The sequence below is a fragment of the Pseudophaeobacter sp. EL27 genome, assembly GCF_900313025.1.
Taxonomy (GTDB): Bacteria; Pseudomonadota; Alphaproteobacteria; order Rhodobacterales; family Rhodobacteraceae; genus Pseudophaeobacter.
On record NZ_OMPQ01000009.1, the window covers coordinates 285,721 to 343,391 of the forward strand.

The 57,671-nt window shown below is 58.2% G+C and carries 49 protein-coding genes and 1 pseudogene (1 of these 50 running past the window's edge); 23 read left to right on the forward strand and 27 right to left on the reverse strand.

Features of this window, described 5'->3' with window-relative positions; translation table 11 throughout:
- A protein-coding gene (locus ED661_RS09090) for an MmgE/PrpD family protein (RefSeq protein WP_122073606.1) crosses the window boundary here: on the forward strand, positions 1-945 show its 3' portion. The gene continues 348 nt to the left of window position 1, outside the view; only the last 945 of its 1,293 coding nucleotides appear in the window; the start codon falls outside the window, past its left edge; it ends in the stop codon at positions 943-945.
- A 139-nt stretch (positions 946-1,084) separates the two neighbouring features.
- On the opposite strand, the gene ED661_RS09095 is transcribed toward ED661_RS09090, so the two are convergent.
- The 4 genes from ED661_RS09095 to ED661_RS09110 form a co-directional block, all read right to left on the reverse strand.
- Positions 1,085-2,266 carry an ammonium transporter gene (locus tag ED661_RS09095; protein WP_122073607.1) on the reverse strand — a complete coding sequence of 394 codons (1,182 nt, stop codon included), beginning with the start codon at positions 2,264-2,266 and terminating at the stop codon, positions 1,085-1,087.
- Positions 2,267-2,400: 134 nt separating this feature from the next.
- Positions 2,401-2,937 carry a CinA family protein gene (locus tag ED661_RS09100; protein WP_122073608.1) on the reverse strand — a complete coding sequence of 179 codons (537 nt, stop codon included), beginning with the start codon at positions 2,935-2,937 and terminating at the stop codon, positions 2,401-2,403.
- A complete protein-coding gene (locus ED661_RS09105) occupies positions 2,934-3,431 on the reverse strand; it encodes a phosphatidylglycerophosphatase A (protein WP_122073609.1) in 498 nt (165 codons plus the stop codon). The genes ED661_RS09100 and ED661_RS09105 overlap by 4 nt, the downstream gene beginning before the upstream one ends.
- Positions 3,428-4,600, reverse strand: coding sequence for a bifunctional 2-C-methyl-D-erythritol 4-phosphate cytidylyltransferase/2-C-methyl-D-erythritol 2,4-cyclodiphosphate synthase (locus ED661_RS09110; RefSeq protein WP_122073610.1), 1,173 nt, complete (start codon positions 4,598-4,600; stop codon positions 3,428-3,430). The genes ED661_RS09105 and ED661_RS09110 overlap by 4 nt, the downstream gene beginning before the upstream one ends.
- Positions 4,601-4,805: 205 nt before the next feature.
- On the opposite strand from ED661_RS09110, the gene dusB reads away from it, so the two are divergent.
- The 5 genes from dusB to ED661_RS09135 all read left to right on the forward strand — a co-directional run bounded on the left by dusB (position 4,806) and on the right by ED661_RS09135 (position 12,027).
- Positions 4,806-5,792: a tRNA dihydrouridine synthase DusB gene (gene dusB, locus ED661_RS09115; protein WP_122073611.1), complete on the forward strand. Its 987-nt coding sequence runs from the start codon at positions 4,806-4,808 to the stop codon at positions 5,790-5,792.
- Complete coding sequence (locus tag ED661_RS09120) at positions 5,789-6,868, forward strand: nitrogen regulation protein NR(II) (RefSeq protein WP_122073612.1); 1,080 nt, start codon at positions 5,789-5,791, stop codon at positions 6,866-6,868. Before dusB ends, ED661_RS09120 begins: the two co-directional genes overlap by 4 nt.
- A gap of 3 nt (positions 6,869-6,871) precedes the next feature.
- Entirely contained in the window at positions 6,872-8,239 is a 1,368-nt protein-coding gene (locus ED661_RS09125; RefSeq protein ID WP_122073613.1) for a response regulator, read from the forward strand.
- A gap of 141 nt (positions 8,240-8,380) precedes the next feature.
- Positions 8,381-10,621 (forward strand): PAS domain-containing sensor histidine kinase, encoded by a 2,241-nt coding sequence (locus tag ED661_RS09130; protein WP_174214177.1) that lies wholly within the window; start codon positions 8,381-8,383, stop codon positions 10,619-10,621.
- Positions 10,618-12,027: a sigma-54 dependent transcriptional regulator gene (locus ED661_RS09135; protein ID WP_122073615.1), complete on the forward strand. Its 1,410-nt coding sequence runs from the start codon at positions 10,618-10,620 to the stop codon at positions 12,025-12,027. The genes ED661_RS09130 and ED661_RS09135 overlap by 4 nt, the downstream gene beginning before the upstream one ends.
- A gap of 129 nt (positions 12,028-12,156) precedes the next feature.
- Here the strand turns inward: ED661_RS09135 and ED661_RS09140 are convergent, their stop codons facing one another.
- On the reverse strand, positions 12,157-12,639 hold the full coding sequence (locus ED661_RS09140) for a hypothetical protein (RefSeq protein WP_122074081.1): 483 nt from the start codon (positions 12,637-12,639) through the stop codon (positions 12,157-12,159).
- A gap of 102 nt (positions 12,640-12,741) precedes the next feature.
- On the opposite strand from ED661_RS09140, the gene trkA reads away from it, so the two are divergent.
- From trkA to hflX, 4 genes are all read left to right on the forward strand, one after another.
- Positions 12,742-14,118, forward strand: coding sequence for a Trk system potassium transporter TrkA (gene trkA / locus ED661_RS09145; protein WP_122073616.1), 1,377 nt, complete (start codon positions 12,742-12,744; stop codon positions 14,116-14,118).
- A 1-nt stretch (position 14,119) separates the two neighbouring features.
- A complete protein-coding gene (locus ED661_RS09150; protein ID WP_122073617.1) occupies positions 14,120-15,655 on the forward strand; it encodes a TrkH family potassium uptake protein in 1,536 nt (511 codons plus the stop codon).
- Positions 15,656-15,788: 133 nt separating this feature from the next.
- Positions 15,789-16,028, forward strand: coding sequence for an RNA chaperone Hfq (gene hfq / locus ED661_RS09155; RefSeq protein ID WP_008204623.1), 240 nt, complete (start codon positions 15,789-15,791; stop codon positions 16,026-16,028).
- Complete coding sequence (hflX, locus tag ED661_RS09160) at positions 16,028-17,299, forward strand: GTPase HflX (RefSeq protein WP_122073618.1); 1,272 nt, start codon at positions 16,028-16,030, stop codon at positions 17,297-17,299. Before hfq ends, hflX begins: the two co-directional genes overlap by 1 nt.
- A 68-nt stretch (positions 17,300-17,367) precedes the next feature.
- Here the strand turns inward: hflX and ED661_RS09165 are convergent, their stop codons facing one another.
- Together ED661_RS09165 and ED661_RS09170 are read right to left on the reverse strand one after the other, a co-directional pair.
- Complete coding sequence (locus tag ED661_RS09165) at positions 17,368-18,543, reverse strand: cation:proton antiporter (RefSeq protein WP_122073619.1); 1,176 nt, start codon at positions 18,541-18,543, stop codon at positions 17,368-17,370.
- A 6-nt stretch (positions 18,544-18,549) separates the two neighbouring features.
- Positions 18,550-21,027 carry a penicillin acylase family protein gene (locus ED661_RS09170; protein ID WP_122073620.1) on the reverse strand — a complete coding sequence of 826 codons (2,478 nt, stop codon included), beginning with the start codon at positions 21,025-21,027 and terminating at the stop codon, positions 18,550-18,552.
- Positions 21,028-21,141: 114 nt separating this feature from the next.
- Between ED661_RS09170 and ED661_RS09175 the strand changes: the two genes are divergently transcribed.
- Entirely contained in the window at positions 21,142-22,014 is an 873-nt protein-coding gene (locus ED661_RS09175; RefSeq protein ID WP_122073621.1) for an NAD(P)-dependent oxidoreductase, read from the forward strand.
- A 132-nt stretch (positions 22,015-22,146) separates the two neighbouring features.
- On the opposite strand, the gene ED661_RS09180 is transcribed toward ED661_RS09175, so the two are convergent.
- Entirely contained in the window at positions 22,147-22,722 is a 576-nt protein-coding gene (locus ED661_RS09180; protein WP_122073622.1) for a YSC84-related protein, read from the reverse strand.
- A 230-nt stretch (positions 22,723-22,952) separates the two neighbouring features.
- Positions 22,953-23,951: a porphobilinogen synthase gene (gene hemB / locus ED661_RS09185; protein WP_122073623.1), complete on the reverse strand. Its 999-nt coding sequence runs from the start codon at positions 23,949-23,951 to the stop codon at positions 22,953-22,955.
- Positions 23,952-24,206: 255 nt separating this feature from the next.
- Here hemB and ED661_RS09190 point away from each other — a divergent pair, with 255 nt between their 5' ends.
- Together ED661_RS09190 and mfd are read left to right on the forward strand one after the other, a co-directional pair.
- Positions 24,207-24,734, forward strand: coding sequence for a component of SufBCD complex (locus tag ED661_RS09190; protein ID WP_122073624.1), 528 nt, complete (start codon positions 24,207-24,209; stop codon positions 24,732-24,734).
- Positions 24,735-24,841: 107 nt separating this feature from the next.
- The gene (gene mfd / locus ED661_RS09195) at positions 24,842-28,297 is read left to right on the forward strand and encodes a transcription-repair coupling factor (protein ID WP_122073625.1); all 3,456 of its coding nucleotides are present in this window, start codon (positions 24,842-24,844) and stop codon (positions 28,295-28,297) included.
- Between the two features lie 41 nt (positions 28,298-28,338).
- On the opposite strand, the gene ED661_RS09200 is transcribed toward mfd, so the two are convergent.
- The 5 genes from ED661_RS09200 to ED661_RS09220 form a co-directional block, all read right to left on the reverse strand.
- Entirely contained in the window at positions 28,339-30,012 is a 1,674-nt protein-coding gene (locus tag ED661_RS09200; RefSeq protein WP_122073626.1) for a tetratricopeptide repeat protein, read from the reverse strand.
- Between the two features lie 82 nt (positions 30,013-30,094).
- Positions 30,095-31,309, reverse strand: a complete 1,215-nt coding sequence (locus tag ED661_RS09205) for a multidrug effflux MFS transporter (protein ID WP_122073627.1) — start codon at positions 31,307-31,309, stop codon at positions 30,095-30,097.
- Between the two features lie 163 nt (positions 31,310-31,472).
- Complete coding sequence (locus tag ED661_RS09210; RefSeq protein ID WP_122073628.1) at positions 31,473-31,883, reverse strand: potassium channel family protein; 411 nt, start codon at positions 31,881-31,883, stop codon at positions 31,473-31,475.
- Positions 31,880-32,575, reverse strand: a complete 696-nt coding sequence (locus tag ED661_RS09215; RefSeq protein ID WP_122073629.1) for a DsbA family oxidoreductase — start codon at positions 32,573-32,575, stop codon at positions 31,880-31,882. The genes ED661_RS09210 and ED661_RS09215 overlap by 4 nt, the downstream gene beginning before the upstream one ends.
- 3 nt (positions 32,576-32,578) lie before the next feature.
- Complete coding sequence (locus ED661_RS09220; RefSeq protein ID WP_122074082.1) at positions 32,579-34,087, reverse strand: class I adenylate-forming enzyme family protein; 1,509 nt, start codon at positions 34,085-34,087, stop codon at positions 32,579-32,581.
- 64 nt (positions 34,088-34,151) lie between these two features.
- Here ED661_RS09220 and ED661_RS09225 point away from each other — a divergent pair, with 64 nt between their 5' ends.
- Entirely contained in the window at positions 34,152-34,775 is a 624-nt protein-coding gene (locus tag ED661_RS09225) for a helix-turn-helix domain-containing protein (RefSeq protein ID WP_122073630.1), read from the forward strand.
- Between the two features lie 483 nt (positions 34,776-35,258).
- Here ED661_RS09225 and ED661_RS09235 read toward each other — a convergent pair whose 3' ends face one another.
- The gene (locus tag ED661_RS09235; protein ID WP_122073632.1) at positions 35,259-37,076 is read right to left on the reverse strand and encodes an extracellular solute-binding protein; all 1,818 of its coding nucleotides are present in this window, start codon (positions 37,074-37,076) and stop codon (positions 35,259-35,261) included.
- Positions 37,077-37,480: 404 nt separating this feature from the next.
- Here ED661_RS09235 and ED661_RS09240 point away from each other — a divergent pair, with 404 nt between their 5' ends.
- Positions 37,481-38,254 carry a 3-hydroxybutyrate dehydrogenase gene (locus tag ED661_RS09240; protein ID WP_122073633.1) on the forward strand — a complete coding sequence of 258 codons (774 nt, stop codon included), beginning with the start codon at positions 37,481-37,483 and terminating at the stop codon, positions 38,252-38,254.
- A 111-nt stretch (positions 38,255-38,365) separates the two neighbouring features.
- Here ED661_RS09240 and ED661_RS09245 read toward each other — a convergent pair whose 3' ends face one another.
- From ED661_RS09245 to ED661_RS09260, 4 genes are all read right to left on the reverse strand, one after another.
- Positions 38,366-39,061: a DUF502 domain-containing protein gene (locus ED661_RS09245; protein WP_122074083.1), complete on the reverse strand. Its 696-nt coding sequence runs from the start codon at positions 39,059-39,061 to the stop codon at positions 38,366-38,368.
- A gap of 100 nt (positions 39,062-39,161) precedes the next feature.
- Positions 39,162-40,076, reverse strand: coding sequence for a pseudouridine-5'-phosphate glycosidase (locus ED661_RS09250; RefSeq protein WP_122073634.1), 915 nt, complete (start codon positions 40,074-40,076; stop codon positions 39,162-39,164).
- The gene (locus tag ED661_RS09255) at positions 40,073-41,002 is read right to left on the reverse strand and encodes a PfkB family carbohydrate kinase (protein WP_122073635.1); all 930 of its coding nucleotides are present in this window, start codon (positions 41,000-41,002) and stop codon (positions 40,073-40,075) included. The genes ED661_RS09250 and ED661_RS09255 overlap by 4 nt, the downstream gene beginning before the upstream one ends.
- Before the next feature lie 74 nt (positions 41,003-41,076).
- A complete protein-coding gene (locus ED661_RS09260) occupies positions 41,077-41,910 on the reverse strand; it encodes a DUF4198 domain-containing protein (protein ID WP_122074084.1) in 834 nt (277 codons plus the stop codon).
- Between the two features lie 46 nt (positions 41,911-41,956).
- On the opposite strand from ED661_RS09260, the gene ED661_RS09265 reads away from it, so the two are divergent.
- Positions 41,957-43,051 (forward strand): HupE/UreJ family protein, encoded by a 1,095-nt coding sequence (locus ED661_RS09265; RefSeq protein ID WP_174214168.1) that lies wholly within the window; start codon positions 41,957-41,959, stop codon positions 43,049-43,051.
- Positions 43,052-43,149: 98 nt separating this feature from the next.
- On the opposite strand, the gene ED661_RS09270 is transcribed toward ED661_RS09265, so the two are convergent.
- Positions 43,150-43,782 carry a thiamine phosphate synthase gene (locus tag ED661_RS09270; protein ID WP_122073637.1) on the reverse strand — a complete coding sequence of 211 codons (633 nt, stop codon included), beginning with the start codon at positions 43,780-43,782 and terminating at the stop codon, positions 43,150-43,152.
- A gap of 185 nt (positions 43,783-43,967) precedes the next feature.
- Between ED661_RS09270 and ED661_RS09275 the strand changes: the two genes are divergently transcribed.
- The 3 genes from ED661_RS09275 (at position 43,968) to ED661_RS09285 (ending at position 47,457) form a co-directional block, all read left to right on the forward strand.
- A complete protein-coding gene (locus tag ED661_RS09275) occupies positions 43,968-44,750 on the forward strand; it encodes an RNA methyltransferase (RefSeq protein WP_122073638.1) in 783 nt (260 codons plus the stop codon).
- 84 nt (positions 44,751-44,834) lie between these two features.
- Positions 44,835-45,983, forward strand: a complete 1,149-nt coding sequence (gene ctaA, locus ED661_RS09280) for a heme A synthase (RefSeq protein ID WP_122074085.1) — start codon at positions 44,835-44,837, stop codon at positions 45,981-45,983.
- Positions 45,984-45,987: 4 nt separating this feature from the next.
- The gene (locus tag ED661_RS09285) at positions 45,988-47,457 is read left to right on the forward strand and encodes a carboxypeptidase M32 (protein ID WP_122073639.1); all 1,470 of its coding nucleotides are present in this window, start codon (positions 45,988-45,990) and stop codon (positions 47,455-47,457) included.
- A gap of 72 nt (positions 47,458-47,529) precedes the next feature.
- Here the strand turns inward: ED661_RS09285 and ED661_RS09290 are convergent, their stop codons facing one another.
- Positions 47,530-47,880, reverse strand: a complete 351-nt coding sequence (locus ED661_RS09290; RefSeq protein WP_122073640.1) for a DUF6614 family protein — start codon at positions 47,878-47,880, stop codon at positions 47,530-47,532.
- A gap of 137 nt (positions 47,881-48,017) precedes the next feature.
- Positions 48,018-50,753 (reverse strand): DNA gyrase subunit A, encoded by a 2,736-nt coding sequence (gene gyrA / locus ED661_RS09295; RefSeq protein WP_122073641.1) that lies wholly within the window; start codon positions 50,751-50,753, stop codon positions 48,018-48,020.
- A 204-nt stretch (positions 50,754-50,957) separates the two neighbouring features.
- Between gyrA and ED661_RS09300 the strand changes: the two genes are divergently transcribed.
- Positions 50,958-51,227, forward strand: coding sequence for an usg protein (locus ED661_RS09300; protein WP_122073642.1), 270 nt, complete (start codon positions 50,958-50,960; stop codon positions 51,225-51,227).
- A gap of 54 nt (positions 51,228-51,281) precedes the next feature.
- On the opposite strand, the gene ED661_RS09305 is transcribed toward ED661_RS09300, so the two are convergent.
- Positions 51,282-52,235 (reverse strand): radical SAM protein, encoded by a 954-nt coding sequence (locus tag ED661_RS09305; protein ID WP_122073643.1) that lies wholly within the window; start codon positions 52,233-52,235, stop codon positions 51,282-51,284.
- A 147-nt stretch (positions 52,236-52,382) separates the two neighbouring features.
- Between ED661_RS09305 and zwf the strand changes: the two genes are divergently transcribed.
- Both zwf and pgl read left to right on the forward strand, forming a co-directional pair.
- Positions 52,383-53,858 carry a glucose-6-phosphate dehydrogenase gene (gene zwf / locus ED661_RS09310; RefSeq protein ID WP_122073644.1) on the forward strand — a complete coding sequence of 492 codons (1,476 nt, stop codon included), beginning with the start codon at positions 52,383-52,385 and terminating at the stop codon, positions 53,856-53,858.
- Positions 53,855-54,526, forward strand: a complete 672-nt coding sequence (gene pgl, locus ED661_RS09315) for a 6-phosphogluconolactonase (RefSeq protein WP_122073645.1) — start codon at positions 53,855-53,857, stop codon at positions 54,524-54,526. The genes zwf and pgl overlap by 4 nt, the downstream gene beginning before the upstream one ends.
- Before the next feature lie 18 nt (positions 54,527-54,544).
- On the opposite strand, the gene ED661_RS09320 is transcribed toward pgl, so the two are convergent.
- The 3 genes from ED661_RS09320 to ED661_RS09335 form a co-directional block, all read right to left on the reverse strand.
- Positions 54,545-55,024, reverse strand: a complete 480-nt coding sequence (locus tag ED661_RS09320) for a thioesterase family protein (RefSeq protein WP_122073646.1) — start codon at positions 55,022-55,024, stop codon at positions 54,545-54,547.
- A 359-nt stretch (positions 55,025-55,383) separates the two neighbouring features.
- Positions 55,384-55,674, reverse strand: coding sequence for a hypothetical protein (locus ED661_RS09325; protein WP_122073647.1), 291 nt, complete (start codon positions 55,672-55,674; stop codon positions 55,384-55,386).
- Between the two features lie 665 nt (positions 55,675-56,339).
- Positions 56,340-56,591 carry a transposase gene (locus ED661_RS09335; protein WP_122073649.1) on the reverse strand — a complete coding sequence of 84 codons (252 nt, stop codon included), beginning with the start codon at positions 56,589-56,591 and terminating at the stop codon, positions 56,340-56,342.
- Between the two features lie 485 nt (positions 56,592-57,076).
- Here ED661_RS09335 and ED661_RS22200 point away from each other — a divergent pair.
- A pseudogene (locus ED661_RS22200) lies at positions 57,077-57,271 on the forward strand (transposase); the annotation flags it as partial.
- Positions 57,272-57,368: 97 nt separating this feature from the next.
- Here the strand turns inward: ED661_RS22200 and ED661_RS21915 are convergent.
- The gene (locus ED661_RS21915) at positions 57,369-57,548 is read right to left on the reverse strand and encodes a hypothetical protein (RefSeq protein ID WP_162930080.1); all 180 of its coding nucleotides are present in this window, start codon (positions 57,546-57,548) and stop codon (positions 57,369-57,371) included.
- Positions 57,549-57,671 lie beyond the last annotated feature (123 nt).

Below are 57,671 nucleotides of genomic sequence, written 5' to 3' on the forward strand. Positions count from 1 at the left end.
CTGGGCCTGCACCAGGTGATCGAAGCCGCCCTCTTTGGCATGGAGCTGTCCATTCGGGTTGGTCTTTGGCTGGGGCGGCAACATTACCAAAGCGGCTATCATCAAACGGCAACGGCGGGCGCCTTTGGCGCCACGGCAGCTGCGGGGCGTTTGCTGGGGCTCTCTGCCGCTGAGATGGAAATGGCGCTGGGGCTTTGTGCCACCCGTGCGGCGGGGCTCAAGGCGCAGTTCGGCACTATGGGCAAACCCTATAATGCGGGGCTGGCCGCCAGCGCTGGGGTCGAGGTGGCCCAGCTGGTCAAGGCCGGGTTTGAAGCAAACCCGCAGGCCCTGGAGGGCGCGCTGGGATTTGGCGGCGCCCATCATGGCGCGGGCGATGTTGAGGCGGCGATAGAGGCTTTGGGGGAGGTCTGGCTGTTTGAGAGCATCAGCCACAAGTTCCATGCCTGTTGTCACGGGCTGCATGCCGCGCTGGAGGCCGCCCGCAGCCTGGATCTGGCGGCGCCTGAGATTGCCAGCCTGACCGTGCGCACGCATCCGCGTTGGATGACCGTGTGCAACCAGATCGCGCCAGAGACCGGGCTGGGGGCAAAATTTTCTTATCGGACGGTCCTGGCGCTGCAGGCGCTTGGCAAAGATACGGCGCGGCTGGACAGTTATAGCGATGCGCTTTGCCTTGATCCGCGTCTAATTGCCTTGCGTGAATTGATCCATGTGCAGGCGGACGAAGCCCTGACGGAGACGCAGGCACATGTGGCGCTGGTGCGCCGGGACGGCAAACGTCTGGAGGCCAGCCATGACCTGCAGGCCCCCGTGGCCTATGAGACCCGCGAGGCGCGGCTCTTTGCCAAAGCGCAGGCTCTGTTGGGAGCGGATCGCTGTGCCGAGCTGTGGTCGGTGCTTCAGGGGGCTGGGTCAGCAGGGGATCTTGCCGCGTACCTGTGAACTTGTCTGGGATGGTGAGGACAAAGATACGGGCTCCCCATAATATGGGAAGCCCGTCGATGCGTCGTCCTGCATCTATGCCTGGTGAGTGGTGGCATCTGGGTGGTGCGCCCCCGTCACAAGGGGGGCGACACCTGAATTAGCTGGTCATGTCGTAGGCACGTTCGCCATGGACTGAGATATCGAGACCATTGGTCTCTGTTTCAAGATCAACTCGCAGCGATGTGAAGGCACCGACGATCTTGATCAGGGCGATGGTGACAACGGAGGTAAAGACCCCCACCACAGCCAGAGCGCCCAGCTGGGCAATCCAGGTGCCTTCGCCAAAGACTGCGATCATCACGGTGCCAAAGATGCCGCCAACGCCGTGTACGGCAAAGACATCCAGGGTGTCGTCGATGCGCAGCTTGTTGCGCACCAGATTGACCAGCTCCTGACACAGGATCCCGGCGATGGCGCCAATGATCAGCGCTTCAACGGGGCCGACAAAGCCGCTGGCCGGGGTGATCGAGGCCAGACCGGCAATGGTGCCGGTGACCAGACCCACAACCGAGGCCTTGCCGTATTTGATCTTTTCCCACAGGGCCCAGGTCAGCGAGGCCGCGGCGGCCGACAGATGGGTAACCGTGATCGCCATTGCAGCACCGCCATCGGCGGCCAGCTGCGAGCCGCCATTAAAGCCAAACCAGCCAACCCAAAGCATCGCGGCGCCAATGACCACATAGCCGGGGTTGTGGGGCGGTGTTGTGCGGTTCTTGCGTGGACCAAGGAAGATCGCGAGGATCAGCGCCGCCAGGCCTGCGGTCTCATGTACGACGATGCCACCGGCAAAATCCTTGACGCCGGTGGCGCCAAAGATGCCGCCATCCGCCATCATGCCGCCGCCCCAGATCCAATGTACCACCGGTGCATAGCAGAGTAGCATCCACAGGCCAGAGAAGGTCAGCACAAAGGCAAAGCCAACGCGCTCGACATAGGCGCCCACGATCAGCGCTGGGGTAATGATGGCAAAGGTCATCTGAAAGGCAAAGAACAAAACCTCGGGCAGGGTGCCGCTGAGGCTCTCTGCGGTGACGCCATTGAGGAACATCTTGTCGAGCCCACCCCAGTAGCCACTCTCACCGGGACCAAAGGCGATGGTGTAGCCAAAGACGAACCACAGAATGCTCATCAAACAGGCAATTGCGTAGCACTGCATAAAGACGCTGAGCACATTTCGTGCCCGCACCAAGCCACCGTAAAACAGGGCAAGCCCCGGCAAAGTCATAAACAGCACCAGGGCCGTTGCTACAAGGATCCAAGCTGTATCAGCTCCATTCATGGGGTCGTCCTTCCATCCCGCTTGCGTGGTTGGAGGATCACAGAGCTGATCTGGAGTGAGGAAAAAAGCGCCAGATGGCGCAAAAGCGCCAAAAACATGGGCTTTTGCGAAATTGATTAAAAAAGAGGCGCTCCTTACGGGGCTTTGCCTAATCCGCGTTCAATTTGAGAAAGGGCTGTGTGCAGCAGCAAAAGCGCATGGTTCAGGCTGGCGGCACGGACATTGTCGCGCCCCAACGCACCGAACTCCAGGGTTTCCACTAGGCTGTCCTGCCCCTCTCGGGCCAGGCCAAAGCAGACGCGCCCTTCGGGTTTGTGTTCTGAGCCTCCGGGGCCTGCAATGCCGGTGATCGACACTGCCAGGTCAACTCCCGCTTGGTGCAACGCACCCTCGCACATCTCGCGGGCCACTTCTTCGCTGACCGCGCCAAAGGCGGCCAGGGTTGCTTCACTGACGCCCAGCATCTCCTGCTTGGCGCGGTTTGAATAGGTGACAAACCCACGGTCCAGCACGGCGGAGGAGCCGGGGATATCCGTCAGCGCGGCGGCGACCATGCCCCCCGTGCAGCTCTCTGCAGTTGCGATGTTCAGCCCCAGCCGGGTGGCCTGGGCAATGAGTGCGGCAACATCCGGGTGCGCGTCACTGGTGTTCTGAGGGGAGGATTCGTTCATAACCCCAATACTCCGTGGCTGAACCCGGCGAGGGCGATGACGCCTAGCGCCGCCAGGAACCCGGCAATGACATCATCCATCATCACCCCGACAGGGCCTTCCTTGCGATCGGCCCAGCCCACGGGGCCTGGTTTCCAAATATCAAAGAGGCGAAACAGCACAAAGGCCGCAATCCAGCCGGGCCAGAGCGCGGTGATCTCGATCCCCTTGGACCAGGCCGGATAGGAAATAGCCCAGATCGCCAGCCATTGTCCGGCAACCTCGTCGATCACAATCTCCGAGGGGTCGTGATTGGCCTTGCCTCTGGTCATCTCTGCGGTGGCCCAGATGCCAAGAACAGTGCAGATCACGGTGGCAATGGCCAGCAGGGGGAAGCCCCCGAGCTGGTGCAACCCGTACGCAAGCGGCAGGGCTGCCAGCGAGCCCCAGGTGCCTGGGGCAGGGCGCAGATAGCCAGTGCCACCCACAGTGGCAATCATTGAGGCCAGAGTCATGGTTTCACCAGCGCAGCCGTGGCCAGTGAGGCGATGCCCTCACTGCGCCCGGTAAAGCCCAGCCGCTCAGACGTAGTGGCCTTGATGGAGACCCGCGTAGCGTCAATTTGCAGAATGCGGGCCATTTCTGCCTGCATTGTCTCGGCATGGGGGCCGACCTTTGGGTATTCGCAGACCAGGGTGCAATCCACGTTTGTGATATGAAACCCCATCTCACGCGCCAGATTGGCGGCATGGGCCAGGAAGATCTCACTTGCGGCCCCTTTCCATTGCGGATCAGAGGGCGGGAAATGCCGACCGATATCGCCCTGCGCCAGGGCGCCATAGATCGCATCTGTCACCGCATGCATGCCAACATCGGCATCCGAATGCCCCTGAAGGGAGCGATCATGTGGGATCTCGACCCCGCAGAGGATGACGCTGTCACCGGGGCCAAAGCGATGCACATCATAGCCATTGCCCAGTCTGATATCCGGTCTGATATCCATCTTGTCTTCCGTTTCCAAAATTCTGGCGGCGCGGGCAAAATCCTCGGGCCGGGTGATTTTTATATTGTCCGGGTCTCCGGCTATGATTGCAACCTCAAGCCCGGCGTCACGGGCCACTTCGACATCATCCGCCGCGCCACCGGGATGATGGGCATGGGCCTTGAGGATGGCCTCTAGCCGGAACCCCTGCGGTGTCTGCGCGGCAAATAGGCCAGTGCGATCCTGAGTGCCAGTGACCTGTCCTTCAGCCCCGGTCCAAAGAGCATCTGTCACCGCCAGAGCCGGGGCCGCGGCAGGGCCATGATCCAGGGCGTCTACAACGGATGTGATCAGGGTCTGGCTGGTGCAGGGGCGGGCAGCATCATGGATGAGCACCTTTGTGATCGGACACGCCAAGGGCAGATTGAGATCTTGCAGAGCCTGCAGCCCGTTTTGCACCGATTGCGCGCGTTCTGCTCCGCCAGCGGTCAGAACAACGTCGCTTTGTGACGCAAAACTGTCCCAGGCGTCGCGATCCTCAGGCGAGAGCACCACGACGATGGTCTTGATGCCCGCATCGTGAAAGGCTTGCAGCGTCCAGTCGATGACCCGTTTGCCTTTGAGCGGGCGCCACTGTTTGGGCACACCGCCGCCTGCGCGGGTGCCGCGCCCGGCCGCAACGATCAAAGCAGCAGTACTCATGGATGCCTCTCAAATCTGGCGTTTCTCGTGCCAAGTTTAACCTAGTGAGTTGTTTAGTTTCTGCCAGTTCAAGAGGCAATCACCCCAGGTAAGCTGCCTAAAATTTAGGCAATTGCATGCGGATGTGCCCTTGCCGGGTGCGGTTTCATTGTTCAATACCGAGGGCTTCGGCTACAAAATACTCACACGCACAAGGATTAGGCAGTTGTCCTTCACCCTCGGAACCACCTCTTTGACACCCCCCATCGCGCTGGCCCCCATGGCTGGAATCACCGATCGCCCGTTTCGCGATCTGGTGCGCTCTTTTGGAGTGGGGCTGATGGTCAGCGAAATGGTCGCCAGCCAGGAGATGGTGCAATCCAAACCAGGGGTACGCGAACGCGCCGAGCTAAGTGCAGATGTGGAGAATACCTCGGTGCAGCTGGCCGGGCGTGAGGCGAGCTGGATGGCTGAAGCGGCGCGGCAGGTGGCGGATCGTGGCGCGCGCGTGATTGACATCAACATGGGCTGCCCTGCCAAGAAGGTGACCAGCGGCTATTCGGGCTCGGCCTTGTTGAAAACACCGGATCACGCGCTCTCCCTGATCGAGGCGGTGGTGGAGGCGGTGGATATTCCCGTCACGCTAAAAACCCGTCTGGGCTGGGATGACACTTGCCTGAACGCGGCCTCGGTCGCGGCACGTGCCGAAGCGGCTGGCATTCAAATGGTCACCATCCACGGGCGCACCCGCTGCCAGTTTTATAAAGGGCGCGCCGACTGGGCGGCAATCCGGGAGATCAAAGAGGCGGTGAACCTGCCGGTTCTGGCCAACGGCGATATTGTTGACACTCAGACCGCGCGTGACGCCCTAACACAGTCTGGCGCTGACGGGGTGATGATCGGGCGCGGCATTCAGGGCAAGCCGTGGCTTTTGGCTGAGGTCGCCAGCGACCTGTGGGGCAGTCCGGCGCCGCAAGTGCCCAGCGGCAACGATCTTCTCGACATGGTTTCAAGACACTACGAGGCAATGCTGATCTTTTATGGTGCAGATTTAGGCCTGCGCGTCGCGCGCAAACATCTGGGCTGGTACATGGATGAAGCCCAGACAGCGGCGCCCCTGCGGCGGGCGGTTTTGACCGAGAAAAACCCGACCAATGTCCTGCATCTGTTGCCGGATGCCCTGTCCCATTCTCAGCAAGAGGGAGCGGCATGATTTCGGACGCAGCACTTTGGGCCTCATTGCCGGTTCCTGCCTTTTTGATCGGGGCAGACAATCGCATTGTCGATGCCAATTCCGCAGCCGAGGGGTTTTTGAACACCTCACGCCGGGGATTGCTGAATCAGCCAGTCTGGGAACAGATTGCCATTGATGCCCCGATTGAGACCGCGTTTGAGCGCGCCCGGACCCAGGGAACACCGCTGTTCGTCAACGATATCGACGTCGGCTCGCGCAGCCGTGCGCCATTGCAATGCGGGGTACAAATCGCACCGATTCAGGGTCAGGAAGGGCAGATGCTCTTGATGCTCTCGCCGCGGGAACTGGCCGCGCGGATGACACAGAACCATTCGGCAAAATCTGCGGCGCAATCTGCCATTGGCATGGCTGAAATGCTGGCTCATGAAATCAAGAACCCGCTTGCCGGCATCACCGGCGCCGCCCAGTTGCTGAGCATGAACCTCTCTGGGGAAGATGTTGAATTAACGGACTTAATCGTCAGCGAGAGCCGCCGCATCGTGAAGCTGCTGGATCAGGTGGAGCAGTTCGGAAATCTGAGCGCGCCGCAGTTCAAGCCGGTCAACCTTCATGATGTGCTGGACCGGGCACGACGCTCAGCCTTGCTGGGCTTTGGCGCCCATATGACTATCACGGAAGACTATGATCCCTCTCTGCCGCTGGCCTGGGGGGATGCGGACCAGCTGCTGCAAGTGATGTTGAACCTGCTCAAAAATGCTTCGGAGGCGGCAGGCCCTGCCGGGGGCACCATTCGCATTCGCAGCTACTATGAGCATTCCTTCAGAATGCGGCGCAGTGACGGTACCGGCAAACTGTTGCCTTTGCAGATCGAAATTATTGACGATGGTCCTGGCCTGCCAGAGGCGATCCGAGAGGATGTTTTTGACCCCTTTGTATCGGGGCGTGAAAACGGAACCGGGCTTGGGCTCGCCCTAGTGAGCAAAATCATCGCTGAACACAATGGCTGGATCTCAGTTGACTCGGTGCCGGGACGCACCGTGTTCCGGCTTTCCTTGTCCCGCATGCCAAAAGACGCAGAACCGCAGGAGACTTAACTCATGGACGGCACCGTTCTTGTTGCAGATGACGATCGCACTATTCGCACGGTGCTGACGCAGGCGCTGACCCGGGCGGGTTGCCGGGTCCATGCGACCTCTTCCCTGACAACCTTGATGCGCTGGGTATCGGAGGGAAAAGGCGATGTGGTGATTTCAGATGTGGTCATGCCGGATGGCAACGGTTTGGAAATGCTACCAAAAATTGCCCAGGATCGCCCGGGTTTGCCGGTTATTGTGATTTCAGCACAAAACACCATCATGACCGCAATCAAGGCAGCCGAGGCAGAGGCCTATGACTATTTGCCCAAACCCTTTGACCTGCCGGAGCTGATGAAGCGTACCGCCAAGGCCTTGTCTGAAAAACAAAAATCCCCAAGCAGCAGCCCGGTTGCCGAGCAAGACCGCCCAGAAGATCTGCCCCTGGTGGGGCGGACCGAGGTCATGCAGGCACTGTACCGGCTCATCGCGCGGGTGATGAACACCGATATGCCTTTGATGATCACCGGCGAAAGCGGCACCGGGAAATCGCTGATTGCCCGTGCTGTGCATGATTTTTCTGATCGCAGAACCCTGCCGTTTGTCATCGCCTCTGAGACAGATCTTATGGCGCTTGAGGGGCCTGCGCGGCTGTTGTCCGAGGTCAAAGGGGGCACCTTACTGATTGATGAGTTGGTTGATTTGCCGGATGAGGCGCAGGCACGGCTGGTGCGGATGATGGATTCGCCCGGCTCCCACGCGCCGCGGATCATGGCGACAAGTCAAAAGGATGCGGCTGCTGCGATGGAGAGTGGTGGGCTGCGGCAGGACCTGTATTACCGGATTTCAGGTACCGAGCTGCGCGTGCCGAGCCTACGTGAAAGGGTGGAAGACATTGCGCTCTTGTCGGCGCATTTCTTGATCAAAGCGGAAAACGACGGCGCGCCGCACCGTCGCTTCAGCGATGAAGCAAGCGAGATGATGCGCCATTGCGCCTGGCCGGGGAATGTCCGCCAGTTGGAGAATCTGGTCCGGCGGCTGGCGTTGACGGCGCGCAGCGAGGAGATATCGCGCTCCGAGGTGGCGGCGGCTTTGGGGCCACAGACAGAAGCCGGGCCAATCATCGGCGGTGCGGTCAATGAAAAGCTGGCCGATTCGGTTGCCCGCCATTTGCAGCGCTATTTTGATCTGCATGGAGATATTCTGCCGCCTCCGGGGCTTTATGCCCGCATTTTGCGTGAAGTCGAGGCGCCCTTGATCGAGATTGCCCTGACCGCAACGGCCGGAAATCAGGCCAAATGCGCCGAACTTTTGGGGATCAACCGCAATACGTTGCGAAAGAAGATCACCGATCTGGATATTGAGGTGACACGCCGTCGCAAACTGATGTAATATCGCCACAGAACTGTGGTAGCCCCTGCTTTGCGCTGGTGGCAACCGCGATATATGGCGGTTGGCTGGATTGGCCACACATCAGAATGAGGGTGTTGCGTGGCTCAAAAGTCACAACTTTGGATGGGGCGTGGCCGGTTTATGGCCATGGACCGTTGGCGTAAAACACGCCAGGCCCGTAATATCGGCACGCTGGGCATGGTGCTTCTGGGCCCGCTTCTGGCGCTGCTGACCTTCCTTATTTTTGGCCCGCTGGGCCATGGCGCCTCCTCCCGGCCGCTACGTCTGATTCTGCTGGCGGACATGGTCTATATCATGGCGATCGCAGCTTTGGTTTTGACTCAGATCGTGCGGTTGTTTGCGGCGCGGCGCTCTAAGTCGGCGGGATCTCGCCTACACCTGCGCCTGATCGGGGCCTTTGGGTTTCTGGCGCTTGGACCAACCGTGATCGTTGCTGTTTTTGCGGTGCTGACGGTGAATGTTGGGCTGGAGGGCTGGTTCTCGCAACGGGTTCGGCAGGTGATTGGCAGTTCGCTCGCAGCGGCTGAGGCCTATCAGGAAGAGCAGCGCCGCGACATAACCACCGATGCGCAGGCCCTGTCCCGGTTCCTGGATCAAAGCCGCAGCCGTAGCTACTTTATCAATGATGCCGAGCTGCGGCAGGTTCTCACCCAGGGGCAATTGCAGGTCCAACGCGGATTACGTGAGGCCTATGTCATTGACGGCACTGGCCGCATTCGTGCCCGAGGAGAGCGGTCCTACGAGTTCGATTTTGAACGCCCCAGCGCTGAGGATATATCCAGGGCCAGTGCTGAGGGGATGAGTATTATTCAGGACTGGGACAACAATGAGTTTCGTGCGCTGGTGCGGCTCAACGCTTTTGTCGACCGGTTTTTGTACATCAGCCGCGATGTTGATGGCACCTTGCTGAACCTGCTGGATGAAACCAAAGAAACCGCGCGGTTATATCAGCAGTTGGAGAATGAACGCGGCAGGGTGCTGTTTGAGTTTGGCCTTTTATACATCGGCTTTGCACTGATCTTGGTTCTGGCTGCCATGTGGTTGGGGATTTGGTTTGCCGAACGGCTATCTCGGCCGGTGGGTCGGCTGACTGTTGCGGCCCAGAGAGTTGGTGGTGGGGACTTGAACGCTCGGGTACCCGAAGAAGACGGTGGCGATGAGATTTCCCAACTGGGGCATTACTTCAACCAAATGACCCACGAGCTGCGGGCGCAGCGTGCTACTTTGCTGGAAAACACCAGTCAGATTGAACGCCGACGTCGGCTGTTTGACTCGGTGCTTTCTTCGGTCACCTCAGGCGTTGTAGGGCTGGATGACGAAGGAAAGATCACCTTTGTGAACCGTTCGGCTGAGCGGTTGTTGGATTGGCATGAAGACCAGCAAACGCTGGCGCTTGCGGTTGCAATTCCGGAATTCGGCCCGCTGTTTGAAACGCTGCTGGAGGGCGGTGGCGAGGCTGAACAGGGTGAAGTCAAAGTGACACGCCAGGGGCAGCTGGAAAACCTGCTGGTACGGATGTCACGGCGGCGCGGCGATGATGGCAAGCTCGAAGGCTATGTGGTGGCCTTTGATGATGTGACCGATCTGGTCAGCGCTCAACGAATGGCGGCCTGGGGGGATGTGGCGCAGCGGATTGCCCATGAGATTAAAAACCCGCTAACCCCGATTCAACTGAGTGCGGAGCGGATCAAGCGCAAGTTTGCCCCGATGCTCGGTGAGGAAAACAGCGACAAGCTGCAATCCATGACCGATGTGATTGTTCGTCAAACCAATGACCTGCGTCGGATCGTCAATGAGTTCTCCAAATTTGCGCGCATGCCTGAGCCGGAGCGTCACGAAGAAGATCTGGTCACCCTGGTGCGGGATGCGGTGACGCTGCAACAGACCGGTCAGCCGGGGGTTGCCATTTCTGCGAAGCTCCCTGAGGGGCCGCTTTGGGCGGATCTGGACTCCACTATGATTGGGCAGGCGCTGACCAATCTGATTAAAAATGCCGGTGAAGCGATTGAAACGCTGACCCAAAAACAACCCGACACAGCGGTTCAGCCGCAGATCCATATCTCACTCCATGTGGCGCAGACAGGAGGCTATGAGATCACCATTGCCGACAATGGCATTGGTCTGCCGGAGGATCGCGCGCGGCTGTTTGAGCCCTATGTGACCACCCGAAACGAGGGCACGGGTCTCGGGCTCCCAATTGTGAAGAAGATTATCGAAGAACATGGCGGCGCTCTTACGCTTGAAGATGCGCCAGTTTTTGAAGGGCACCAGCATTGTGGTGCCATGGCAGTTATTCGTCTGCCCGCAGCTGCCAGCGCGGAGCAGAAGAACCGGAATACAGTGAAAGCAGGTCTGACATGAGTGACATTTTAATTGTTGACGATGAACGTGACATTCGCGAGTTGATATCTGACATCCTGGAGGATGAAGGATACGCGACACGAAAGGCCGGCAATTCAGAGGATTGTATGGCGCAGCTCAATCAGGAACTGCCCTCTCTGCTTATTCTGGATATCTGGCTCAAGGACAGCCAGATGGATGGAATTGACATCCTCAAGACGGTGAAACGCGACAACCCCGAGGTGCCGGTGGTGATCATTTCGGGCCATGGCAACATTGAAATTGCCGTGGCCGCGATCAAACAGGGCGCATATGACTTCATTGAAAAGCCCTTCAATATTGATCAGCTGATGGTGGTCATTCGCCGCGCCATGGAGGCCTCGCAGCTGCGGCGCGAAAACACCGATCTGCGGCGCAAGGAAACGGGCGGCTCGGAAATGGTTGGTTCTTCGGCCTCCTTCCGTGGCCTTGTTGGCCAGCTGGACAAAGTCACAAAATCCAATGGCCGGGTGATGCTCAGCGGTCCGGCAGGCAGCGGCAAGGAGATTGCTGCCCGCTACATTCACCTGAATTCTGCCCGGGCCTCGGCCCCCTTTATCACGGTGAGTTGTGCCGGGATCGAGCCGGATCGGATGGAGGAGGTCCTGTTTGGCCGTGAGAGCTCTGAACGCGGGGTGGAGCCAGGTCTGTTGGAGCAGGCCCATGGCGGCGTGATCTTCTTTGATGAGGTGGCGGATATGCCGCTGGGGACGCAGTCAAAGATCCTGCGTGTTTTGGTGGATCAGCAATTCCAGCGTGTCGGTGGCAATGACAAGGTGCGGGTTGATCTGCGGGTTATCTCGGCGACCAATAAGGACCTTGAGGCTGAAATCAATGCCGACCGTTTCCGCCAAGAGCTGTATCACCGCCTGAATGTGGTGCCGATCAATGTGCCCTCACTGGCAGATCGGCGGGAAGATATTCCGCAACTGGCGGAGTATTTCATTGCGCAGTTCAATGAAAGCCAGGGCTTGCCCCTGCGTGAGCTGGCAGATGAAGCCGTTGCCCTGATGCAGACGATGACCTGGCCTGGCAACGTGCGTCAGTTGAAGAACATGGTTGAGCGGGTACTGATCCTGGGCGATGGCACCGGGCCGATTGAGGCAAAAGACCTGCCGCGCGAAGAGGAAAAAGTCGCGGATGAAGGGCGGGTGGTGCTGTCCGGTGCCTTGGCAACCCTGCCACTGCGCGAAGCCCGTGAGGCCTTTGAACGGGAATACCTGCTGACGCAGATCAACCGCTTTGGCGGCAATATCAGCCGTACGGCCTCGTTTGTGGGGATGGAACGTTCCGCCCTGCACCGGAAGTTGAAGTCTCTGGGAGTTGTCACCTCGAACAAGACCGGGGCGCGTATCGCCCATGTGGAAAAAGAAGATGATATGGTTTGAGGCTGGTTGCCTTAAACCATCATTACTGGGCGTTGATGCCGGACGTAGTGGCCAAGCCTCGCATAATGGCCCAATCCGGGGCCATCGCTCTAACGGCTAGTTGTAAGAATTGCGGCCTAAGTGGGGGCCCTATAGCGGTGGCAGAATAATCGTGTTGCCGTTGCTTTGCTGGACGGCGCAGGCGTTTTCAGGCAGTCCGGTTGCCCGCTGATTGCGCCCGGGAAGGGATTGCAGCGCGGCGATCTGCTCTTTGCTGCAGCGCGGCAGCTCCAGGCGACGATAGCCCTTTTGCGCCATGCAGCGTTGTTCCAACTGGCTGCGCAGCCCCAGGTTCACATCCACAGTGTAGGTTCCGCCGTCCACCCAATAGCCGGGGGTCGTCCAACAGTTGCCATTGTTGCAGTGCTGTCGTCCCGGATAATAGACCGGGGGCCGGTGGCGGATCTGATTGGCCACGGGGGCATCTTTCAAGGCATTGACCTTGCAGGACAGCGTATCGCTATTGGTCCGTGTCTGGTCGCTGCCCGTGTTGTAATAGACCGGCAGCGGACCACAGGCGACAAGCCCAAGAAAGACAAAAGAAATTGCGCTGGTGCGTGGAAGTTTAAACATGAGATCAGAATGCTGCATCCTGGCGGGAGTTACAATTGATTTGACCCCCCTGATGGCTTCTGGCATTCAAATCTGGCGAAATGGCGCCCAAGGGACAGTGGCATGAAAGTTATTATCTGTGGTGCAGGCCAGGTGGGCTGGCAGATTGCCCGTCACCTCTCTGCGGAGCAAAACGATGTCACCGTCGTCGACAATAACCCTGAGCTGGTGCGCCGCGCCACGGATACGCTGGATGTGCAGGGGGTTGTCGGGTTTGCCTCCTATCCGGATATATTGGACCGGGCAGGGGCCCGTGATGCGGATATGATCATCGCAGCCACCCATTCGGATGAGGTCAATATGGTCACCTGTCAGGTGGCGCATTCGGTGTTTTCGGTCCAGCGCAAGATTGCGCGGCTCAGGGCACGCAGCTATTTGACCGCGATCTATTCGGATCTTTATCGGCGCGAACATTTGCCCATTGATGTGGTGATCAGCCCGGAACGTGAAGTGGCCGCGGCAGCGATGCAGCGGCTTTCGGCCCCGGCGGCCTTTGATACCGAGATTTTCATGGAGGGCGGCGCCCAGCTGCTGGGCATTCAGATCGATGAAGACTGCCCGGTGGTGAATACCCCGTTGCGCCAGCTCACCGATTTGTTTTCGACCCTGCGCGCCATTGTTGTCGGTGTGCGCCGCGATGGAACGCTGTTTGCACCAGAGCCGGGGGATCAGCTGTTTATTGGCGACAGTTGCTATGTCTTTGCCCATGTCGATGATGTGGACCGCACCATCGAAGTCTTTGGCAAGGTGGAAAAACGCCAGGACCGGGTGGTGATTGTTGGCGGCGGCAATGTTGGCCTGGAAGTGGCCAAGGCACTGGAAGGCGGCGCCAGCCGTATCCGCGCCAAGATGATCGAGAAAAGCCGCAAATGTGCGGAACATGCGGCTGAGGCGCTGGAACGCACCATTGTGCTCAACGGCGATGGCCTGGATCGCTCGTTGATGATCGAGGCGGGCATTGACCGGGCCGACGCGATGCTGGCGGTCACCGATGACGATAAGACAAACATGCTGGCAGCGGTGCGGGCCAAAGCAGAGGGCTGCCCCTTTGTGATCGCCTTGATCAACGACCCAACCCTGCTGCCACTGTTGTCACCACTGGGCATTGACGCTTTCATCAATCCGCGCGCTACCACTGTGAGCTCGATCCTGCGCCATATTCGATATGGCCGGGTGCGTCAGGTCTATAGCATTGGGGATGCCGAGGCCGAGGTGATCGAGGCAGAGGTGATGAGCACCTCACCCATGGCTGGTAAAGCAATCCGCGATATCGACTTTCCCGAAGGCGTTTTGGTCGGCGCGGTACGCAAAGGCGACGAGGTGCTGCGCCCGACCGGTGGGCTGAAGATCGAGACCGGCGATGTGATCGCCCTCTTTGCCATGGCAGATGACGTGCCCGAAGTGGAGCGTCTGATGCAGGTTTCAATCGACTACTTCTAGGATGGGGCGCCGCAACAAGACACCCAACCGGCTTTTGCGATTGCCACTGTTTCTATTGATCTGGAGCATTGCGTCGCTGGCCATGTGGATCCCGGCGGTCCATGCCTTGGCTTTGGATGACCACCCGACCTCCAGGGCGTTTTTCTACACCGGCGTCCTGGGTTTGTTTCTGGTTACACTTGCAGGCTTGTCGCTGGGCAACAGGGTGCCGCGATATGGTATGCCGGGGCAATTGCTGTCACTGCTTGCCACCTTTGTGATTCTGCCACTGTTTCTGGCGGTGCCGGTGCAGGACGCGCTGCGCAACACAAGTTTTTTGAACGCTTACTTTGACATGGTGAGCGCGGTGACCACCACAGGGACCGACATCTATGCTGATCCCGATAGGCTGCCGCCCAGCGTCCATCTGTGGCGCGCTATGGTGGCCTGGCTGGGTGGGTTGTTGATGTGGATCTCTGCCTCAGCCGTTTTGGCGCCCTTGTCACTGGGGGGCTTTGAGGTGACGGCGCGTGGTGAACCCGGCGGTGGCACTGCCGCGCCCTCCCAGATCCAGGATGCCGACCCAAAGCAACGTCTGATCGAAATCAGCCGCACCCTGGGGCCGGTCTATGGCGGGCTGACACTGGTGTTGTGGATCTTGTTGATGATCACCGGCGAGACGCCTCTGGTTGGTTTGAGCCATGCCATGTCTGTCTTGTCGACCTCTGGCATTTCAGCAGTTGGCGGCGTTGAAAACGGCAGCGGTGGCATCGGCGGCGAAATGGTGATGTTCCTCTTCATGTTCTTTGCCCTGTCCCGGCTGACCTTCTCCAACGACACTGTCACCGTTGGCTCTGGCAGATTGGATAAGGATCCTGAATTCCGCACCGGGCTACTGATTATTGTCGGGATGCCGCTTTTGCTGATCCTATGGCATTGGTTCAGAACCTTTGACGTTGGCACTCATAACGATCCTGTGCAGGCGCTCAGATCTTTTTGGGGCGGTCTGTTCACTGTGATGTCCTTTTTGTCCACCACCGGCTTTGAAAGCGCCGATTGGGAGACCACGCGGGAATGGTCCGGGCTGCAAACGCCGGGGATGATCCTGCTGGGGCTTTCGGTGATTGGCGGCGGAGTGGCCACCACGGCAGGCGGCGTAAAACTGCTGCGGGTCTATGCGCTTTACCTCAATGGTATGCGCGAGATGGAGCGCCTGGTGCATCCTTCCTCGGTGAGCGGTGAGGGCAGCGGCAACAAGCGACTTCAAAGCAATGGTGCCTTTGTTGCCTGGGTTTTCTTCATGCTTTTCGCCCTGTCGCTGGCGTTGATCTCGATTGCCCTCTCCGCAGTCGGAAGCGATTTTGAACACTCCCTGATCCTGGCCATCGCGTCGCTGTCGACCACGGGCCCCCTGACGGAAATTGCAGGCGATGCGCCAATCGTCCTCACCAGTCTCGCCCCTGTGGCCAAGCTGATCCTCTGCTTTGCCATGGTTCTGGGGCGGCTCGAGACCCTTGCGATTATCGCACTTTTGTCTCCAAATTTCTGGCGCAGCTAGGCAAAGGTGGCTAACCTCTCTGTGTATGGGACGTTTTTCGGCTGGAAACTGCCAAAATCTGCGTCCATAGTCGTAAACAATAAGGCGCGCTGGTCCGCAGCGCACTGCAAGAACAAAGGCGAAAGAAAACAATATGGCTTCGGACAGACAGAATTTGCAGGATGCATTCCTCAATCACGTTCGCAAAACCAAGGTTCCAGTAACAATCTTCCTGATTAACGGGGTCAAGCTGCAGGGTGTGATCACCTGGTTTGACAATTTCTGTGTGCTGTTGCGCCGCGATGGTCAGTCCCAACTGGTTTATAAACACGCGATTTCCACCATCATGCCGGCCCAGCCGATCAGCCTATATGAAGGCGAAGACGCCTCTTGATGGAGCACGACAGGATCCGCACCCGTGCCTGGGTGTTACATCCGGATATTAAATCTGATCAGGGGCGACGCCCTGCTGAACCCGCTTTGGCGGAAGGTGTTGCCTTGGCCGAGGCGCTGCCTGATCTTGACGTAGTTGGCTCGACCGTTGTGCGCCTGCCAAAGGCCCATGCGGGGATGTTGTTTGGCTCTGGGAAAATTGAAGAGCTGAAAGAGCTGTTGCACAGCAACGAAGTTGATCTGGTGTTGATTGATGGACCGGTCTCGCCGGTGCAGCAACGTAATCTGGAAAAGGCGTGGAAAGTCAAAATCCTCGACCGTACCGGACTGATCCTCGAGATCTTCTCGGATCGGGCGCGCACCCGCGAGGGTGTGTTGCAAGTTGAGATGGCGGCGCTCAGTTATCAGCGCACCCGTTTGGTGCGCGCCTGGACCCACCTGGAGCGTCAGCGTGGTGGATTGGGATTTGTCGGCGGACCCGGCGAAACCCAGATCGAAGCGGACAGGCGGGCAATCGATGACCAATTGGTCAACCTGCGACGCCAATTGGCCAAAGTTGTCAAAACCCGGACCCTGCACCGGGCTGCACGGGCCAAGATCCCATTCCCGATTGTCGCGCTGGTGGGCTATACCAACGCAGGTAAGTCGACCCTGTTCAATCGGTTGACCGGGGCAGAGGTGATGGCCAAGGATATGCTTTTTGCGACCCTTGATCCAACCATGCGCCGGGTCGAGATGCCAGACGGGCCAGAGATCATCCTCTCTGACACGGTTGGGTTTATCTCGGATCTGCCGACCGAACTGGTGGCGGCTTTCCGGGCCACACTGGAGGAGGTGCTGGCAGCGGATGTGATCCTGCATGTGCGCGATATCAGCCATGAGGACAGCCAGAACCAGGCCAATGATGTTGCGGCGATCCTCTCGACCCTTGGGGTGGATGAAAACCGCGCCCAAATCGAGGTTTGGAACAAACTCGACCAGTTGCCTGATGATATTGCCGAGGCGCGCCGTGCCCGTGCCGCCCGCGAGGAAGGCATTCACGCGATCTCTGCCATCACGGGCGAGGGGATCGAGGCGCTGCTCGATGATGTTGCGATCAAGCTGGAAGGTGTGCGCCACGTCGAAGATTTCACGCTCACCTTTGCGCAGGGCAAAGAACGCGCCTGGCTGTTTCAGCAGGACGTAGTGATCAGCGAAGAGCAGGGCGAGGAAGGCTTTGAGCTGACCGTGCGCTGGACCGAAAAGCAAAAGGCTCAGTTCAAAGCGCTGTAAGAGGCCTGGCAGAACGGGTTGCACACAAGAGCGCAGAGATCTCTCTGCGCTCTTTATCATTTGCCGGATCAGCTGGGGTTCTGGGTCTTTTGCCGAGCCAGAACAAAGGCGGTGACAAGTGGGCCAATCAGCTCAAACCCGGCGGTGGTTCCAATGGCCAGGGCGGTGATTTGGTCGCCATAGGCAGGGAATTGTTCGGAAGCAGCAAGCGCCATGCCGATGGCAACCCCTGCCTGTGGCAGCATGGCTGCGCCATAATAACGGCTCTCTAGCCGTGGCGCCCGCGCTGCAGTACCGCCGATCCAACCGCCAAGAATGCGCCCCAAAACACGCAGGATGGCAAAGGCAACCCCAGCACTACCTGCCAGGGCCAGGGCTTGGGGATCAAGAGAGGCGCCGGCCAGAACAAAGAAAACAATCAAAAAGGGCCATTCAATACTGCGCATCTCGGCAAAGGCGCGGCTGTGGTGGCGGGTATGATTGACGATGACGGCGCCAACGGTCATGCCGGCGATCAGATAAGAGAGGTCCAGCATCAGCGACAGGCCCGCTGTAAGGAACACCAGACCCAGCCCTTCGATCCTGAGGGGTTCACCATCGGAAAAGCGGCCGATGAGGATGGCGCCAGGCCAGCCGATAGCAATGCCCAGCGCGATAGAACCGCCAAGCTCATAGGCGGCGGTGAGAAGGGGGCTATCTGTGCCGCCGGTGTCGCCAAACAGGTTAAGAGCAAGCATCGTCAAGCTAAAGGCCAGGAGCCCCCAGGCATCATCAATGGCCACCAGGCCCTTGAGCCGTCTGGTAAAACCCGTGTCCTGACCGGATTGTTCGATGACATCATAGGTCGCTGCCGGGTCGGTTGCAGTAGCCAGAGCCCCCAACACCAACGCCAGGGCAAAGGGCAGGCCAAAGCCCCACAATCCGAGGGTTACCACCGCTTGGGTCACCAAAACCACCGAGAGCGAGACAAAGATCACGATGCGCCCATGGCCGCGCAGATTGTCCAACGAGAGCGAGCTGCCCAGTAAAACCGCCACTGCGCTGAGAGCCACAATTGCCACAACCGGGTAGAGATCGGTGATTGTGCTCGGCAGCAGATCAAAGCCGGCCTGGCCCACCACCAGGCCAAACCCCAGCAATAGCGTCACCCGCGGCAGGCGCAATTGTCGCCCGATGCGATCCGCCGCCAGCCCGACAAAGAACAGCAGGCCCAGAACAATGAGCGGCGTGGCAAGCTCTTGCATAGCAGATCAGTTCCTAGGGGTGATGGTGGTGATCCCAACGGCGGCCGCACGGGCGAGGTCTTCGTCCAGCGACATCGGAACATATTCGCCGCGCCGCCACAGCTGGGCCATGTCATCGTAGTTGCGTGACAGGAAATGCCCGGACTGGCCGGTGGCAAGGATAAACAAGGAACTGTCCGGATCGGCAAAATCATAGACGCCGCGATAGCCTGCCGCATGAATGTTGTGGAACGGATTTGGACCTTTTCCAGAAGTCAGCCCCCGTTGCAGGGTATTGTCGCCGCCACTGGTGGACTGACGGATGTTCACAAAGAACTGCAAAATGGGAACGCTGCCGAGGGTCTCGTGATCCTGGGTGGCCTGGTGCGCATCGCCCCAGCGTAGCGATTCCAGAGCGGGGCCATAGCGCTCTTCGATCCAGATCAGGGCGTCATCCAGCGCCAGTCGCGCCATATCAGTGCAGCTTTCCTGTGGTGCGCTTTGGCGCACGTCACACCAGCTGCCGGCCCCGCCCACATCGCGGTAGACCCGTTCGATGAACAGGGGATCCACCTGGGTGAATTCATCTGCCAGCGGGCCCAGGTCATCGCCAATCAGGCGGGACTGAAGCGCCCGCAGCCAGGCGGCATAGAGTAGCGGTTCGGGCAGATGTTCGTTCATTTCGCCATTCCACTCGGACAGCAGCGACAAGGCGATCTGGCGCTGTCTTTCCCGGCTGCCTTCTTCGGCAGCACCGCCGGTGAACCACAGATCGGCCCCAATTAGCGGCAGCAGCGCGCGCGCGGTATAAGAAACGGTGTCAAGCTGTGCTTCCATAAAGCTGTCCCGGGTATGCACTTCGCGGCTTTGCATCAACAGGCGCCAGCGGTTGATGCGCTGTGTATCTCCCCAGGTGTAGGAAACATGGTTCGGGAAGGGGCGTTCCAGGATTTTGTTGTTGGTATTGCCCAGGATCCCGCCACGCGGACTGACAAATTCTGGGTTGGCGGCATAGGGCGCGCGCCCGAGCCAACGGTTCACCCTTTGCCAGCCCTGACTGGGCAGGCGGCCCATGCTGTGATGACGGGCGTCGCGTGCCGGAAAGGCGCCAACGGTTTTCTGGGCAATTGTCTGGCTATCCGCCAAGATCAGGTTCTGCGATGGCGCGATGAAGCCTTCGCCTGCGGCAATGGCTTCGCGCACATTTGAGCTGCGCATCAGCTCGATGGCCGCAGTGAGCGAGCTGTCTTGCGGGTTGAGCGCTGTCCAGCCCAGGCTAACCACATGGCCCGGCGGGGTGATTGTTGACAGCCCAAAGAGAGAGCCCGGCAGAACCGGCCCATTTTCGCTCCAACGCAAGGTAAGGGTCACCGGAGGGGCATCCTTGATCTTGATAATCGAGGGGCGACTGGTGAAGGTCTGATAGCCTTGGGGGCTCAGGTATTCCTCCGGGTTTTCCGGGTTCAGCTTTTCGATGAACAGGTCCTGATCATCCAGAAAAGAGGCGGTAATGCCCCAGCCCAGTTGCTCTGATCGACCGGTGAGGATTGCCGGGATGCCGGGGATCGTGCCGCCAATGACTCCACCAGTTGCCAACTCCATGCGCGCCAAATACCAGTTTCCCGGTGCCGAAAGCGCCATATGTGGATCGTTGGCCAGCAGGCTACCCCCCGCAGCAGAGCGATTGGGCGCGGCAGCCCAGGCGTTGGAGGCGCCGCCAAAGCCGCGTGGCGTTACCGGAAACAGGCTTGTCTTTGGGGGGTGCACAGCTGCGCTGGCATAGCGGGGCAGGTCGGGGAACAGGCTGGCGTATTCGGGCAGGGCCGTGATGCCTTTGCCAGGGGCGTCTGGCAGAATATCCTGCAACCGCGCCGGATCGGCCAGCGCCAGCGAAGTCCGCGCCCGCAGCACCTCATCCTGCAGATGATTTGATGACCGCAGTGCCATCAGTTTCATCATGGCAATACTATCGGCAGGCTGCCAGGGGGCCATCGGCATGTTGAACAGGAACATTTCGGGTGCGCCACGCCCTAGAGCCTCTTCGTTGATTTCCAAGATGCGCGCGTTCACCCCAGCGGAATAGGCCTTGAGAGACTGTAGTGCTTCGGCGGATTGGGCAGAGACGGACTGCTGCGACAAACCATAAAGATCCAGACGGCGGACAAACAGATCGGTGTCGAGTGTGCGGCTGCCAAAGACCTCCGACAATCGTCCCTGGGCCGTGCGTCGCAGCACTGCCATCTGCCATAACCGGTCCTGAGCATGGGCGTAACCGAGGCCAAAGTACACGTCTTCATCGCTGGCCCCATAGCTGCCAAAAATATGCGGAACATTGGCGTTATCACGGATGATGTTTACCGGCGCCGAAAGGCCTGGTAGCGAAATTTCCTTATCGTATTCAGGCAGAGACTGCGCCGCGAGGTAATAGGCAAGGCCACTGGCGATGACTGCCAGGAGAATCAGTGTCGCAGCCAGCCGCAAAAGCCAGCGAAAAAGACGTGCCATCAAGTGCCTGTTTCCTATTTTTTATGGCTTTGGCGCCTTGCGTGCGATTGCACCTCGCCGGACCGGTGTTAGGGTGTCGCCAACATAAGCCAGTTCAGAACAGGGGAAAAGCAAATGGCAAAAATCGCGTTTTTGGGGCTGGGGGTCATGGGCTTCCCGATGGCTGGGCATTTGCAATCGGCAGGCCATGACGTCACCGTTTACAACCGCACAAGTGCCAAGGCCCAAGCCTGGGCTCAGACCCAGGGCGGCAGTTTTGCTGCAACCCCGCGTGAAGCGGTTGAAGGCGCAGAATTTGTGATGTCTTGTGTCGGTAATGATGACGACCTGCGTTCGGTCTGTCTGGGGCCTGATGGGGCCTTTGGCGGCATGACTGCTGGCAGCGTCTTTGTCGATCACACAACCGTTTCCGCCAAGGTAACACGCGAGCTTTCCGCCCTGGCGGCGGAAACCGAGATTGCATTTGTTGATGCGCCGATCTCTGGCGGGCAGGCCGGCGCGGAAAACGGCGTTTTGTCAGTAATGTGTGGCGGTGATCTTGCGGCTTATGAGCGGGCCGAGCCAGTGATCGACGCCTATGCCCGTATTTGCCGTCGCATCGGCGATACTGGCGCGGGCCAGATGACCAAAATGTGCAACCAGATTGCAATCGCCGGCCTGGTCCAGGGTCTCAGCGAAGCGCTGCATTTTGCCGAAAAGGCCGATCTGGATGGGCGCGCCGTTGTCGAGGTGATCAGCCAGGGCGCGGCAGGCAGCTGGCAGATGGCAAACCGCTATGAAACCATGCTGGATGACGAGTTCGAACATGGCTTTGCGGTGGACTGGATGCGCAAGGATCTAGGCATCTGCCTGGATGCAGCAAATGAAACCGGGGCCAGCCTGCCAGTAACAGCTCTGGTGGATCAGTTCTACAAAGAGGTGCAAAAGCTTGGTGGCGGGCGCTGGGACACCTCCTCTTTGGTCAAGCGTCTGCGGGCATTGGATTAATCAGGTAAATACGCATAGAGCTCCAATTGGTCTGGAGCACCTGAACAAAAATGGCCGTGCAAAGTGATTTGCACGGCCTCTAACTTTCAATCCAAGTTTGATTGACACTCCTGCGGCGTCAGAAAAGCTGCCTTAGGGGATGATGCGGGTATATTTGGTGCCTTCCAAGGTCGCGCCGAGCCGCAACCCTGCCTGACCAAAGACCGCGGCAAGAATGGGCGAGGTCAGCGTGTTGGTATCTGCTGTGATGGAATTCCCATCGTCGCGCACAACATATTCTAGATCCGCGCCAGCCGCCCAGCCCGAAGAGCGGCGGAACCCGCTGAGAGCATCCTGGGTCATAAAGAACAGAACATGGGCATATTGCTGGGCGCCGATTTGCAGCCCGGCATTGCCCTTTACAGTCGAGTAATAGTCCACAGTGGCGCCATTGATGAGCAGGGCGCCGCGGCCATAGGCACCGCCGACAATAAACCCGGCTTCGGTCACCAGCGGCATGACCAGCATGCCAGTAGATTTTGCGGCCAGGGTTTGGGTGTTGGGATAGAGGTTGTACATCTGATTCAGAGTTGAATCGACGCGGGCATCAATGGTGGCCCCGTTGTTGCTGCCAATACCATTACCACAGGCTGCGGTGACGCCTGTTCCGGCCAAAAGGCTGAGGGTAAAGCCACGACGTGACATGCGGTCAAAAGATTTTCTGCTCATATATCCAGTTGCCTGTCCTGGAGCTCGAAACGGAGAGATAAGGGTGGTTTTCCTGCCCTCATATCGTCCCGAGCGGTGTCAAGTTAAAGGCCGGTTTTCCGGCTCTGACCGCATTTATAGGCATTTTCTGGCCAAGTGTCATCACTTGGCCAGCAGGAAGAACGAAAAATGGGCGACATATTGCCCTTTTGGATTCACCTTCTTGTGAGTTCACTAGCGAGGCTGGGCTGTTATCCGTTGAGGATCCGCGCCGTTTGTGGGGCAAAATAGCTTAGGATCCCGTCGCAGCCGGCGCGTTTAAAGGCCAGCAGGCTTTCCAGCATGACCTTTTCGCCATCGATCCAACCATTCTGGGCAGCCGCCTGGATCATCGCGTATTCCCCAGAGACCTGATAGGCAAAGGTGGGGGTGCCAAAGGTGGATTTCACCCGGTTACAAATGTCCAGATAAGCAATCCCCGGTTTGACCATCACCATATCTGCGCCTTCCTGCAGGTCGCGTTCGATCAGGCGCAGGGCCTCATCTGTATTGCCAGGGTCCATCTGATAGGTCTTTTTGTCCCCCTGCAGCGCACCGGAGGCCCCAACAGCATCGCGAAACGGTCCGTAATAGCCAGAGGCGTATTTGGCGGAGTAAGACAGGATTGCGACATTGCGATGGCCAGCTGCTTCCAAAGCGCTGCGCATCGCCCCAATGCGCCCATCCATCATATCCGAGGGGCCAATGATGTCGGCGCCGGCCTCGGCCTGAGCCAGGGTCATCTTGACCAGGGCCTCAACGGTTTCGTCATTGAGGATCTCGCCATCTACCACATAGCCGTCATGGCCGTTGATATTATAGGGGTCCAGGGCAACATCGGTCATGACTGCGATATCAGGGGCCACCGCCTTGATGGCGCGGATGGCGCGGTTGCACAGGTTGTCCGGGTTCCAGGCCTCGGCGCAGTCTTCGGTCTTGAGCGCTGCATCTGTGTAGGGAAACAGGCAAATCGCTGGAATGCCCAGCGCCTGTGCTTCAAGCGCGGCCTCGGCGATTTTATCAACAGAGCGGCGCACCACCCCCGGCATAGAGCTCACCGGCTCCTCAATACCCTCGCCATCGCGCACAAAGACCGGCCAGATCAGATCATCGGTGGTCAGGGTATTTTCGCGCACCAAACCCCGGATCGCGGGGCTGACCCGGGTGCGGCGCAAACGGGCGGCGGGAAAGGGGGCGACGGTCGGCTTCATCTGGAACTCATCTGTTAGTGTTGTACGTCGCCTTGGATCGCATAGAGGCCCAACCCCTTGCAAGTGGCACAATCGCCGCGTTTTTAATTGCGGCGGGACAGGCGGCTATTGGGGGACTTGTTTAACCCCAACTGACAGAGGATATAGGGCCGGTGGAAAAGAGGCCGGTTTGCTGTGACCGGCTGTTGCCTTTTACCTGCAAAAGGGCCAGTTCGGTCGGCACTGTGATCGCGCGTGATGAGAGGCATAGACGTTTTGAGCTTGTTTGAAACCCTGTCCGAGATGATTGATCTGCGGTCCTTTTCCAATCTCTGGTATTGGATCGCACTGGCTGTTCTGTGGTCGACCCTCAGCCACCGCATCCTTGGCGTACCGTTTGACATGGTCGCGCGTGCCCGAAAATATGGCGGGCAATCGGCGCAGGATCTGCATGATCTGGTACGCATCAATGTGAACAGGATGATGTTTGTGGTTCATTCCGCCGGTGTCTGGCTTCTGGGGCTGGCCTGCTTTGTGTTGTCCGTTCTGGCGACACTCGGCTTTGTGCTGGGGGTCGAGATTGCCCAGGCGGTGTTTTTGCTGGTGTTTCCGCTGTCTTTGGTTGTTCTGGTTAATCTCAGGACGGCGCAGAAGATCCTGCAAAACGAGGCGCAAGAGGAAGAACTCTACAAGGCAATCATCACCTGTCGGCTTGTTATCCAGCTCTTGGGCATGGTCTGCATCTTTGTCACGGCGCTTTGGGGCATGTATCAGAACCTGAATATCGGTCCGCTGGGCGGTTAGGCACTGGCCGCATCCCCAGCGGTGCCCAACTTTGATCTCAGGGATCCGGAAAATAAGCCCGTCTCGGAAGTGATCCGAGAACAGATGTTTTAGAGGAGAGGCGCGATATGGCGCAACGAGCGATTACCATGGGCGGCGCCCCCGAGGGGTTTGATGCCCGGCTGATCCTGAATGAGCTGGAGAAATCCGGTGAGCCCGTGCTGCATATCGCCCGCGATGACAAGCGGATGGAGGCGATGCGCGCTGCGCTGGCCTTTTTTGCCCCTGAGATGCCGGTGATCGTTTTTCCCGGCTGGGACTGTCTGCCCTATGACCGGGTCTCACCCAATGCGGATGTTGCTGCGTCGCGCATGGCCTGTCTGGCGGCGCTGGTGCACCAGATGCCCAAACAATTCATCCTGCTGACCACCTTGAATGCGGCCAGCCAGCGGGTGCCGACGCGGGAAGTCCTGCGCCAGGCGGCCTTTTCCGCGCGGGTGGATCAGCGGGTGGATGAAAAATCCCTGCGCGAGTTCCTTGTCCGCATGGGCTTTGTCCAAAGCCCCACAGTAATGGAGCCCGGCGACTACGCCATCCGCGGCGGCATCATTGATATCTTTCCCCCTGGTGACAGCGGCCCGGTTCGCTTGGATTTCTTTGGCGATGTTCTGGATGGCATCCGCCGCTTTGACCCGGCCAGCCAGCGCACCACGGAAACGCTGGACCTGATTGAGCTGGCCCCGGTTTCTGAGGTGATCCTGGACGAGGCCGCCATCACCCGGTTCCGCCAGAATTACCGGATCGAATTTGGTGCCGCTGGCACCGATGATCCGCTGTATGAAGCGGTGAGTGCCGGGCGCAAACACCAGGGCATTGAGCATTGGATGCCGTTTTTCCATGAGAAACTGGAAACGCTGTTTGACTACCTGCCAAAGGCGACAGTGACGATAGATGATCAGGTCACCCCCGCGCGTCTGGCACGTTGGGACAGCATCGAAGACCAATATGAAACCCGCAAGATCGCCATGAGCCAGAAGGGGCGCATGGATACCGTCTACAAACCCACCCCGCCGGGGTTGCTCTATCTGGATGATGCCGCCTGGGAGGCCGCCGTTGCGCTGTTGCGCCGTATCCAGTTGCACCCCTTGGCGCAGGCCTCGGGGCCTGGTGTGGTGGATGCCGGTGGCCGAATAGGGCGCAATTTCTCACCCGAGCGCCAACAGGAAAGTGTCAGCCTTTTTGGGACTTTGGCGGACCATATTAAGGTACGCCTGCAGGAAGGGCCGGTGGTTGTTGCTTCTTATTCTGAGGGTGCACGCGAACGCCTGACCGGGCTGATCGAGGACGAGGGACTGGCCGAGGTCATTGCGGTGATGGATGGCACACGGATTGGCAAATCCGGGCTGCATCTGGCCGTCTGGGCCTTGGAGCATGGGTTTCAGACCCCGAATATGACGGTGATCTCAGAGCAGGATGTTCTGGGGGATCGTCTGATCCGGGCGCCCAAGAAACGCCGCAAGGCCGAGAATTTCCTGACCGAGACGCAGTCGCTCAGCCCCGGTGATCTGGTGGTCCATGTGGACCACGGCATTGGTCGGTATCAGGGTATGGAGGTGGTCTCGGCCGCTGGAGCCGCTCATGAATGCCTGCTGCTTGAATATGCCGAGCAATCCAAGCTCTACCTGCCGGTTGAGAACATCGAGCTTTTGTCGAAATACGGCCACGATGAAGGGCTGTTGGACCGACTTGGCGGCGGCGCCTGGCAGGCCAAAAAGGCCAAGCTCAAAGAACGTATCCGTGAGATGGCGGATAAGCTCATCCGGATTGCCGCAGAACGGGCGCTGCGCCGTGCCCCGGCGATGGATCCGCCGCCGCATGCCTGGGAGGAGTTTTCGGCCCGGTTCCCCTATCAGGAAACCGATGATCAGCTGCGCGCCATTCAGGAAGTGATGGCGGATCTGACCTCGGGCCAGCCGATGGATCGCCTGATCTGTGGCGATGTGGGCTTTGGCAAAACCGAAGTGGCCATGCGCGCGGCCTTTGTGGCGGCCATGTCTGGCGTCCAGGTGGCCGTTGTGGCCCCAACCACGCTGCTTGCGCGCCAGCACGCGGCCTCCTTTGCAGAGCGATTTCGGGGTTTCCCGTTGGAAGTCAGGCAATTGTCGCGCTTTGTTTCGGCAAAAGATGCAGCCAAGACCCGCGAAGGCATGGCCAAGGGCACGATTGATATCGTCATCGGCACCCATGCACTGCTGGCCAAGAACATCCGTTTCAACAATCTCGGCCTGCTGATCATTGATGAGGAACAGCACTTTGGTGTTGGCCACAAGGAACGGCTGAAACAGCTGCGTTCGGATATCCACGTGCTGACGCTGACCGCAACACCGATCCCGCGGACCCTGCAGCTCAGCCTGACGGGCGTGCGCGATCTGTCGATCATTGGCACCCCGCCAGTGGACCGTCTGGCGATCCGTACCTACGTCAGCGAATTTGACGCCGTCACCCTGCGTGAGGCGCTGTTGCGGGAACATTATCGCGGTGGTCAAAGCTTTTACGTGGTGCCGCGCATCTCGGACCTGCCCGAGATCGAGGCCTTCCTCAAGGAACAGCTGCCCGAGCTCACCTATGTTATGGCCCATGGTCAGATGGCGCCGGGCGAGCTGGATGACCGGATGAATGCCTTTTACGATGGGAAATATGATGTGTTGCTTGCGACCACCATCGTGGAAAGCGGGCTGGATATCCCTACCGCCAATACCATGGTGGTGCACCGCGCCGATATGTTTGGCCTGTCGCAGCTCTATCAGATCCGGGGACGTGTCGGACGCTCCAAGACGCGCGCCTATGCCTATCTAACCACCAAGCCGCGCCAACGCCTAACCCCGGCGGCTGAAAAGCGTCTGCGGGTGTTGGGCTCACTGGACACGCTTGGGGCCGGCTTTACCCTCGCCAGCCAGGATCTGGATATTCGCGGCGCCGGCAATCTGCTGGGGGAGGAACAGTCAGGCCAGATGCGCGATGTCGGCTATGAGCTCTATCAGTCGATGCTGGAGGAGGCGATTGCCAAGATCCGTTCCGGTGAGCTGGAGGGCCTGAGCGATGGCGACGCTCAATGGGCACCTCAGATCAACCTCGGAGTGCCGGTGCTGATCCCGGATGCCTATGTGCCGGATCTGGATGTGCGCCTTGGTCTTTACCGTCGCCTGTCCTCATTGACGACCAAGGTGGAACTGGAAGGGTTTGCTGCTGAGCTGATCGATCGGTTTGGGAAATTGCCCAAAGAGGTCAATACCTTGATGCTTGTTGTTCGCATCAAGGCGATGTGCAAACGCGCCGGGATTGCCAAACTGGACGCCGGGCCAAAGGGCGCGACAATTCAGTTTCACAACGACAAATTTGCCTCGCCGCAGGGGCTGGTTGATTTCATCCAGGGACAGAATGGGCTGGCCAAGGTCAAGGACAACAAAATCGTGGTGCGCCGTGACTGGAAGAAAGACAGCGACAAAATCAAAGGCGCCTTTGCCATTGCCCGCGATCTGGCCGAGCGTCTGATTGCCGAGCGGAAAAAAGCAAAAGCTAAGTAAACATTGATGAAGAGCCCGGTCAGGTTGATCGGGCTTCGGGGCTAGCTGCCACAGCAGCTCTGCGGTTGCATGGCAACCTGGGCGCAGCCACAAGAGGCAAAGACCCCATACGAGCGCGCCTGTGCAAGGTCGAGCTTTTGTTTGATGTGCTGGATCTCGACAGTCTCGCCACGTGCATCGAGACAATCGTACAAGCCTTTGAGGCTCCATACATTATCCGGATGGACAGAGGCGCGGGACAGGGTGTCATCCAGCCCAAGATCAGCGCGGTAAACCGCTTCTGCTTCCGTGTTATGACCCTGTTCCAACAAAAGCGCCCCAAGCGCATGGCGGGTGGGCTGCATCCAGCCCCAGGGTTCATCATAGGGCAGGTTGTCATCCAGATCGACCGAGCGGCGCAGGTGTTCATAGGCCAGCGCATAGTTTTCTTTGCGGTATTCAATCTCGCCACGTAGCATCTCGCGGGCGATTTCCAACAGATCCACCACGCGGTTGTTATGCATCAGACGGCTCTCTGGCACCCGGGCCTTGGCGGTTAGAAAGCGCTGCTCCTCCGCCTCGGCCTCTGCCACTTGGCCAGTGGCGGCATAGCCAATGGCGCGAGCATAGTGGGTGGTTGCGGTCAGGGTGCAATAAAGGCTCGGGTCCTCTGGCAGTTGCAAATCGATGCAGTCCTGCCAGCGGCCAAAGCGGATCAGGATATGGGGGTGCATCGCCATATAGGACTCAAAGTAATCCGCCATCGGCGGGCTCTCAATACGCAGCATTTCCTCTGGCGTGGTTTCCCACAAGCCAGCATTGGCCCGCAGCGCTGGTTCCATTTGTCCAAGGAACAGAGCGCCATAGATCACGAAGTGATAGTCGTGCTGGCGGTAGCCTGTGTAGATGTTATAGGCGCCTTCGCGGGCGTAATACTTCAGATCCGCCTTGATCGCCTCTTCGTTCCACAACACCACATCGTGGTAATTGCCACAAAGCACATCGATATGGGTGGGCATATGCACCAGATGCCCCGCATCCGGTACCAGGCGGCGCAGCACATCGGCGGCCGTGAGGGCCTTTTCCGGGGTGGGAGACATCTCCATTAGATGCACATAGAGGTGCAGCAGGCCGGGATGGGTCATGGCACCGGGGGCAGTTTCCATCGCCGCCTCTAGCACCTGCTGGGCCTCTAGTGTGGCCGCGCCTTTTGCGGGGGCGCCGGTTTTGAGATCCCACATTTTCCAGGGCGTCAGATTGAGCAAGCTTTCGACGTAGACGGTGCGCAGGTCAAGATGTGTGTCGCATCGGGCAAAGGCCTGACGCATGGCATCAGCAAAATCAAAATCCCAGCTATGCATGTCCTCGACCAGCTCGCGCTGCGGATAGCGCGCTTGCAGGGCTTTGATCAGCAGGGTTTCGGGCTCAGAACAGCCCTCAATATGGGCCAGTGCCTCCTGGCTGGCATCATAGGCTATGGCCAGGGCCTCAGCCCGGCCTGGCTGGTCATGCAGCTCCCAGGGCATGTTGTAGTTGGGACCAGAGGCATAAGCGAGCCCCCAATGGGCCATGGCGCAGTTTGGGTCATGGGTGAGCGCCTGTTTGAAGCAGGCGACGGCCTCTTGATGGTTATAGCCGTAGGTCCAGATCAACCCGCGATCAAACCACAGCTGCGCCTGCGGAGAGGCAGTTGTTATCGGACAGGAATAACTGCCCAGATCATACGGATATTCCATGAAAAAACCTCCCCAAATATCTGGAGAGGTTAGGAGTTTTACAGACCAGCGACAAGCCGGTGATTGTAGGCCGCGCCTGACCTTATAACCGAGCTTCAACCCGGGCGATATGCAGCATCAGCAGGTAGCTGATACTGGACATGACCAGAATACCCAGGGTGATTGGCAAGAGTGTTCCATCAAAGAACAACCCAATAGGGGCCGCGATGACGGCGGCAAACACGGTGGAAATTGCCCCAATGACAGAGGCGGCCATGCCGGCAATATGCCCCATGGGCTCCATCGCCATGGCGTTGAGATTACCCAGGGTGGTGCCGGCCATGAAGAAGATGCTGGTTTGCCAGACGACAAACAGACCAAAGGCCACAGCACCAGGGAGGTTAAACCCTTCAAGGGTGAGCATGAGGCCAGAGAGGATGATCTGGCCGGCCAGGGACCAGGTCACGATGCGACGCATGCCGATGCGCACCACAACGGCGGCATTCAGCAGGCTGGCGCTGCCGGAGATCAAGGCCACAAGGCTGAACCAAAAGGGAAAGCTGTCGGCGCGATCAAAAATGATGTCATAGATCTGCTGCACCATAGTGATCATGGTAAAAAGCATCGCCAGACAAAAGGTCTGTACCACAATCGACAGGCGTACTGTCGGATGTTGGATCATTTCCTTGACCGCAGCCATCATCAACGGCAACCGAAAGGCACGTCTGTTTTCAATCGCCAGAGGTTCAGGCAGGCGCAGCATGGTCCACAGGGCAATGATCAGGGCAAACAGGGCAAAGGCCGCAAAAATTCCGCGCCAGCCAGCGATCAGGATGACAAACTGACCCAGCATTGGCGCAATTGCCGGAACCAGCGTAAAGATCATCATCGCGATCGACATCATACGCGCCATTTCGCGGCCGGAATACAGGTCACGTACGATGGCGATGGCAACAACCCGTGGCCCGGCTGCCCCCAGCCCCATGACCACCCGCGCGATAAGAACCAGCTCCAGCGAAGAGGAGGCCCAGGCGACCCCGGCAGAGAGGATGTAAAGCGTCGCCCCGGCAATGATCACCGGTTTGCGACCAAAGGCATCCGAGAGCGGGCCAGTGAAAAAGGTGCCAATGCCCATACCAAGCACAAATGAGGTCAGGATCAGCTGGGCCCGGTTGACGTCGGTCGGGCTCAGCTGGGCGCCAATCTCCGGCAAGGCAGGCAGCATTGCGTCGATGGAAAAGGCAATCGTGGCCATCATCATTGCAACCAGAGAAATGAATTCGGCCTTAGACATGGCCTGGGCGGGTTTGGTCGTCATTGGGATCCTCACAAGAGACATCGGGGATCCTGAAATTGAATCCGGGCCGGGCCTCGTCACCACTCGGCTATCACGCCAGAGTGGTGCAGGCCATGGCTCAAAATGCACAGGGGTCTGTGCATTGTTGTTTTGTGAATTACTTCAACTGGGAACGTCGTGTCAGCTAGTCTTTCGCAGCTGAGCTCTGAGGGCTTGAGGGCAGCCCGCCCTGGGCAGATCCATGTGGCTGGTCATCTTTATTGGCCACTTTTTCTTCGTGACTCTCCTTGTGGTGACCCAGGCGCGCAAAGAGCCACTCATTGTGCTCTTGCCGCTTCAGCAGTTGGGTCTTGGCGAATTCATGGATCGCCAGGGCAAAAACACCCAGACCACCAAAGATCAAAAAGGTCGTGGCCAGCTTGCCGGCGGCGGTGACGGGCACCAGATTCCCATAGCCGACGGTAGAGATCGTCACCACGGTGAAGAAATAGGAATCCAGCCAGCTCCAGCCTTCGACGATACGGAAAAACACCGTGCTGCCAGAGATGACAACCAGCAGTGCAACAAAGATGGTGATGTTCCTCAGCTGGGTCATGTATCCGCCTCAGGAGACTGAAGTTGCCGCACAATATCCGCGATGACCTGTTTCCACATCTCGGGCTGCTGCGCTCCGGGAACCGCATGCTGGTTGGCAATGATAAAGGTGGGAACCGAAGTCACCCCCATTTTGCGCGAATGGGCATCGCGGTTGCGAATATCCTCGGCATCATTGTCACCAGATAAAAGCTGACGGACCACGTCCGCCTCCATGCCGACCTTTGTGGCGATCTCGACCAGAACATCGGTATCGCCAATATCGCGGGCCTGGGCAAAATAGGCATCAAACAGCGCATCCACCATGGCGCCTTGTTTGCCCTCGATCCCGGCCCAATGGATCAGGCGATGGGCATCAATTGTATTGGGCGTGCGCTGCATGCCTTCAAAATCAATGCTCAGACCCGCATTTTCAGCATGTTCAACCACCGGCGCATAGGCACGTACTGCGCCTTCTTTGCCGCCAAATTTGGCCTCCAGGTAGTCGCGCCGCCCCATGCCCTCGCGGGGCATATCGGGGTTCAGCTGAAAGGGGTGCCATTCAATCACGAAGGGATGATTGGGGATTTCGGCCAAGGCCTTATCCAGATGGGTCTTGCCGATATAGCACCAGGGGCAGATCGGGTCGGAGATGATGTCCAGCTTGACGCTTGGCAGGTCGGCAGTTTGATCGGCGGTCAGGTCGGCGGTCATGGGCTATCCTTTGAAATAGGCGGGCAGGGCGCGGCGCAGCAATTTGCCATTGGCACCACTTGGCAGAGTGTCCAGATGAACATAGGCGCGCGGCTGTTTATAGCGGGCCAGATGCGTGGCGGCAAAAGCCTCCAGTTCGGAGGGATCCAATAGGGTTGGACCGGTGTAGAAAGCAACGATTATGTGGCTGTCAGTTTTCACTTCAACCGTGGCAACGCCAACCTGAGTGATGCCGGGATGGGCTGACAGCTGGGTTTCTACCTCGATCGGGGAGACGCGAAAACCGCCGGCATTCATCATATCGTCAGCCCGGCCAAGATAGCTGATCTGACCATCAACCGCCATGGCCCCCTGATCGCCGGTCAGGAACCAGCCATCCTGCATGCGCGCCTCTGTTTCCTCCGGGGCGTTCAGGTATCCCAGCATCAAGCCGGGGTCGCTGCTGGCGATGGCGATGGTGCCCTCTTGCCCCTGGGGGACAGGGCCTTCGGGGCCGAGGATGGCGATCTTGCGCCCCTGCTGCGGTTGCCCCAACGCCTCGCCCCGTGCCGGATGCGCTGGGCTGGAGGAAATAAAGGTAGAGCATTCCGACATGCCATAGGCCTCAAAAAGCTCGGTGTTGGTGGCGGTGTTCCAGGCGCTGTGCAGATGCCCTGAGAGTTTTTCACCGGCGCATAACCCATGGCGCAGAACCGGAAGCTCCATAGTGGCTCCGCCTTTGAGGATCTTGCGGTAAACACCTGGCGCGGCGGCAAAAATTGTCGCGTTATTGGCCTGCAACAGGGCGGGTAGATCGACAGGATCAGTGCCCGGTTCCGGGATCAGGGCCGTGGCGCCAATGGTCCAGGGATCCATCAACCCGGTGCCCAGCGTAAAGGTCCAGTTGAAGGCACCGGCATGCAGCAACCGATCGCTGGGTTTGAGATCATACCAGCCTGTGACCATCATCTGCCGGGCCCAGATCGCCCGATGGGCATGGGCCACGGCACGGGCCTTGCCGCTGGTGCCGGAGGTATAGACCGCATAGGCCATGCGATCGGGATCGCCCAGATCATAGGCACAGGGGGTGAGCTGGCGCATCGCCTGTAACTCGGACAGCAGGATCTGTTTGTCATGAGGGGCAGAGGCAACCTGCGGATCCCGCAGCACTGCAGCAGGGCTGAGGTCGGTGATCATCTTTGCCACCTCTTCCTCGGTGAGTTGCGACGAGGTTGGCACCGGCACCAGCCCCACGGCAATTGCCCCAAGATAGGCGATGGGAAAATCAACGGTATTTCCCAGCCGCATCAGCACGATCTGACCCGGCTCCAGCCCGGCCTGCAATAGCCCGGTGCCGGTGCCGCGCACGGCGGCTTCCAACTGGGCAAAACTCCAAATCTGCGAGCCGGCAGCACCCACAACTTCCAGACCCGGCTTTTGGGCCAGATCAACCGCGTGACGCAGCACAAAGGCGGCCAGATTGAAGGGAGAGGGGCAGGGCGCAAAGGCGCCTTGATCAAAGATAGACAGCATTTCCATTGGCTAGCGCGACAAGTGCTGCGTTGCAAGCGCCCACCGGGCGTCATATAGAAGCTCTATGACAGGACAAGACCCCAAATCGCTGATTACCATAGCCCGTGCCAATGGCGAAGAACGCGAGGCCGAGCCTCTGGACCTGGGCGTGCGTGTGCGTGAGCTGCGCAAGGCCCGCGACTGGACGCTGGAACATGCCGCCAATCAGGCTGGTTTGGCGCGTTCGACCCTATCAAAGATCGAAAACGGTCAGATGTCACCCACCTATGAAGCTTTGAAAAAGCTTGCTGTTGGGCTGCAGATCTCGGTGCCGCAGCTGTTCACACCGCCTCAGCGCGATCAGGTCAATGGCCGTATGACCGTGACCAAGTTCAACGACGGTTCTGCCCAGGCCACCGCGACCTATGAGCATGAGTTGCTGGCCGAGGGGCTGCGCAGAAAACAGATGTTGCCCTACCGGGCGCGGGTTCGAGCGCGCTCAATGGAGGAATTCGACGGGTGGGTACGGCATGACGGTGAAGAGTTTCTGTATGTGCTCACCGGAGTGGTGACGCTCTTTACCGAGTTTTATGAACCGGTTGAGATGCGTCGCGGTGACAGCGCCTATTATGACGCCGCGATGGGGCACAATGTGGTGTCACAAAGTCAAGAAGATGCGACCATTCTCTGGGTGACCTCGCTCAGCTAAGCGCAGGCTCCTGGCACTCCGGATGCATAAATGCCGCTAAACTTCAGCTGCGGTTGGTCATTCATCGAACTATGGCCCATCTGTTCGTCGCCTTAGGCTTGGTCCGTTTCCAGCTCAGCATGCAGGCTTTCGGTAAAGAGGAAATCTTCGATTTCTTCGCGGGCCTCGCGTAGGGTGAGGTGATGGGTATTGGCAAGATGGCTCACAAAACCCTCACGATCCCGTTCAATACTGGGGATTGTTTCACGTTTTAGATGAGGAAACCGCTGTTTGGCCCGGGGGTACATTGCCTCCCAGCACAGCGGGGGAGGGCTGAGTATCATGATTGGTGCCTCTCTTGAAACAATTACCACTTACGCAGGGTCACTATATCAAAAAACGGCAAAAAAGGAACGTTGGAGATTCAGCCGCTGGGCCAAGACGGAACAGGCGGATCTCTAGAAGAGAGAGATCCGTCTGGAATGGGCGATTGTGATCAGGGGGTTAGTTCTCCTCATGCCACCAGACATCCGGCATGAAACCGGTGCGATCACCATAGATTGGCAGCGTCTGGGGAAACTTCAGCTCACGCGCATGGGCAATGCGACCCTTGTCAAAGGACCAGATGGGAATCACATAGCGACCGGCTGTCAGAACCCGATCCAAGGCGCGGGTTGCTGCGACAAAATCCTCAGGCGCCTTGACGCTCAGCATGGTGTCGATCATCGCATCCACCGCTGGTGAGGCGACGCCCATGAGATTGCGGCTGCCGGGCTGTTCAGCCCCGGCAGAACCCCAATACAGCTTTTGTTCGTTGCCTGGGCTCAGCGAGAGTTCACGGCGGACCCGGGTGAGATCAAAATCAAAACTGTTCTGACGTCCCACATATTGCGCATTGTCGACGGCCTCAGGTGTCAGGGCAATGCCTAGGCGTTCAAGGGCCCGGGCATAGATCTCTACCACGGTCTTCATTTCGCTGTCGCCCTGGCGCAGCAAGACGTTCAGGGCGATCTTGGTGCCCTTTGCATCGCGCAAAGCCCCATCCTGCACCGTCAGCCCGGCCTCCTCCAGCAGCGCCACTGCTTTTCGCAGGTTCTTGCGATTGCGTTTGGTCCCATCGCTTTGCGGCAATTCATACCCTTCGAGCGTGCCTGGCAGCAAATCATCAGCAAAGGGGGTGAGGTATTGCGCAACTTGACCAGTGGCCGCACCGGGGCGCAATCCAAGATGTGAATTGGAGAAGTAAGAGCTGATACGCGGTTGAGCGCTGCCAGTTATGGTCTCGTTGATGAATTCAAAGTTGAAAGCCAGCAGCAGGGCTTCGCGCACACGCCAATCATCCAGCGGAGCACGGCGGGTATTGATTGCGAGCCCGGTCATCCCCGAGGGACGCTTGTGGGGGATCTCGCTTTTGACAATCCGCCCTTCTGTAACGGCGGAAAACCCATAGGCACTGGCCCATTTGTCAGCGTTGAATTCCCGGTAACTGCTCAGCTCACCCGCCTTGAAGGCCTCGAACAGAACAGTTTGGTCGCCAAAGAAATCAATTCGCAGCTCATCAAAATTCTGCGTTCCAACGCGAAAGGGTAAATCCTTGCCCCAATAATCGGGATTGCGTTTTAGGGTAATCTGGCGTCCGGCCTCAAAATCCGCGACCACATAGGCGCCGGTTCCAATTGGCGCTTCTGTCAGACCAGAGGCGGCAAAATCTTTGCCCTGCCATTGTGATTTTTGCAAAATCGGTCGCAGGCCTGCAATCAGAGCGAGTTCTCGATCAGGGGTGTTGAACGTGATGCGCAGGCTCAAAGGGCCGGTCTGGCGGATCTCTGAAATTTTGTTCCAAAAGCCGCGATAGCGGAGATGTCCCTGGGTGCCGAGCATCTCGTAGGACCAGATCACATCTTCAATGGTGACCGGGCTGCCATCGGAGAAACGCGCCTCGGGTCGGAGGCTGAATTCGACCCAGGATCGGTCCTCGGGCACTTCAACTGATTCGGCCAACAGCCCGTAAAGAGTGAAAGCTTCGTCCCAGGACCGCCCCATCAGGCTCTCATATCCCCAGAATCTGAGCTGCCACGGAGGGGTGCCTTTTTGGGCAAATGGATTAAGGGTATCAAAACCGCCGGTATTTCCTACCACCACTTTCCCACCCTTCGGAGCATTCGGGTTTACGTAGGGTAGGGATACAAAATCATGTGGTAGAGCGGGGTCACCATACATAGCTATGCCATGTGATGATTCTGCGACTGCAAGATCTGTGCTGCAAAACAGCAGGATTCCAGAGGTTGCAACTTTGAGTTTTTGGAAAAAATCTGGCGTCACTTTGGCAACAATCCCCTACAGCCCTTATTTTCTTGGCTCTATACCCCAGTGACCCCACATCGTCATTTAAAACTTTTAGCTTGGATGAAACGGGGAAATTGCTTATAAAGGAGTCACTGCTCGATAGGTTTCTTGCCTGTATGAAACCTGCCTCAATAACTTTACGCCCGCTTCGTGCGGGCGTTTTTTTTGGGGCTGTCCAGTCTCCCCAAATTTCTGTTCTCGCAATTGCGCGGTTTTTGACGCTGCTTTGATCACGGTCCTTTTCGTTGGCGCAGGATACGGCCAGTTTTGCGGCCAGGGCATCAGGGGAATAGGCTACGTAGTCCTACGCGTTTCTTTTGCCTCACTGGCATGGCAAGAAGGGGGCAAAATCTTCTCAGGATCCAAGGAAGGAACAACAGATGACGCTCCAGGGAAAAACCGCTGTGATCACCGGATCAAACTCGGGCATTGGTCTTGGCATTGCGCGCGAATTGGCGCGCGCTGGTGCGGATGTGGTGTTGAATTCCTTTACCAACCGCGACGAGGATCACGCGCTGGCTGCGCAGGTCGCAGCGGAGTTCGGGGTCACTGCCCGGTATATCCAGGCCGATATGTCCAAAGGTGCGGCCTGCCGTGGGTTGATCCAAGAGGCCGGGCGCTGTGATATCCTGGTGAACAATGCCGGCATCCAGCATGTAGCCCCGGTTGATGAATTCCCGGCAGAGACCTGGGATGCGATCCTGGCCATCAACCTCAGCTCTGCCTTTCATACCACGGCTGTGGCGCTGCCGATGATGCGGGCGGCAGGTTGGGGGCGGGTGGTGAATATCGCCTCTGCCCATGGGCTCACCGCGTCACCGTTCAAATCGGCCTATGTCGCGGCCAAGCACGGGGTTGTTGGTCTGACAAAAACTGTTGCTCTGGAAACGGCAGAAGAACCGATCACCTGCAACGCCATCTGCCCCGGGTATGTGCTGACGCCACTGGTCGAGGCGCAGATTCCGGATACGATGGCAAAGTACAACATGTCGCGCGATGAGGTGATCAAGCAGGTGATGCTGGAGCGCCAGCCCTCGCGGGAGTTTGCCACAGTTGAGCAGCTGGGCGGATCGACCGTCTTTTTCTGCTCAGATGCGGCAGCGCAGATCACCGGCACCACCCTGAGCGTTGATGGTGGCTGGACCGCGCTTTAAGCAGCTCCTGCAAACCCATTGCAGCGAACCACAAACAAAAAGGGAAGGCGCAGTGCCTTCCCTTTTTGTTTGCTTTGAAATGGCTGGTCGCCAGCCCGAAATCAGGGCTGCTCAGGAAGTCTTTTCTGGCTGCTCTGGAGAGCTGGGATCCTTGGCGTTGGGGTAGACCAGCCCGGCTGAGATCACCAGCTTTGCGGCGTCCTCTACGCTCATATCCAACTCGATCACATCGTCCTTAGGGACAAAGAGCAAAAAGCCCGAGGTCGGGTTGGGCGTGGTGGGCAGAAAAACACTCATCAAGGGGCTGCCGGTATTGGTCTGTTCCGAGACTTCACCCTTGGCCGTGGTCGAGATAAAGCCGATCGCCCAGATGCCGCGGCGGGGGTATTGGATCAGGCAAGCCTTTTCAAAGCTGCGTTCGGACTGGGCAAAAACCGTTTCCGAGATCTGTTTGATACCGGAATAGATGGTGCGCACCACGGGCATACGTTCGACCAGGTTTTCGGCAAACCCGATCAGTGAGCGGCCAATGATGCCCTTGGCGATCCAGCCAATGACAATGGTAAAGAGCAAAAAGAAGATAAGCCCGATGCCACGTAGATTGATGCCGATGTATTTCTCTGGCGAAATGGTGTGGGGCACCAGGGGCAGAACCACGGAATCGACCCAGCCGACCACGGTCCAGAGCAACCAGATGGTCAGCCCAACCGGCGCAATCACCACAATCCCGGTGAAAAACGAGGAGCGCAGCCGCGCAAACAGGCCAGGTCGGTGGCGAATGGGGTCTTCGTCAAAGGGTGTGGTCATCAGAAACAATCAGGTATGAGGAACAGTCACGTCCGTTGCGTTAGCCAGAACCTAGGTACTGATCCCGTCAGGAGCAATGCCCGAGTCAAAGGAAAGTCACTCAGGCGTTAAGCGCGGCCATTTCTTTGGCGATTTCCGCCGCAAGCCGTGCATTGTTACGCACCAATGCAATATTTGCCGTCAGCGAGCGTCCCTCAGTCAGTTCAAAGATACGTTGCAACAGGAAGGGCGTTACGGCTTTGCCGGAAACCCCCTGCGCATCAGCTTCGCTTTGGGCTTGGGCGATCACCGGCGCGAGGACCTCAGCTGCGATTTCGGCCTCATGCGGGATCGGGTTGGCAATCAGCTGGCCACCGGGCAAGCCCATGGTGCTGCGGGTGATCTGCGCACGGGCAATTTCAGCTGCGCTGTCCATACGCAGTGGCGCCATCAGATCAGACTGAGCCGACCAAAAGGCGGGAAAGCTGTCCTGGCCGTAGGAAATGACCGGAACCCCTTGGGTTTCAAGAATTTCCAGTGTTTTTGGAATGTCCAGAATGGCCTTGGCACCAGCGGCGACAACCGTAACTGGCGTCTGGGCCAGCTCCATCAGGTCCGCTGAGATGTCAAAACTGGTCTCGGCTCCCTTGTGGACGCCACCAATGCCGCCGGTGGCAAAGACCGTAATCCCGGCCAGGCGCGCTGCGATCATGGTGGCGGCAACTGTGGTGGCCCCTGTTTTGCCCATGGCAATGCAGGCGGGCATATCCGCGCGCGATACCTTTGCCACACCTTTGGTCTGGCCCAGCGCCTGCAACTGAGCGGGTTCCAGCCCCACATGCAAAACCCCCGCCATCACTGCAATCGTGGCCGGGGTGGCGCCCGCATCGCGGATATCCTGCTCCACCTGTGCGGCCACTTCAACATTTTGTGGGTAGGGCATGCCATGGGTGATGATGGTGCTTTCCAGGGCCACAATGGCGCTGCCTGAGGCTTTTGCAGCGCGCACTTCGGTAGAGTATTGAATCTCGATCACAGTGGGGAATCTCCTGAAACATAGGTGGCGGCGGCCTGCAGTGCACTGGCAAGTGCCGCCTGTCTGTCTTCACCACGGGCCTCGGCGGCGATATGTGCGGCCATAAAGGTGTCACCGGCGCCGGTGACACGGGCGACGCTCACGCGTGGTGGGTGTTGGGTTATCGCATCACCAGCAACGCTGGCCTCACTGGCCGAGGCGCCACCATCGGTGACCAGAACACGGGCTGCGCCCCGGGCGATCAGCGCCAAGGCGGCCTGCTCGCTGTTGGTGAAGGTCGTCTGGCACAGCAGCCCCGCCTCTTCGAGGTTCACATAGAGCGTGCCGCGGGTGGCGTTCAAAAAGGGGCGCAGCCGCTCTGCCTTGCCGGGTGAGGCTGGCGCCACATGCAGGTTGGCCTTGGAAAACGCGGGGTCGCTGGCAATTTCGGCGAGCAGAGAGAGGGTCAGATTGCCATCCAGCGCAATGGCGCCTTGATAGGGGGCCTCACGCGAGCCCAGGGTGCCATCCATCAACGGGCGCAGGATTTTGTCGCCTGCGGCCTCCAGGGAATGGGCATCTGCGATGGCCGCAATCAGCCCATTGCCGCCTTCAACCGCCATATAGCGGTCGGTCGGCAAATCTTCGGAGCGATAGATATGGTCGGTACGGCAGCCCAGATGGGCGCAGGCGGCGATCAGCTCATCGCCTTCGGGGTCGCGCCCCACTGCGCTCAACAAATTGGGCTTGAGCCCAAAGCGCGCCAAGGTCATGGCGATATTCATCGCCACACCACCGGGCAGGCGGGTGATGCGTCCCGGCATATCAGAGCCCCGGCGCATTTCAGCCGGGCAGCGGCCTATGATGTCCCAAAGAACCGACCCGATGCAGAGCACCTGCGCAGCGTCATCACGAGAGGCGAGAGATGTGGCGTTATCCTGTGTCATGACAACTCTATTGCGCCTTTTGTCGCGCCTCGCAAGCGACAAGCGGAAAAAGACCGCAAGCCTTTGTGCCGGTGCTAGGGGATGGCAAAAACTAGGGAGGCCCAAAGCGTCTCCCAGACCGCCTCGGCCTCTCCCTCTAAGGGCCGCAAGACAACAGCATTCAGAAGGTAACGCTGCCCGGCCCGCACAGGGATCTGAACCACGCCGACCGCATTGGTTTGCAACAGGTGGCGTTGAACCGTGTTGTCGGGGGCGCGGTCAAACAGCTCCACCTGGGCCTGCGGTCTGGGGCTACCCTGATACAGCAGTTGCACGCCTATTTCTGCAGCACTTCCATCGGCTGGTAGCGAGAGAGTGTAGGGGTTTTGCAAAGCCACAAACTCAGTTTCCATGCCAAAGGCGCGATCCGTGCCTCTGCCATGATCGACAGCAACCAGAAGCTTGGTATGACGGATGTAGTATTCGCCAAAACCGGCATCGGGCAGACCGCGGTCCTGATGCCGGGCCTCAATGTCATGAAACCCTTGGGCATTGGCAAATTCCGAGAACTTTTCCCAGCTCTCATAGGTGATCAGATCGGGGGTGGTTTCATGGAGGGCGATCAGCAGGCCGGCTTCGAGGTCCTCAAGCACCAGCGCGGGCATATCCCCCATTCTGGCAGTATAGGGTGTTTGGGTTGTCCCTTGGATGGTTTCAAACCTGCGGATCCGGCTGGCAAAGTAGGGCAGGCGAGCGCCTTTGAACATTTGACCATTTCTGAGCCCTGCTTTGACAGAGTCGTCGGATTTTACTTGATATTTTTCCGGCTCAATCCAAAACTCATGAGAAAGCGCCGGTTTTATGGGCGCCAATAGGGACGTCAGGCAGAAAGCCGACAGAAAAACAGAGCGGGACAGAGGATTGGGCATTTATCGGACTTTGCAATTGGGTTGTCTCAAGGTGGTCATCCTCTTGATGCTGTCAAGCCTGCTGTTTTTCCTGCCGTTGATAGGGCGCGCCCATGAGGTCACGCCGACAATTGCAGATTTTGAAACCTCCGAAGGTCAACTCACCTTGATGCTTCGACTGAATGTCGAGGCTTTTGTTGCCGGGATTGATCTGGACAATCGTAGCGACACAAATAGCAGTGATCGCTCTGACGATTACGATTTGCTGCGCAACATGCAGCAAGACGAATTGGAACCCATGGTGCGCCTGTTTGTCGAGGACTGGATGCCTGAGCTGCAGGTCGAGGCCGGTGGTCCGGTGCTGTTGCAACTTGAGAAGGTCGCTATCCCTGAGGTGGGCGACGCCAGCCTGCCGCGCGCTACAGTGCTGGAACTGACGGGAGTGCTGCCGAGTTCGGCGCTGTATCTGCGGTTAGATTGGCCGAAAGGCTCCGGGGCGGTGGTTCTACGTCAAAATGGCGTTCCAGAGCCCTATACGGGCTATCTTCTGGGCGGGGGGCGCTCTCCCTCCATCTCCCTGACAGGCGGCGCTGTCCAAGGCGCTTGGGAGGTGTTTCAAAACTACCTGCCAGTTGGGTTTGATCACATTCTCCCAAAGGGCTTGGATCACATCCTGTTTGTCCTGGGGCTGTTTTTCCTCAGTACCCGTTTGGCACCGTTACTGTGGCAGGTGACCACCTTTACCCTGGCGCATAGCATTACCCTGGCGCTGGGCGCTTTGGGGTTGGTGAGCGTCAATGCCGCGGTGGTTGAGCCCTTGATTGCCGCCTCAATTGTCTTTGTCGCGGTTGAGAACATCTTTGCCCGCCGCCTGCATCTCTGGCGGCCCTTGGTGGTTTTTGCCTTCGGGCTGTTGCATGGGCTTGGCTTTGCTTCGGTGCTGGGAGAGTTTGGCCTACCACAGGAACAGATCATTCCGGCACTGCTTGGCTTTAATGTCGGGGTGGAGCTGGGGCAATTGACGGTGATTGCGCTGGCCTATGGCATCCTGGGCTATTGGTTCGGCAAACATCCCAAATATCGCGGCCGTGTGGCCATTCCAGCCTCAGTAACCATAGCGCTGATAGGCAGCTATTGGTTCTACGAGCGTGTATTCCTGTGAGAAAAGAAAGGCAGCAACAAAGAAAGAGGCGCAGAGGTGTCTTCCTGCGCCTTAGAATACCTACTCATGTAGCTGGACTGATAGAGGAGGTCCGGGGTTTAACCCATTGCAGCCATGAAACGGCGCAGGGTGGTAACCGGGTCTTCGGTGTTCCAGATCTCTTCGCCCAGACCAAAGAAATCGGTAAAGGGTGAAACGGTCCGGATCAGATCCTCAGTCAGACCGCCTTCAGCCACCACAGGGACTTCGATCATCTGCGACCACCATTCAAATAGCTCGGTCTCGGCCACGGCGCCATCGCCCAGGCCGGAGGTGCCAACGGGACCAAAACTCACATAATCCGCCCCGGCCTCACCAGCGCTGATACCGTCATGGCGCGAGGCGCCGCAGAAACTGCCAACAATCGCATCCGGCCCCAGAGCCTTGCGGGCGGTGCGCACGGATTTGGAAGCATCATTCAGATGTACACCATCCAGCCCCAGGCGCTCGGCCAGGATCTGGTGGTCACTGATCACAATTGCCACGTCACGGGCGTGGCAGACCTCGCGCAGGGCGTCGCCTGCACGGCTCAGGGTGTCTTCGTCCCGGCTGGCCATATTGAGCCGCAGGCAGGAGATCTCGGTGCTGTCCAGCACCCGGGCCAGCATGTCGGGGTAGCGACCCAGCTCAAAACTTGGTGGGGAGATCAGGTAGATCTGCGGGGCTTCGGGGGCTTCTGAGGCGTTGTCCATGCAGGTCACTCCTGTTCACTTTGAAGCACGGGTTTTAGCGGTTTTGTGGCAGAGCGCAAGGTTTTGGCGGGTTTATGGCATCAATTCCCGCATTGCACCGCGCGTGGCGGAGGCTTGGCCGGTCATATGGGTTGCTCATTGGCGGTCTGGCGACTACAGCAAGGCGGTCTGAAGCGGAGAACCAAATGCCCAGCCCAACACCACAGCCTGCCTTTGTCCTGGTCCGTCCGCAGATGGGGGAAAACATCGGTGCGGCGGCCCGTGCCATGTGGAACTTTGGTCTGGACCGTATGCGCATTGTTTCGCCCCGGGACGGCTGGCCCAACCCCAAGGCCGTTGCCATGGCCTCAGGCGCTGGGCGTCTGCTGGATGAGGCCGTCCTGGCAGAGGATCTGCCCGCAGCCCTGGAGGATTGCTCCTTTGTCTTTGCCACTACGGCGCGCCCGCGGGAGTTGGTAAAACCGGTCTATAGCCCCGAAGCGGCGATGAGGCTGGCGGCACAAAAGATCAAAGCTGGCGAAAAGGTCGCGGTGCTCTTTGGTCCGGAACGCGCTGGGCTGGAGAATGACGACATCGCCCGCGCCAATGCGATCATCTCGGTGCCGGTGAACCCTGAATTTGCCTCCCTGAACCTTGGCCAATGCGTGTTGTTGACGGCCTATGAGTGGCAGCGCCAAACCCAGGAGGTGGCGGATGAGACCATCGAGTTGGGCAAAACCGATTGGGCAACGGGCCGCGATGTAGAGGCTCTGGTCAGTCATTATGAAGATCGCCTGGATGAGGCCGGGTTTTTCTTTCCTGAGACCAAGGCGGCGGGCATGAAGGTGGTGTTTCGCAATATGTTCAGCCGTTTGCCACTGACGCGGGCGGATGTGCAGATGCTGCATGGGGTCATGCGGCAGATGGTACGCTGGCGACACAAGGACGATCCTGCCCGCGTTGAGACTGAGGGCACCACAGAAAAGTGACATCTCGGGGTGTGATTGGCGCGCATGCTCTGGACCTTCGCGGCAAGCCTGCCTAGCTTGGCCCCAGTTCTAAAAGAGGCAAGCATGAGCAAGCGCAGTATTTTTGAAGAGGTCTCGGGCGACAAATCCGACGCCGCCCCAGCAGTTACGCCGGGCATGATCGATCGCGGTCGCAGCGGTGCGCGCGGCGCTATTCGCGCTTGGTTGATGGTGCTGTTTGCCCTGGTGGTTGCCATGATCGTGGTGGGCGGTTTGACACGGCTCACCGATTCCGGCCTCTCGATCACTGAATGGCGCCCGGTCACCGGGGCTGTGCCACCTTTGTCAGAGGTGGAATGGCAGGCCGAGTTCGACAAATACAAACAGATTGATCAATGGCGCATTGAGAACCAGTGGATGGAGCTGGCGGACTTTAAATCCATCTACTGGTGGGAATGGGGCCATCGTCAGCTGGGCCGCGTTATGGGGCTGATCTGGGCTGTTGGCTTTTTTGGTTTCTGGATCACCAAGAAAATCCCCACCGGTTGGGCCGGGCGGCTGGCGCTTCCGGGCCTTCTGGGCGGCGTTCAGGGCGCGATTGGCTGGTGGATGGTGGCCTCAGGCGTGACCCAGGGTGAGGGTATGACATCTGTGGCCTCTTACCGGCTGGCGACCCATCTGGGACTGGCCTTTGTTATTCTGGGCTTCATTGCCTGGTATGTTTTCCAACTGGGGCGCAGCGAACGGGATCTGATGCAGGCGCGCCGCGCCAAAGAGGCCAAGATCTTTGGTCTGTCCACCGGATTGCTGCATTTTGCCTTTTTGCAAATCCTGCTGGGGGCTTTGGTGGCGGGCATTGATGCGGGGCGTTCCTATACCGATTGGCCCTTGATGGGCGGTCAGCTGATCCCGCCGAACCCGCTGATGTTTGACCCTCTCTGGGTAAATTTCTTTGAAAACCCGGGACTTGTGCAGTTCATTCACCGGATCTGCGGCTATCTGTTGTTTGCCTTTGGTGTTGTTGTCTGGCTCAAAGGGCGGGGCTCGGCGCATGTGATGACCCGCAGCGCCTTCACCCTTGCCTTTGCGGTTTTGTGCCTGCAGATCCTGTTGGGCATTGTCACCGTAGTCTACGCGGCTCCCTGGCATGCGGCGATCACCCATCAGCTGGTGGCCGTTGGCCTTTGGGTGGCGATCCTGCGGGCGCGCTTCTTGGCCGCCTATCCGATTTCAACCTCGATTAAGGACCATTGACCCAATGAGCATTTTTGACACTTTGATGGCCTATGAGCGCGATACCCAGGCCCTGGGGCAGATCGCCGGACGGCTGGGGTGGGATCAGGAAACCATGATGCCCCGCGGCTCAGGTCCACAGCGCGGCGAAGAAATGGCCGCCATCGAGGCGGTGTTGCATGCGCGTCGCTCCTCGCCGCAGGTGGCTGAGTGGCTGGCCGAGGCCGAAGCACCGGATGAGGTGGGCGCGGCGCAGCTGCGTGAAATCAAGCGCTCATACGAGCGCAGCGTCAAGGTGCCGGCGGATCTGGCACGGCGTCTTGCTCGTGTCACCTCTGAGGCGCAGGGCAAATGGGCTGCTGCGCGCGCCGATGAAGATGTCGCCGCCTTTCTGCCTGTGCTGGAAGAGGTGGTCGCCCTGAAACGGGAAGAGGGTCAGGCCCTGGCCTCAGGTGGCGATGTCTATGACGCCATGGTTGAAGACTATGAGCATGGCACCAGCGCTGCGGAGATTGCCGCAACCTTTGACGCGATGCGCCCCGGCCTGGTGGATCTGCGGGCGCGAGTGCTGGAAAAGCCAGCGCCCAAAGCGCTGCAAGGCAGCTTTGATGAGGCCGCGCAGATGAAGCTGACGCGCAAGTTGGCCAAGGCCTTTGGCTATGATATGAGCCACGGCCGGGTCGACAAGGCCGTGCACCCGTTTAGTTCGGGCAGTGGGCTGGATGTGCGGATCACCACCCGTACCAGCGAACATGACCCATTCAACTGCTTCTACTCCACCATCCATGAGGTCGGCCACGGTGCCTATGAGCAGGGCATCAGCCGCGACTACCTGCTGACACCGCTGGGACGGGGTGTCTCGATGGGGGTGCATGAAAGCCAGAGCCGGATCTATGAGAACCAGATTGGGCGCGGTGCCGCCTTTACCAGCTGGCTCTATGGTGAGATGCGCGAGAGCTTTGGTGATTTTGGCATTGCCAATGCGGATGAGTTCTACAAGGCGGTGAATACAGTACACAAAGGCTATATCCGCACCGAAGCCGATGAGCTGCAGTATAACCTGCATATCATGCTGCGCTTTGACCTGGAACGTGCGCTCATGGCGGGTGATCTGGAGGTTGGCGATCTGGAGGCGGCCTGGAATGATCGCTTTGAAGCGGACTTTGGCTACAGCGTCGACAAGCCCTCAAATGGCTGCTTGCAGGATGTGCACTGGTCCGTTGGTCTGTTTGGCTATTTCCCGACCTATTCCCTGGGCAATGTCTATGCCGGCTGTCTGAACCAGAAGATGCGCAATGACCTGCCCGGTTTGGACGCCGATCTGGCAACGGGCGATACCAGTTCTGCAACCAACTGGCTGCGCCAAAACCTGCAACAATTCGGTGGGTTGCGCAGCCCTGTAGAGACCATTGAGCTGGCCGCAGGCGCTGCCCCCAGCCCGACACCATTGATGACTTATCTCGACGAAAAGTTCACGGGCCTCTACGATCTGTAGAATAGCCTATCCCTGAAACGACAAAAGGCCGGGCAATTGCCTGGCCTTTTTATCTTCGGAATGGAACCTGGCTTAGATCAGCGCCATACGTTCCGCGCGTTCTGGATCGGGGAAGGGGCGGTAGAGGCCAATTTCCGAATGGGCGATCAGCGCGTTCACGTTGGAATAAAGCCGCTCTACTTCTTCGTCTTTTTCTTCAAGCGCCCGAAAGGCCTGATCCAGCTGGCTCAGATCCTTCACTTCGACTTCCAGCAGAAAATCCCGGCAACTGTCAGCGGCGAGGCCAAGTTTGCGCCGCATCAGACGCCAGCCCTGGATCTTGCCACGCTCTTTTAGATAGCCCATCCAGACGTCCACGGCATTGGCAAAGGCCAGGGCCTTGGTTCCGTCTTTTAGATCAATCGAACAATGATAGAGGTTCATGCGAGCTACCCGGTTGCAAAACTAGTTTCGCTTGGACTCTGTCACAGAGTCCTTAGCCTCGGGTTAAAACGCCCCCCGGTACCAAAAAACGCCGCCCCAATTTGGAGCGGCGTTTGAGAGCAAGGAATCAAGTTGCCTTAGGCTTCGGAGGTATCGCCACTCTCGTCTTCTTCGCCGTTCTCGGCGATCCAAGCGACCGAAACCACCTCTTCGCCCTTGCCGGTGTTGAAGACACGGACCCCACCGGCGGAGCGGGAACGGAAGGAGATGCCGTCAACGGGTACCCGGATCGATTGGCCCTTGGAGGTCGCCAGCATGATCTGGTCGCCCAGCTCAACAGGGAAGGTGGCGACAATTTCGCCGCCCTTCATGGCGCCCACACCCTGGCCGCCACGGCCACTGACCCGGTAATCATGCGCAGAGGTCAGATTGCCAGCGCCGGGCTTGTTGATGGTGACCAGCAGATCATTGGCCGCCAGCATTTCCTGATAGCGCTCCTCAGACAGGGCGCCTTCGGCCTCTTCTGTGGTGGTTTCCTCTTCGGAAACATCGCTGCCAAGTTCGGAACGGAAGCGTTTGATAAAGGCGCTGCGCTCCCAGGGTTCGGCGTCGAAGTGACGGATCACCGACATGGAGACAACCTCAGCATCATCGCCCAGTTTGATACCACGCACACCAACCGAATTGCGGCTGTTGAAGACGCGGACATCCGTAGTGGGGAAGCGGATGGCACGGCCGGTGCTGGTGACCAGCATCACATCGTCCTCTTCGGAGCAGATGCGGGCATTGATCAGCTTGGTCTCGGCGTGATCCTCTTCGAACTTCATTGCAATTTTGCCGTTGGATTTCACATTAGTGAAGTCTGACAACCGGTTGCGGCGCACAGTTCCGGCAGAAGTGGCAAAGACGATCTGCAGATCTGCCCATTCATCATCGGGGCGATCCACTGGCATGATGGCGGCAATCGACACGCCAACCGGGATCGGCAGGATATTGACGATGGCCTTGCCCTTGCCAGTACGGCTGGACTGCGGCAGGCGCCAGGTCTTGAGTTTGTAAACCATACCGTCGGTGGTGAAGAACAACAGCTGTGTATGGGTATTGGCAACAAAGAGGTTGGTAACAACATCCTCTTCCTTCGTTTGCATGCCCGAAATGCCCTTGCCGCCGCGCTTTTGTGCGCGGAAATCAACCAGCGGCGTACGCTTGATATAGCCGCCAGAGGTCACGGTCACGACCATGTCTTCGCGCTCGATCAGGTCTTCGTCATCCATATCACCGGACCAGTCCACGATCTCGGTCCGGCGTGGCACGGCAAATTGCTCACGGACTTCCCGCAGTTCATCGCAGATGATGCCCATGATCCGCTCCCGCGAGGACAGGATTTCAAGGTATTCTTTGATCTTGCTGGCGAGGTCTTCCAGCTCGTCGGTGACTTCTTTGACACCAATCTGGGTCAGACGCTGCAGACGCAGTTCCAAAATGGCCCGGGCCTGGGTTTCCGACAGGTTATAGGTGCCGTCCTCATTTGCGGTATGGGTCGGATCATCAATCAGCGCGATATACTGCAGGATCGGCTGCGCGGGCCAGCGCCGGGTCATCAGCTTGAGACGCGCCTCAGCGGCATCTGCAGACTGGCGAATGGTTGCGACGATCTCATCGATATTGGTGACGGCCACGGCCAAACCACACAAGACATGGCTGCGTTCGCGGGCCTTGCGCAGCAGATAGGCGGTCCGGCGTGCCACCACATCTTCGCGGAAATCAATGAAGGAGGTGAGGAAACGGCGCAGCGTCAGCTGCTCAGGACGGCCACCATTCAGCGCCAGCATGTTACAGCCAAAATAGGTCTGCATCGGGGTGAAGCGGAACAGCTGGTTCAACACCACCTCTGGCGTTGCATCGCGTTTCAGCTCGACGACCACGCGCACACCATTGCGGTCAGATTCATCCTGAACATGGGCGACGCCTTCGATCTTCTTCTCGCGCACCTGCTCGGCGATCTTTTCGATCATCGCGGCCTTGTTGACCTGATAGGGGACCTCATCCACCACGATGGCATAGCGATCCTTGCGGATTTCCTCGACGCGGGTCTTGGAGCGGATGATGACGCTGCCGCGCCCCTCAAGATAGGCTTTGCGCGCGCCAGAGCGGCCCAGCATGATGGCGCCAGTGGGGAAATCGGGGCCCGGCACATAGTCAATCAGCTGTTCGCTGGTGAGATCAGGATCATCAATCAGCGCCAGCGTGGCGTCGATGACTTCGCCCAGGTTATGGGGCGGAATATTGGTTGCCATGCCCACGGCGATACCGCCAGCACCATTGACCAGCATATTTGGAAAACGCGCGGGCAGGACTGTGGGTTCTTTGTCTTTGCCGTCGTAGTTATCCTGGAAGTCGACCGTCTCTTTTTCGATATCCGCCAGCATAAAGGCCGAGGGCTTATCCATCCGCACTTCGGTATAACGCATCGCCGCCGCGTTATCGCCATCCATTGAGCCAAAGTTGCCCTGACCGTCCAAAAGCGGCAGCGACATGGAGAAGTCCTGCGCCATCCGAACCAGGGCATCATAGATCGCGCTGTCGCCATGCGGGTGGTATTTACCCATGACATCGCCAACGGGACGGGCGGATTTGCGATAGCTCTTGTCGTGGCTATTGCCGGTCTCATGCATCGCATACAAAATGCGGCGGTGAACCGGTTTCAACCCATCGCGCAGGTCGGGGATCGCCCGGCTGACGATGACGGACATCGCATAGTCCAGATAGGAGGTCTTCATTTCCGCTTCGATGGAGACCGAGGGGCCATCATAAGTGGAACGCTGAGGAAGGTTTTCGTCTGCGTTTTCAGGAGTTTCCGGCGTATCTGTCACGTTAGCTGCCCGTTCTTTTCTATGGGTCTATATCTTGTTGGTGCACCCTATCAGAGAGGGCATATAGGGCGCAAGCAAACACCCGGTTTTGCTAAGGTTTAGCGTGGATTTTGAGGGGGTTTCTTCCGTTTATGCCATGATTTGCTCGCAGTTAACCTTTCTCGGGCTAGTCTATATCTGGGGGCTCTCAAAAGGAGGCCACAAATGGAGATGAGCAGTACTGAAATGATGCTCAAGGGCTACGGGCTCACCACTGCCGAGTTCACCTATCACATGCCCGATTACGCACATGTTCTGAATACCTATGTCTGGCAAGATTATGATCTTGCCCCGGACCATGAGCGCCTTTTTAAATTTATCGAATTCTGGCAGCGGGAGCTGGAGGGACCACTGCATTCAGTGCGGTTCACCCATCGCAAGATGATCAGCCCGGGCGAATGGCGCAACGTCAAAGGTATCTTGAACCTGCACTGAGCCGAGACAGGTTTTCGACGGGACGGGTTGGCGGTGTTTGAACCGTCTGTCAGCTCAGGTTGAACAGGTGGCACCGCCCAGAACGCAGAATTTGGCACAATGGGCGTGGTTCAGCCGGACTGGGGCCTCGGCTTCGGCAAGGGTCTCCCCCAGTTCGAACTCTTCTGAGTAGGGCAGCAGGGTGCAGGCCAGTACGACAGGGGCCTTTGCCCCCTTGCGTTTGACCACCATGCGGGACGATGAACACATCACGTCATTGGGGGACTTATTCAGGATCCCCCAGCAAGCGGTGGTGATTTCAGGCACCTCAACCGCTTCGTCCATTTCCGGAAACAGCACCGTTGCACCTGGGTTTTGTGCATCGATATCAAAACCATGTGCCTGATAGAGCTTGGCAAAACCGTCACGACTCTCAGCCTCGCTTTCGCCCCAAAGGCTGCGGCCGGCCACAGCCATTTTGATCCCATTGTCGCGTAGCCATTTCATGCCTTGGATGCTCTTGTCAAAACTGCCCGCACCACGTTCGGAATCGTGGTGCTCTGGGGTGAAATGATCCAGCGAGACCCGCAGTGTCATTTTGCCGGGGTAGGAGGCTTCCAGTTCCTGCAGCCCTGCACGCATGGATTTGCGCATCATGGGCAGCATTGCATTGGTCAGGATCAGCACCTCAAAGCCACGCGCCAGCGCGGTTCTGGTCATGGCGATCATGTCGGGGTTCATAAAGGGCTCACCGCCAGTGAAACCGATTTCGCGGATTGGCCAGGCGCGCTCAGATATCTGGTCGAGATAGGGGCGCAGTTCGGCCTCGGTCAGATAAACCAGCGCATCATTGGTGGGAGAGCTGAGAATATAGCAATTCTCACATTCGATATTGCAGAGCGTTCCGGTGTTGAACCACAGGGTTTCGGGGTTGCTGAGCGCAACAGAGGCACGCTCAGATCCATCCGCTGTCACAAGACTGTCTTTGAATTTGCCGATATTGGCGGTTGGAACAGTTAGATCTTTCACGCTTAAGCACTCTCGGACAGTTTCTTTCGCTGGAAGCTAGCTTATAATGGTGGAAAATGAAAAGCCGCCGCAGGGCTTTATGACAGGGAAGTGATGGCCTCGGTTCACCAAGTCGGGCCTTATCGTTGCAGGAAGTTGGAAAACAAGATGGTATCTCGTGTCATTCCGGTCGAGCCTTTTGATCTGGTGGTCTTTGGAGCAACAGGCGATCTGGCCCAGCGCAAGATTCTGCCAGCGCTGTTTCGCAGGTTCTGCGCCGGGCAAATTCCCGCAGGAACCCGGATTATTGGCGCCGCGCGGTCCGGGTTTTCCACCTCGGATTACCGCGAGAAACTGTCGTCAGACCTGAAGCAACCGGTGAGCGAACAGATTTGTGATGCAGATGCGCTGGCCGGGTTTTTGCAATTGGTGACCTATGTCCCCCTGGATGCGACCGGAGAGACGGGCTGGCCTGCACTTTGCGAGCGTATTTCTGGCGCCGGCGCGGATCGGGTGCAGGTGTTTTACTTTTCGGTTGGCCCGACCCTGTTTGGCCCGCTGGCGGAGCGGTTGCACAGCTATGGGCTGACCAATGCGAAGACGCGTATTGTTGTCGAAAAACCCTTTGGTCATGATCTGGCCTCGGCGCGGGATCTGAACCGGACCCTGGCCAGTCATTTTGAAGAGGGGCAGATCTACCGGATTGATCACTATCTCGGCAAGGAAACCGTGCAGAACCTCATGGCGGTGCGCTTTGGCAATATGCTGTTTGAACCGCTTTGGAACAGCCAATATGTGGATCACATTCAGATCACCGTGGCCGAAACTGTTGGGGTCATGGGGCGTGAAGACTATTATGAGCGCTCAGGCGCGATGCGCGACATGATGCAGAACCATCTGATGCAGCTGTTGTGTCTGATCGCGATGGAACCGCCGGCCAAGTTTGATCCTGATGCGGTGCGGGATGAGAAGCTCAAGGTCATTCGCGCACTTGACCCGGTCGAGCCCTATCACATTGTGCGGGGCCAATACGCGCCAGCTTTGGGAGCGGTTGGACGGGATCTAAATTACCGGGAAACCGTTGAGAATCAACGCAGCAGCACCGAAAGCTACATCGCACTCAAGGCCCATATCAGCAACTGGCGTTGGGCTGGGACACCGTTTTACCTGCGCACAGGTAAGCGCCTGAAGGCGCGCTCATCAGTGATCAATGTGATGTTCAAGGATGCGCCACATTCGATCTTTGGCGAGGAAGCCGGGCGTCACGCCAATCATCTGAAAATCCGCCTGCAACCCAATGAGGGTATCACCCTGAGCGTGACCATCAAGGAGCCGGGACCGGGGGGCATGCGCCTGATGGATGTGCCCTTGGATATGAGCTTTGCCGAGGCCCTGGGTCCCAAGGGAATTGATCCAGCAGATGCCTACGAGCGATTGATCATGGATGTGGTGCGCGGCAATCAGACCCTGTTTATGCGCGGCGATGAAGTGGAAGCCGCCTGGGGCTGGACTGATCCCATTATTGCGGGTTGGCAGTCGCGTGGTGATGTCCCAAAACCCTATGAAAGCGGCAGTACCGGCCCGGGGGATGCGGATCTTCTGTTGCGCCGGGATCAACGTGAATGGAGAGGGATAAACCCATGAAGTTTATTGAATACCCTGACAGAGACCTCTTGGCCGTCGATGTCGCCAGTGCCATTGCGGGGGATCTGGAGATGCATCTTCTGCATCACGATACCGCCTCGCTTGCGGTGGCCGGCGGCACCTCGCCAGCACCGATTTTTGATGATCTCTGTGCCTCGGATCTGGACTGGGGGCGGGTGCATGTCATGGCCACGGATGAGCGCTGGGTGGCGATGGAGAGTGAACGCTCCAACGCCCGCCTGATCCGGGAGCGCCTGTTGACCGACCGGGCAGCGGCGGCGCATTTCCTGCCCTTTCACATCCCTGCCAGAGAGCCAGAAGAGGTGCTGGCCGAGGTCGAGACACAGATCGTGCCCAACCTGCCGCTCTCAGTCGTTCTGCTGGGCATGGGTGAGGACATGCACACGGCCTCGCTGTTTCCCGGCGTTGCAGGGCTGGAGCAGGCGCTCTCTGCCAATGCGCCAATCCTGTCAGTCCTACGGCCCGACAGCCAGCCAGAGCCTCGTGTCAGCCTCTCGGCGCCGGTGCTCGACGGGGCCCTGTCCAAACATCTGGTGATCTACGGCGAGGCCAAGAAAAAGGCGCTGGACAAGGCGCTGTCACTGCCCCCGGAACAGGCGCCCATTCAGGCGGTCTTGACCGAGATGACAATTCACTGGGCACCGTAACCCTGGGTTCTGAGCAGATCAGCCCTCCGCTTGGGAGGCGCTGTCCAGAGTGACGAACTGCTGCTTTAGGGCTTGGGGCAGGGGATAGCCGGCAGCACCATCCGGGCTTCGCAGCACCATCACCGCCTCAAGAGTAGCCCGAAGCCCGTCCGACCAAATTTGCTGTTCCATCACATAAGAGGTTTTGCGAAAGGAAAGGCAGCGTGCGGTGGTGATATAGGGTTCATCAAGCACCATTTCCCGCATGTAATGCACATTTGCATTGCGCAAAACAGAGCGCGGTGCCGGCATACCTGCAAAATGTTTGGCGCAAAGCCCGTCAAAATAGGAGACACGCGCCGTCTCAAACCAACCCAGATAGGCCTTGTTGTTGACGTGGCGCAGAATGTCGAGTTCGGAAAATCGAACCCGATCCGCCAGGGCCATTGGCTTGGGCTGATCCAAACCTTGGGCAAGTTGTTCATCAGCGGTGAGCGGGGTGAGAAAACGTAAATCCATCCCTATCGCCTAGCCCCTCTGCGGGGCGAAAGGCAAGAGGCCCAAAGGCTGCAACAAGGCCACCGCTGTCGTGCCGTTGTGTCTCAATCGATTTATGAGGCTGGGAAAGTAAGAACAGGCAGAACTTTTTCCTAAAATTTAAAAGCTGCCAGATTTCGCGATCGGAGAATCCGAGTGAGAAATCCGCTTGGAAAGGATGCAGAAATTCGCAATCTTTTGGTGACCTCGACGGAGGGCTCGATTGGGTATGTCGCGCATCCTGTCACATCTTGAGACTGAAAGGCCAGGAGGCGGTCCACTTCTGTCGGGAGAGTTCAGGACCATGAACCGCGTCCCGATGAAGTAGTGCCGCCGTGAAATCAGCCTTTACAGCTGCTTTCTGAGAGGATCAGAAGTTCACCACCCGGGTTCTCTCGGCTTGAGTTTTCCATATGCGCGATGCCGTTTTCCATCGCATAACGACTAACAGTTTTGAGTTCGTCTAGTTCAAACCCCGCCTCCTTGACCAAAACCTGAGTGGCCTCGTCGAAGGTCATTTTGCAGTCATGCGCCCTCATGATGGTTAGAAACTCATCAAATCTGGGAACCGGTTCAGCCCAGGCTGGTGTCGCACAAGTAAGAGAAAAAATGAGTGTTGAAACTTTTTTCATCGTTATTTCCGATCGTTATACTAAGCAGTGGAGGATTGGTTCCTCGTTGAGATCGCAGTAAGTCGTTTCATCTGTGTTGCCAAGTTGTGTATGATCTCCCGGCTTGGAGGCCGGTTTTCTGCCTGTTGGCAGCTTTGGGCCAATTCTGTTGAAAAAAAATAGAAGTTTTTGCGGCCCTGTATCTCAGGAGAATCTGTTCCCGTCTCTGGTTCATGCTGCGGCTCTGGCTTGCGTTGGCTTTGGGGCCAATCTGGCTGGCTTTTGGAGCTTTGAGCGGTTGCAGCGAGGATAAATTCGTCATGGCGCCACATGCGCTGACCGGCAGGGCATGTTTTTATGCTCGATAGCGGAGGATCACGGCAGTGTCAGTATCGAGCAATTAGGGTGTTGAATAAGCAAAAATGCGGGCCCATCGCCTGCGGTAGTCCACTGAGCTGTTGCATCTAAATGCGCGATGGCCTGGGCCTAACGCTACTGGCGGCACCAAAGGCGGCGTCATCAAGCGTTTCCGGATACTCTAAAACCGCATGTGGCGCTGCACTGGGATCAATGTCTCCGGGGGGGGCAGTCCTCTTTCGGCGTGGACTTCTGACGGTTGGTGTCGGCGGCAAGGATGCTGGCATCGGCCGCGTATCGTTGACCGCTCGCCAAACCGGATTTGATGTTCAGTGGACCTCTTCACAGAGCCGCCGTTCAGAACGGATACCCGTGACATATCCGACCAGCAGCATGCGCATCATCAGTTCAGGATCAGCCCAAGGGTGATCAGTGGAACTGTAGAACTCAGTCAGATGGGCACCAACGCTGGACAGATCGATCACGCCAGCTATCGCCCGCAATACAAGATCACCAGGGACATGAACCTCAATCTGAAAATCATAGAACAGAGCGGTTTGGGCTTCGTGACGTGGCCCCATCCTCGCGATTAAACTCCATTGCTGACAAAAGAATTGAAACAGCAGCCGGTTCCGAAAACAACATGAGGTTTTCAACAGAATGGGTTGGGAGCAAACCTCTCCCTTCTCAATCCACTCAGGTGCAAAATCGTTAAAACTCTGAACTGGCCCATCACGGTCAATTTCCAGTCCTTGGCGTGGGCCACCTCATGGGAAGAGACAGAGATTCAGATTGGCGGGGCCAGACCGACAGTTGGCAATTTCGCAACTGATGAAAGGGATATCTCCACACTAGTTTGAAGAGGTCAATCTGAATAAAGGACGTCACTATGTCCTAACTACTTCGTCTAGGTCTGCTGTCAGTGGTAGCTTTCTCCCTTTGCATGCCCTTGGCCCATACCTTTGGAGGGATGCAGCTCTGTTGCACAAATTCCGTGATGGTTTTATATTGTGAAACCAGTGCGGTAGCTGGGATGCATGAGTAGACCGCCCCCCCAACCTGCAAGATCAAGCACTTGCTAGCCTATACCGAAGCGCTCAAACGTCGTGGTGCGTTGAGGACATGGTTTGACCCAGAAATGACCGGGTAGACTGTACCGACCGGCAAGCGCGGCAGGCAATCCACTTACAGCGATACTGTTTTCCAAGCATACCTGACGATGAAGGGGCTGTTCGGCATGGCGCTCTGGCGAACTCTCGGGTCTGGCTGGCGACTGATTGACTGACATTCGGCGGGAATTTACGACACTGGTGGCGCTAGTCGAGCAGAGGTTGAAGCAAGATCCGTTCACGGGGCATCTATTTGCCTTTTGCGGTCGGCGCGGTGATCTGATCAAGATCATCTGGTGAGATGGTCACGGCGCGCAGCCGTGCATTTAGCAGCCGGTCCAACCCGTTCTTGTGCCGCGACCCGCCCTCAACATGGCGCAAAAGGTAGTCCTTACAGGGGGCGGCGAAACTACGCTGGATCGTGATCATAAATCGGCGCTTGATAGCGCTTCGAAAGTGAAGGGCATTGAGCGTCCAGCCTGTCGGATTGAGAAAACCATGATGCCTATGGCGCTTGTTCAACTCTATCAGATCCTCGCCCGTGTCATCCAG

Excerpts from the sequence above, each read along its gene's own strand:
- ED661_RS09095 (WP_122073607.1), bottom strand. The coding sequence starts at position 2,266 with ATGAATGGAGCTGATACAGCTTGGATCCTTGTAGCAACGGCCCTGGTG.
- ED661_RS09100 (WP_122073608.1), bottom strand. The coding sequence starts at position 2,937 with ATGAACGAATCCTCCCCTCAGAACACCAGTGACGCGCACCCGGATGTT.
- ED661_RS09105 (WP_122073609.1), bottom strand. The coding sequence starts at position 3,431 with ATGACTCTGGCCTCAATGATTGCCACTGTGGGTGGCACTGGCTATCTG.
- ED661_RS09110 (WP_122073610.1), bottom strand. The coding sequence starts at position 4,600 with ATGAGTACTGCTGCTTTGATCGTTGCGGCCGGGCGCGGCACCCGCGCA.
- ED661_RS09120 (WP_122073612.1), top strand. The coding sequence starts at position 5,789 with ATGATTTCGGACGCAGCACTTTGGGCCTCATTGCCGGTTCCTGCCTTT.
- ED661_RS09125 (WP_122073613.1), top strand. The coding sequence starts at position 6,872 with ATGGACGGCACCGTTCTTGTTGCAGATGACGATCGCACTATTCGCACG.
- ED661_RS09130 (WP_174214177.1), top strand. The coding sequence starts at position 8,381 with ATGGCCATGGACCGTTGGCGTAAAACACGCCAGGCCCGTAATATCGGC.
- ED661_RS09135 (WP_122073615.1), top strand. The coding sequence starts at position 10,618 with ATGAGTGACATTTTAATTGTTGACGATGAACGTGACATTCGCGAGTTG.
- ED661_RS09140 (WP_122074081.1), bottom strand. The coding sequence starts at position 12,639 with ATGTTTAAACTTCCACGCACCAGCGCAATTTCTTTTGTCTTTCTTGGG.
- trkA (WP_122073616.1), top strand. The coding sequence starts at position 12,742 with ATGAAAGTTATTATCTGTGGTGCAGGCCAGGTGGGCTGGCAGATTGCC.
- ED661_RS09150 (WP_122073617.1), top strand. The coding sequence starts at position 14,120 with ATGGGGCGCCGCAACAAGACACCCAACCGGCTTTTGCGATTGCCACTG.
- hfq (WP_008204623.1), top strand. The coding sequence starts at position 15,789 with ATGGCTTCGGACAGACAGAATTTGCAGGATGCATTCCTCAATCACGTT.
- hflX (WP_122073618.1), top strand. The coding sequence starts at position 16,028 with ATGGAGCACGACAGGATCCGCACCCGTGCCTGGGTGTTACATCCGGAT.
- ED661_RS09165 (WP_122073619.1), bottom strand. The coding sequence starts at position 18,543 with ATGCAAGAGCTTGCCACGCCGCTCATTGTTCTGGGCCTGCTGTTCTTT.
- ED661_RS09170 (WP_122073620.1), bottom strand. The coding sequence starts at position 21,027 with ATGGCACGTCTTTTTCGCTGGCTTTTGCGGCTGGCTGCGACACTGATT.
- ED661_RS09175 (WP_122073621.1), top strand. The coding sequence starts at position 21,142 with ATGGCAAAAATCGCGTTTTTGGGGCTGGGGGTCATGGGCTTCCCGATG.
- ED661_RS09180 (WP_122073622.1), bottom strand. The coding sequence starts at position 22,722 with ATGAGCAGAAAATCTTTTGACCGCATGTCACGTCGTGGCTTTACCCTC.
- hemB (WP_122073623.1), bottom strand. The coding sequence starts at position 23,951 with ATGAAGCCGACCGTCGCCCCCTTTCCCGCCGCCCGTTTGCGCCGCACC.
- mfd (WP_122073625.1), top strand. The coding sequence starts at position 24,842 with ATGGCGCAACGAGCGATTACCATGGGCGGCGCCCCCGAGGGGTTTGAT.
- ED661_RS09200 (WP_122073626.1), bottom strand. The coding sequence starts at position 30,012 with ATGGAATATCCGTATGATCTGGGCAGTTATTCCTGTCCGATAACAACT.
- ED661_RS09205 (WP_122073627.1), bottom strand. The coding sequence starts at position 31,309 with ATGACGACCAAACCCGCCCAGGCCATGTCTAAGGCCGAATTCATTTCT.
- ED661_RS09210 (WP_122073628.1), bottom strand. The coding sequence starts at position 31,883 with ATGACCCAGCTGAGGAACATCACCATCTTTGTTGCACTGCTGGTTGTC.
- ED661_RS09215 (WP_122073629.1), bottom strand. The coding sequence starts at position 32,575 with ATGACCGCCGACCTGACCGCCGATCAAACTGCCGACCTGCCAAGCGTC.
- ED661_RS09220 (WP_122074082.1), bottom strand. The coding sequence starts at position 34,087 with ATGCTGTCTATCTTTGATCAAGGCGCCTTTGCGCCCTGCCCCTCTCCC.
- ED661_RS09225 (WP_122073630.1), top strand. The coding sequence starts at position 34,152 with ATGACAGGACAAGACCCCAAATCGCTGATTACCATAGCCCGTGCCAAT.
- ED661_RS09240 (WP_122073633.1), top strand. The coding sequence starts at position 37,481 with ATGACGCTCCAGGGAAAAACCGCTGTGATCACCGGATCAAACTCGGGC.
- ED661_RS09245 (WP_122074083.1), bottom strand. The coding sequence starts at position 39,061 with ATGACCACACCCTTTGACGAAGACCCCATTCGCCACCGACCTGGCCTG.
- ED661_RS09255 (WP_122073635.1), bottom strand. The coding sequence starts at position 41,002 with ATGACACAGGATAACGCCACATCTCTCGCCTCTCGTGATGACGCTGCG.
- ED661_RS09260 (WP_122074084.1), bottom strand. The coding sequence starts at position 41,910 with ATGCCCAATCCTCTGTCCCGCTCTGTTTTTCTGTCGGCTTTCTGCCTG.
- ED661_RS09265 (WP_174214168.1), top strand. The coding sequence starts at position 41,957 with ATGCTGTCAAGCCTGCTGTTTTTCCTGCCGTTGATAGGGCGCGCCCAT.
- ED661_RS09270 (WP_122073637.1), bottom strand. The coding sequence starts at position 43,782 with ATGGACAACGCCTCAGAAGCCCCCGAAGCCCCGCAGATCTACCTGATC.
- ED661_RS09275 (WP_122073638.1), top strand. The coding sequence starts at position 43,968 with ATGCCCAGCCCAACACCACAGCCTGCCTTTGTCCTGGTCCGTCCGCAG.
- ctaA (WP_122074085.1), top strand. The coding sequence starts at position 44,835 with ATGAGCAAGCGCAGTATTTTTGAAGAGGTCTCGGGCGACAAATCCGAC.
- ED661_RS09285 (WP_122073639.1), top strand. The coding sequence starts at position 45,988 with ATGAGCATTTTTGACACTTTGATGGCCTATGAGCGCGATACCCAGGCC.
- ED661_RS09290 (WP_122073640.1), bottom strand. The coding sequence starts at position 47,880 with ATGAACCTCTATCATTGTTCGATTGATCTAAAAGACGGAACCAAGGCC.
- ED661_RS09300 (WP_122073642.1), top strand. The coding sequence starts at position 50,958 with ATGGAGATGAGCAGTACTGAAATGATGCTCAAGGGCTACGGGCTCACC.
- zwf (WP_122073644.1), top strand. The coding sequence starts at position 52,383 with ATGGTATCTCGTGTCATTCCGGTCGAGCCTTTTGATCTGGTGGTCTTT.
- pgl (WP_122073645.1), top strand. The coding sequence starts at position 53,855 with ATGAAGTTTATTGAATACCCTGACAGAGACCTCTTGGCCGTCGATGTC.
- ED661_RS09320 (WP_122073646.1), bottom strand. The coding sequence starts at position 55,024 with ATGGATTTACGTTTTCTCACCCCGCTCACCGCTGATGAACAACTTGCC.
- ED661_RS09325 (WP_122073647.1), bottom strand. The coding sequence starts at position 55,674 with ATGAAAAAAGTTTCAACACTCATTTTTTCTCTTACTTGTGCGACACCA.
- ED661_RS09335 (WP_122073649.1), bottom strand. The coding sequence starts at position 56,591 with ATGGGGCCACGTCACGAAGCCCAAACCGCTCTGTTCTATGATTTTCAG.
- ED661_RS21915 (WP_162930080.1), bottom strand. The coding sequence starts at position 57,548 with ATGATCACGATCCAGCGTAGTTTCGCCGCCCCCTGTAAGGACTACCTT.